Origin of the sequence: Flavobacterium aureirubrum (assembly GCF_038739835.1) — a bacterium.
GTDB classification, from domain to species: domain Bacteria; phylum Bacteroidota; class Bacteroidia; order Flavobacteriales; family Flavobacteriaceae; genus Flavobacterium; species Flavobacterium aureirubrum.
Genome location: NZ_JBCGDO010000003.1, coordinates 115,344 through 173,014, shown reverse-complemented (window position 1 = coordinate 173,014; position 57,671 = coordinate 115,344). Strand labels below are relative to the sequence as shown.

At 33.6% G+C, this 57,671-nt stretch carries 59 protein-coding genes and 1 tRNA gene (2 of these 60 cut by a window edge); 29 read left to right on the top strand and 31 right to left on the bottom strand.

Features of this window, described 5'->3' with window-relative positions; translation table 11 throughout:
• A protein-coding gene (locus tag WFZ85_RS04175; protein ID WP_342695026.1) for a 2-oxoglutarate dehydrogenase E1 component crosses the window boundary here: on the top strand, positions 1-2,628 show its 3' portion. 144 nt of this gene lie to the left of the window's left edge; only the last 2,628 of its 2,772 coding nucleotides appear in the window; its start codon lies beyond the left edge, outside the window; it ends in the stop codon at positions 2,626-2,628.
• 86 nt (positions 2,629-2,714) lie between these two features.
• The gene (gene odhB / locus WFZ85_RS04170; RefSeq protein WP_342695025.1) at positions 2,715-3,938 is read left to right on the top strand and encodes a 2-oxoglutarate dehydrogenase complex dihydrolipoyllysine-residue succinyltransferase; all 1,224 of its coding nucleotides are present in this window, start codon (positions 2,715-2,717) and stop codon (positions 3,936-3,938) included.
• A 280-nt stretch (positions 3,939-4,218) separates the two neighbouring features.
• On the opposite strand, the gene WFZ85_RS04165 is transcribed toward odhB, so the two are convergent.
• On the bottom strand, positions 4,219-4,656 hold the full coding sequence (locus tag WFZ85_RS04165; RefSeq protein WP_342695024.1) for a retropepsin-like aspartic protease: 438 nt from the start codon (positions 4,654-4,656) through the stop codon (positions 4,219-4,221).
• Between the two features lie 73 nt (positions 4,657-4,729).
• Here WFZ85_RS04165 and WFZ85_RS04160 point away from each other — a divergent pair, with 73 nt between their 5' ends.
• From WFZ85_RS04160 to WFZ85_RS04140, 5 genes are all read left to right on the top strand, one after another.
• Positions 4,730-5,497 (top strand): TatD family hydrolase, encoded by a 768-nt coding sequence (locus tag WFZ85_RS04160; RefSeq protein ID WP_342695023.1) that lies wholly within the window; start codon positions 4,730-4,732, stop codon positions 5,495-5,497.
• A gap of 63 nt (positions 5,498-5,560) precedes the next feature.
• The gene (locus WFZ85_RS04155) at positions 5,561-6,697 is read left to right on the top strand and encodes a 1-acyl-sn-glycerol-3-phosphate acyltransferase (RefSeq protein ID WP_342695022.1); all 1,137 of its coding nucleotides are present in this window, start codon (positions 5,561-5,563) and stop codon (positions 6,695-6,697) included.
• The gene (locus tag WFZ85_RS04150; RefSeq protein WP_342695076.1) at positions 6,687-7,715 is read left to right on the top strand and encodes an asparaginase; all 1,029 of its coding nucleotides are present in this window, start codon (positions 6,687-6,689) and stop codon (positions 7,713-7,715) included. The genes WFZ85_RS04155 and WFZ85_RS04150 overlap by 11 nt, the downstream gene beginning before the upstream one ends.
• A gap of 58 nt (positions 7,716-7,773) precedes the next feature.
• Positions 7,774-7,860 (top strand) — tRNA-Ser (locus WFZ85_RS04145).
• A gap of 25 nt (positions 7,861-7,885) precedes the next feature.
• Positions 7,886-8,578 (top strand): porin family protein, encoded by a 693-nt coding sequence (locus WFZ85_RS04140; RefSeq protein ID WP_342695021.1) that lies wholly within the window; start codon positions 7,886-7,888, stop codon positions 8,576-8,578.
• On the opposite strand, the gene WFZ85_RS04135 is transcribed toward WFZ85_RS04140, so the two are convergent.
• Both WFZ85_RS04135 and WFZ85_RS04130 read right to left on the bottom strand, forming a co-directional pair.
• Entirely contained in the window at positions 8,573-9,178 is a 606-nt protein-coding gene (locus tag WFZ85_RS04135) for a hypothetical protein (protein WP_342695020.1), read from the bottom strand. The two genes, WFZ85_RS04140 and WFZ85_RS04135, sit on opposite strands and share 6 nt — an antisense overlap.
• 78 nt (positions 9,179-9,256) lie before the next feature.
• Entirely contained in the window at positions 9,257-9,943 is a 687-nt protein-coding gene (locus tag WFZ85_RS04130; RefSeq protein ID WP_342695019.1) for a hypothetical protein, read from the bottom strand.
• Between the two features lie 491 nt (positions 9,944-10,434).
• On the opposite strand from WFZ85_RS04130, the gene WFZ85_RS04125 reads away from it, so the two are divergent.
• The 5 genes from WFZ85_RS04125 (at position 10,435) to WFZ85_RS04105 (ending at position 13,069) form a co-directional block, all read left to right on the top strand.
• Positions 10,435-10,896: a hypothetical protein gene (locus WFZ85_RS04125; RefSeq protein WP_342695018.1), complete on the top strand. Its 462-nt coding sequence runs from the start codon at positions 10,435-10,437 to the stop codon at positions 10,894-10,896.
• A 94-nt stretch (positions 10,897-10,990) separates the two neighbouring features.
• Positions 10,991-11,434, top strand: a complete 444-nt coding sequence (locus WFZ85_RS04120; protein WP_342695017.1) for a hypothetical protein — start codon at positions 10,991-10,993, stop codon at positions 11,432-11,434.
• Between the two features lie 94 nt (positions 11,435-11,528).
• Complete coding sequence (locus WFZ85_RS04115; protein ID WP_342695016.1) at positions 11,529-11,990, top strand: hypothetical protein; 462 nt, start codon at positions 11,529-11,531, stop codon at positions 11,988-11,990.
• A gap of 94 nt (positions 11,991-12,084) precedes the next feature.
• A complete protein-coding gene (locus WFZ85_RS04110) occupies positions 12,085-12,528 on the top strand; it encodes a hypothetical protein (RefSeq protein WP_342695015.1) in 444 nt (147 codons plus the stop codon).
• A 94-nt stretch (positions 12,529-12,622) separates the two neighbouring features.
• A complete protein-coding gene (locus WFZ85_RS04105) occupies positions 12,623-13,069 on the top strand; it encodes a hypothetical protein (RefSeq protein WP_342695014.1) in 447 nt (148 codons plus the stop codon).
• Between the two features lie 30 nt (positions 13,070-13,099).
• On the opposite strand, the gene rpoN is transcribed toward WFZ85_RS04105, so the two are convergent.
• From rpoN to WFZ85_RS04090, 3 genes are all read right to left on the bottom strand, one after another.
• Entirely contained in the window at positions 13,100-14,563 is a 1,464-nt protein-coding gene (gene rpoN / locus WFZ85_RS04100; protein ID WP_342695013.1) for an RNA polymerase factor sigma-54, read from the bottom strand.
• A gap of 90 nt (positions 14,564-14,653) precedes the next feature.
• Positions 14,654-16,099, bottom strand: a complete 1,446-nt coding sequence (gene asnS, locus WFZ85_RS04095; protein WP_342695012.1) for an asparagine--tRNA ligase — start codon at positions 16,097-16,099, stop codon at positions 14,654-14,656.
• Between the two features lie 60 nt (positions 16,100-16,159).
• Positions 16,160-18,580: an efflux RND transporter permease subunit gene (locus tag WFZ85_RS04090; RefSeq protein ID WP_342695011.1), complete on the bottom strand. Its 2,421-nt coding sequence runs from the start codon at positions 18,578-18,580 to the stop codon at positions 16,160-16,162.
• A 181-nt stretch (positions 18,581-18,761) separates the two neighbouring features.
• Between WFZ85_RS04090 and WFZ85_RS04085 the strand changes: the two genes are divergently transcribed.
• The 3 genes from WFZ85_RS04085 (at position 18,762) to WFZ85_RS04075 (ending at position 23,302) form a co-directional block, all read left to right on the top strand.
• Complete coding sequence (locus tag WFZ85_RS04085) at positions 18,762-21,035, top strand: cation:proton antiporter domain-containing protein (protein ID WP_342695010.1); 2,274 nt, start codon at positions 18,762-18,764, stop codon at positions 21,033-21,035.
• 99 nt (positions 21,036-21,134) lie between these two features.
• A complete protein-coding gene (locus WFZ85_RS04080; RefSeq protein WP_342695009.1) occupies positions 21,135-21,875 on the top strand; it encodes a glycosyltransferase family 2 protein in 741 nt (246 codons plus the stop codon).
• Positions 21,875-23,302 carry a hypothetical protein gene (locus WFZ85_RS04075; protein WP_342695008.1) on the top strand — a complete coding sequence of 476 codons (1,428 nt, stop codon included), beginning with the start codon at positions 21,875-21,877 and terminating at the stop codon, positions 23,300-23,302. The genes WFZ85_RS04080 and WFZ85_RS04075 overlap by 1 nt, the downstream gene beginning before the upstream one ends.
• 43 nt (positions 23,303-23,345) lie before the next feature.
• Here WFZ85_RS04075 and frr read toward each other — a convergent pair whose 3' ends face one another.
• Positions 23,346-23,906 carry a ribosome recycling factor gene (gene frr / locus WFZ85_RS04070; RefSeq protein WP_342695007.1) on the bottom strand — a complete coding sequence of 187 codons (561 nt, stop codon included), beginning with the start codon at positions 23,904-23,906 and terminating at the stop codon, positions 23,346-23,348.
• An 85-nt stretch (positions 23,907-23,991) separates the two neighbouring features.
• On the bottom strand, positions 23,992-24,699 hold the full coding sequence (pyrH, locus tag WFZ85_RS04065; protein ID WP_342695006.1) for a UMP kinase: 708 nt from the start codon (positions 24,697-24,699) through the stop codon (positions 23,992-23,994).
• Between the two features lie 227 nt (positions 24,700-24,926).
• Between pyrH and WFZ85_RS04060 the strand changes: the two genes are divergently transcribed.
• Positions 24,927-25,532, top strand: coding sequence for a thioredoxin family protein (locus WFZ85_RS04060; protein WP_342695005.1), 606 nt, complete (start codon positions 24,927-24,929; stop codon positions 25,530-25,532).
• On the opposite strand, the gene WFZ85_RS04055 is transcribed toward WFZ85_RS04060, so the two are convergent.
• The 6 genes from WFZ85_RS04055 to WFZ85_RS04030 all read right to left on the bottom strand — a co-directional run bounded on the left by WFZ85_RS04055 (position 25,529) and on the right by WFZ85_RS04030 (position 28,803).
• Positions 25,529-25,864 carry a type II toxin-antitoxin system RelE/ParE family toxin gene (locus WFZ85_RS04055; RefSeq protein WP_342695004.1) on the bottom strand — a complete coding sequence of 112 codons (336 nt, stop codon included), beginning with the start codon at positions 25,862-25,864 and terminating at the stop codon, positions 25,529-25,531. The two genes, WFZ85_RS04060 and WFZ85_RS04055, sit on opposite strands and share 4 nt — an antisense overlap.
• Entirely contained in the window at positions 25,840-26,004 is a 165-nt protein-coding gene (locus tag WFZ85_RS04050; protein WP_342695003.1) for a hypothetical protein, read from the bottom strand. Before WFZ85_RS04050 ends, WFZ85_RS04055 begins: the two co-directional genes overlap by 25 nt.
• Positions 26,005-26,061: 57 nt before the next feature.
• Complete coding sequence (truB, locus tag WFZ85_RS04045) at positions 26,062-26,751, bottom strand: tRNA pseudouridine(55) synthase TruB (RefSeq protein ID WP_342695002.1); 690 nt, start codon at positions 26,749-26,751, stop codon at positions 26,062-26,064.
• Positions 26,751-27,548 (bottom strand): undecaprenyl-diphosphate phosphatase, encoded by a 798-nt coding sequence (locus WFZ85_RS04040; protein WP_342695001.1) that lies wholly within the window; start codon positions 27,546-27,548, stop codon positions 26,751-26,753. Before WFZ85_RS04040 ends, truB begins: the two co-directional genes overlap by 1 nt.
• A gap of 94 nt (positions 27,549-27,642) precedes the next feature.
• A complete protein-coding gene (locus tag WFZ85_RS04035) occupies positions 27,643-27,879 on the bottom strand; it encodes a DUF3098 domain-containing protein (protein ID WP_342695000.1) in 237 nt (78 codons plus the stop codon).
• 48 nt (positions 27,880-27,927) lie between these two features.
• The gene (locus WFZ85_RS04030) at positions 27,928-28,803 is read right to left on the bottom strand and encodes a cell division protein FtsX (protein ID WP_342694999.1); all 876 of its coding nucleotides are present in this window, start codon (positions 28,801-28,803) and stop codon (positions 27,928-27,930) included.
• A 281-nt stretch (positions 28,804-29,084) separates the two neighbouring features.
• Between WFZ85_RS04030 and WFZ85_RS04025 the strand changes: the two genes are divergently transcribed.
• The 4 genes from WFZ85_RS04025 (at position 29,085) to WFZ85_RS04010 (ending at position 34,912) form a co-directional block, all read left to right on the top strand.
• On the top strand, positions 29,085-32,099 hold the full coding sequence (locus WFZ85_RS04025) for a class I tRNA ligase family protein (RefSeq protein ID WP_342694998.1): 3,015 nt from the start codon (positions 29,085-29,087) through the stop codon (positions 32,097-32,099).
• Positions 32,100-32,245: 146 nt separating this feature from the next.
• On the top strand, positions 32,246-33,358 hold the full coding sequence (gene ald, locus WFZ85_RS04020; RefSeq protein ID WP_342694997.1) for an alanine dehydrogenase: 1,113 nt from the start codon (positions 32,246-32,248) through the stop codon (positions 33,356-33,358).
• Between the two features lie 110 nt (positions 33,359-33,468).
• Positions 33,469-34,143 carry a hypothetical protein gene (locus WFZ85_RS04015; RefSeq protein ID WP_342694996.1) on the top strand — a complete coding sequence of 225 codons (675 nt, stop codon included), beginning with the start codon at positions 33,469-33,471 and terminating at the stop codon, positions 34,141-34,143.
• Positions 34,144-34,216: 73 nt separating this feature from the next.
• Positions 34,217-34,912, top strand: coding sequence for a zinc metallopeptidase (locus WFZ85_RS04010; protein WP_342694995.1), 696 nt, complete (start codon positions 34,217-34,219; stop codon positions 34,910-34,912).
• 60 nt (positions 34,913-34,972) lie between these two features.
• On the opposite strand, the gene WFZ85_RS04005 is transcribed toward WFZ85_RS04010, so the two are convergent.
• The 4 genes from WFZ85_RS04005 to WFZ85_RS03990 form a co-directional block, all read right to left on the bottom strand.
• The gene (locus WFZ85_RS04005) at positions 34,973-35,443 is read right to left on the bottom strand and encodes an Lrp/AsnC family transcriptional regulator (RefSeq protein WP_342694994.1); all 471 of its coding nucleotides are present in this window, start codon (positions 35,441-35,443) and stop codon (positions 34,973-34,975) included.
• Positions 35,444-35,692: 249 nt separating this feature from the next.
• A complete protein-coding gene (locus WFZ85_RS04000) occupies positions 35,693-37,066 on the bottom strand; it encodes a saccharopine dehydrogenase family protein (protein ID WP_342694993.1) in 1,374 nt (457 codons plus the stop codon).
• A 40-nt stretch (positions 37,067-37,106) separates the two neighbouring features.
• Entirely contained in the window at positions 37,107-37,430 is a 324-nt protein-coding gene (locus WFZ85_RS03995; protein WP_342694992.1) for a hypothetical protein, read from the bottom strand.
• Positions 37,431-37,440: 10 nt separating this feature from the next.
• A complete protein-coding gene (locus WFZ85_RS03990; protein ID WP_342694991.1) occupies positions 37,441-38,196 on the bottom strand; it encodes a DUF3108 domain-containing protein in 756 nt (251 codons plus the stop codon).
• 137 nt (positions 38,197-38,333) lie between these two features.
• Between WFZ85_RS03990 and WFZ85_RS03985 the strand changes: the two genes are divergently transcribed.
• Positions 38,334-38,720 (top strand): DUF423 domain-containing protein, encoded by a 387-nt coding sequence (locus WFZ85_RS03985; protein ID WP_342694990.1) that lies wholly within the window; start codon positions 38,334-38,336, stop codon positions 38,718-38,720.
• Between the two features lie 80 nt (positions 38,721-38,800).
• Positions 38,801-40,426, top strand: coding sequence for a phosphoenolpyruvate carboxykinase (ATP) (gene pckA, locus WFZ85_RS03980; protein WP_342694989.1), 1,626 nt, complete (start codon positions 38,801-38,803; stop codon positions 40,424-40,426).
• 55 nt (positions 40,427-40,481) lie between these two features.
• Here pckA and WFZ85_RS03975 read toward each other — a convergent pair whose 3' ends face one another.
• The 4 genes from WFZ85_RS03975 to WFZ85_RS03960 all read right to left on the bottom strand — a co-directional run bounded on the left by WFZ85_RS03975 (position 40,482) and on the right by WFZ85_RS03960 (position 44,717).
• On the bottom strand, positions 40,482-42,632 hold the full coding sequence (locus WFZ85_RS03975) for a peptidase domain-containing ABC transporter (RefSeq protein ID WP_342694988.1): 2,151 nt from the start codon (positions 42,630-42,632) through the stop codon (positions 40,482-40,484).
• 3 nt (positions 42,633-42,635) lie between these two features.
• Positions 42,636-43,769: an HlyD family secretion protein gene (locus WFZ85_RS03970; protein WP_342694987.1), complete on the bottom strand. Its 1,134-nt coding sequence runs from the start codon at positions 43,767-43,769 to the stop codon at positions 42,636-42,638.
• A gap of 580 nt (positions 43,770-44,349) precedes the next feature.
• Complete coding sequence (locus tag WFZ85_RS03965; protein ID WP_342694986.1) at positions 44,350-44,526, bottom strand: class IIb bacteriocin, lactobin A/cerein 7B family; 177 nt, start codon at positions 44,524-44,526, stop codon at positions 44,350-44,352.
• 8 nt (positions 44,527-44,534) lie between these two features.
• Positions 44,535-44,717 carry a class IIb bacteriocin, lactobin A/cerein 7B family gene (locus tag WFZ85_RS03960; protein WP_342694985.1) on the bottom strand — a complete coding sequence of 61 codons (183 nt, stop codon included), beginning with the start codon at positions 44,715-44,717 and terminating at the stop codon, positions 44,535-44,537.
• A gap of 238 nt (positions 44,718-44,955) precedes the next feature.
• On the opposite strand from WFZ85_RS03960, the gene WFZ85_RS03955 reads away from it, so the two are divergent.
• The 3 genes from WFZ85_RS03955 to WFZ85_RS03945 all read left to right on the top strand — a co-directional run bounded on the left by WFZ85_RS03955 (position 44,956) and on the right by WFZ85_RS03945 (position 45,956).
• Positions 44,956-45,315, top strand: a complete 360-nt coding sequence (locus WFZ85_RS03955; RefSeq protein WP_342694984.1) for a helix-turn-helix transcriptional regulator — start codon at positions 44,956-44,958, stop codon at positions 45,313-45,315.
• Between the two features lie 88 nt (positions 45,316-45,403).
• A complete protein-coding gene (locus WFZ85_RS03950) occupies positions 45,404-45,628 on the top strand; it encodes a hypothetical protein (RefSeq protein ID WP_342694983.1) in 225 nt (74 codons plus the stop codon).
• Positions 45,618-45,956 (top strand): hypothetical protein, encoded by a 339-nt coding sequence (locus WFZ85_RS03945; RefSeq protein WP_342694982.1) that lies wholly within the window; start codon positions 45,618-45,620, stop codon positions 45,954-45,956. The genes WFZ85_RS03950 and WFZ85_RS03945 overlap by 11 nt, the downstream gene beginning before the upstream one ends.
• Before the next feature lie 223 nt (positions 45,957-46,179).
• Here WFZ85_RS03945 and WFZ85_RS03940 read toward each other — a convergent pair whose 3' ends face one another.
• Both WFZ85_RS03940 and WFZ85_RS03935 read right to left on the bottom strand, forming a co-directional pair.
• Positions 46,180-46,929: a uroporphyrinogen-III synthase gene (locus WFZ85_RS03940; protein ID WP_342695075.1), complete on the bottom strand. Its 750-nt coding sequence runs from the start codon at positions 46,927-46,929 to the stop codon at positions 46,180-46,182.
• 10 nt (positions 46,930-46,939) lie between these two features.
• The gene (locus tag WFZ85_RS03935) at positions 46,940-47,614 is read right to left on the bottom strand and encodes a DUF4271 domain-containing protein (RefSeq protein ID WP_342694981.1); all 675 of its coding nucleotides are present in this window, start codon (positions 47,612-47,614) and stop codon (positions 46,940-46,942) included.
• 108 nt (positions 47,615-47,722) lie between these two features.
• On the opposite strand from WFZ85_RS03935, the gene WFZ85_RS03930 reads away from it, so the two are divergent.
• The 3 genes from WFZ85_RS03930 to WFZ85_RS03920 are packed head-to-tail and all read left to right on the top strand — an operon-like array spanning position 47,723 to position 50,217.
• The gene (locus WFZ85_RS03930; protein ID WP_342694980.1) at positions 47,723-48,448 is read left to right on the top strand and encodes a polyprenol monophosphomannose synthase; all 726 of its coding nucleotides are present in this window, start codon (positions 47,723-47,725) and stop codon (positions 48,446-48,448) included.
• A 10-nt stretch (positions 48,449-48,458) separates the two neighbouring features.
• Complete coding sequence (locus WFZ85_RS03925; RefSeq protein ID WP_342694979.1) at positions 48,459-49,799, top strand: dihydroorotase; 1,341 nt, start codon at positions 48,459-48,461, stop codon at positions 49,797-49,799.
• 10 nt (positions 49,800-49,809) lie between these two features.
• Entirely contained in the window at positions 49,810-50,217 is a 408-nt protein-coding gene (locus tag WFZ85_RS03920; RefSeq protein WP_342694978.1) for a DUF4296 domain-containing protein, read from the top strand.
• Here the strand turns inward: WFZ85_RS03920 and WFZ85_RS03915 are convergent, their stop codons facing one another.
• Complete coding sequence (locus WFZ85_RS03915) at positions 50,218-51,216, bottom strand: NAD-dependent epimerase/dehydratase family protein (protein WP_342694977.1); 999 nt, start codon at positions 51,214-51,216, stop codon at positions 50,218-50,220.
• A 274-nt stretch (positions 51,217-51,490) separates the two neighbouring features.
• Between WFZ85_RS03915 and tyrS the strand changes: the two genes are divergently transcribed.
• Positions 51,491-52,783: a tyrosine--tRNA ligase gene (tyrS, locus tag WFZ85_RS03910; protein WP_342694976.1), complete on the top strand. Its 1,293-nt coding sequence runs from the start codon at positions 51,491-51,493 to the stop codon at positions 52,781-52,783.
• A 29-nt stretch (positions 52,784-52,812) separates the two neighbouring features.
• Here the strand turns inward: tyrS and WFZ85_RS03905 are convergent, their stop codons facing one another.
• The 6 genes from WFZ85_RS03905 to WFZ85_RS03880 all read right to left on the bottom strand — a co-directional run.
• The gene (locus WFZ85_RS03905; RefSeq protein ID WP_342694975.1) at positions 52,813-53,484 is read right to left on the bottom strand and encodes a hypothetical protein; all 672 of its coding nucleotides are present in this window, start codon (positions 53,482-53,484) and stop codon (positions 52,813-52,815) included.
• A gap of 4 nt (positions 53,485-53,488) precedes the next feature.
• Positions 53,489-54,223: a hypothetical protein gene (locus WFZ85_RS03900; RefSeq protein WP_342694974.1), complete on the bottom strand. Its 735-nt coding sequence runs from the start codon at positions 54,221-54,223 to the stop codon at positions 53,489-53,491.
• 43 nt (positions 54,224-54,266) lie between these two features.
• Entirely contained in the window at positions 54,267-55,247 is a 981-nt protein-coding gene (locus WFZ85_RS03895) for a LuxE/PaaK family acyltransferase (protein WP_342694973.1), read from the bottom strand.
• 81 nt (positions 55,248-55,328) lie between these two features.
• Positions 55,329-57,134, bottom strand: coding sequence for a T9SS type A sorting domain-containing protein (locus tag WFZ85_RS03890; protein WP_342694972.1), 1,806 nt, complete (start codon positions 57,132-57,134; stop codon positions 55,329-55,331).
• A gap of 103 nt (positions 57,135-57,237) precedes the next feature.
• Positions 57,238-57,549: a T9SS type A sorting domain-containing protein gene (locus WFZ85_RS03885; RefSeq protein ID WP_342694971.1), complete on the bottom strand. Its 312-nt coding sequence runs from the start codon at positions 57,547-57,549 to the stop codon at positions 57,238-57,240.
• A gap of 103 nt (positions 57,550-57,652) precedes the next feature.
• Positions 57,653-57,671: the final stretch of a hypothetical protein gene (locus WFZ85_RS03880; protein ID WP_342694970.1), read on the bottom strand. 1,181 nt of this gene lie beyond the right edge of the window; only the last 19 of its 1,200 coding nucleotides appear in the window; its start codon lies off the right edge, out of view — the gene reads right to left on this strand; the stop codon is at positions 57,653-57,655.

Below are 57,671 nucleotides of genomic sequence, written 5' to 3'. Positions count from 1 at the left end.
GAAGAAAATGCTGTTGTGGAATTAGCCAATTACGCTGCCAATGTTCCTCAAAATGGTCAAGTTTCAGATAAATTACAAAAAGAGTTCAATGTATTGAAATTGATTGATGCCTACAGAACTCGCGGACATTTGTTTACAGAAACCAATCCTGTAAGAGATAGAAGAGCATATGAGCCAACATTAGAATTGATAAATTTTGGCCTTTCTGACGCTGATTTGAATACGGTTTTTGATGCGGCCAAAGTGCTTGGTCATCAGCCAAAAACGTTGAAAGAGATTATTTCTCATCTCAAAAACGTGTACTGCCAACATATTGGTATTGAGTACATGTACATGAGAAAACCAGAAGTTATTCAGTGGATTCAAAATAAATTAAACGTAAACGATAATCTTCCAAATTTTGACTCGGAGCAAAAGAAACATATTTTAGGAAAATTAAACGAAGCGGTTTCATTTGAGAACTTTTTACATACTAAATATGTAGGTCAAAAAAGATTTTCCCTAGAAGGTGGTGAAAGTATCATTCCAGCACTCGACGCATTGATTGAATCAGCTGCCGAAAAAGGAGTGGAACATTTCGTGATGGGAATGGCGCACCGCGGAAGATTGAATATATTAGCCAATATTTTTGGTAAATCTACACAAGATATTTTCTCCGAATTTGACGGAAAAGATTACGATAAAGAGTACTTTGATGGAGACGTTAAATACCACTTGGGTTTAACCGCAGAAAGAAAAACCAAATCAGGCAGAAAAATCAATATTAATTTAGCGCCAAATCCTTCACATCTAGAAACTGTTGGCGCAGTGATAGAAGGTATCACTCGTGCTAAACAAGACAAATATTTTCCAGACGATTTCTCCAAAGTATTACCTATCGCTGTTCACGGCGATGCCGCAATAGCAGGACAAGGAATTGTATATGAAATTGTGCAAATGGCTCAATTGGATGGTTATAAAACAGCTGGAACGATCCACATCGTGATAAATAATCAAGTAGGTTTTACCACTAACTATCTTGATGCGCGTTCCTCAACCTATTGTACTGATGTGGCCAAGGTAACCTTGTCGCCAGTGCTTCATGTCAATTCAGACGATGCAGAAGCAGTGGTTCACGCCATGCTTTTTGCATTAGATTTTAGAATGCAGTTTGGACGCGATGTGTTCATCGATTTATTGGGATACCGAAAATATGGTCATAACGAAGGCGATGAACCTCGTTTTACTCAGCCTGTCTTATATAAAATTATAGCTCGTCATAAAAACCCTAGAGATATTTATGCTGATAAATTAATTACAGCAGGAATCGTAGATGCGGCATATTTAACAAAAATCGAAAATGAATACAAAGAGAAGTTAGATGAAAATCTGCAAGAATCACGAAAAAAAGAGGTAACCATAATCAAACCATTTTTACAAGATGAATGGGACGGATATATTCAGGTTTCTGATGACGAAATGTTGAAAAAAGTCGATACTACTTTTGATAAAAAGAAATTAGAAGAAATCATAGTTTCTGTTTCTACTTTGCCATCTGATAAAAAATTCATCAATAAAATCACTAAAATTGTTAGCGATAGAAAAACAATGTTTGAAAATGATGTTATCGATTGGGGAACAGCCGAAACTCTCGCTTATGGTTCGCTTTTAACAGAAGGATATGATGTTAGAATTTCTGGACAAGACGTAGAAAGAGGAACTTTCTCCCATCGTCATGCTGTGGTAAAAGTAGAAGACAGTGAAGAAGAAGTTATACTTTTAAATTCACTTAAAGATAAAAAAGGAAAATTCAATGTATTTAATTCCTTCCTATCAGAATATGGAGTTTTAGGTTTTGATTATGGTTATGCGTTGGCCAATCCAAATGCATTGACAATTTGGGAAGCGCAGTTTGGTGATTTCTCTAACGGTGCACAAATCATGATTGACCAATATATTTCATGTGGCGAAGACAAATGGAACAACCAAAACGGAATTGTGATGTTGTTGCCTCATGGTTATGAAGGTCAAGGCGCCGAACATTCATCGGCTAGAATGGAACGTTACTTACAACTTTGTGCACGTCATAATATGTATATTGCTAATTGTACAACGCCAGCCAATTTCTTCCACTTGTTGCGTCGTCAAATGAAAACCAAATTCCGCAAACCTCTTGTGGTTTTCTCACCCAAGAGTTTGTTGCGTCATCCATTGTGTGTATCTACTCGTGAGGAATTATATAGCGGGCAATTTCAAGAAACAATTGACGACAATTCAGTAGATAAGAAAAAAGTAAAAACAGTCGTTTTTTGTTCTGGTAAATTCTATTTCGACATTCTTGCTGAAAGGGAAAATAACGGCAGAAATGATGTAGCTTTGGTTCGTATCGAGCAGCTATTTCCTTTGCCAGTAGAACAATTAAAGGCAATTATTGCGAGTTATCCAAATGCAGATGATTATGTTTGGGCACAAGAAGAACCAAAAAATATGGGAGCATATAGTTTTATGTTAATGAATTTCGATTTAGTAAAATGGAGATTAGCATCCTTAAAAGCATACGCAGCACCAGCAGCAGGAAGTCATACAAGAGATAGAAGACGCCATGCTGATGCAATAAGAATGGTATTTGATAAAAATTTATTTAGATAGATAAAAATTTGTTTCAAGTTTAAAGTTTCAGGTATGATGATTCAACGTGAAACTTTAAACAACCTAAACTTTAAACAAAAAATAAGATGATTTTAGAAATGAAAGTGCCTTCACCAGGCGAGTCGATAAAAGAAGTTGAAATTGCTACTTGGTTAGTAAAAGACGGCGATTATGTAGAAAAAGACCAAGCAATCGCTGAGGTTGATTCTGATAAAGCTACTTTAGAGCTACCTGCAGAAGCCAGTGGAATTATTACATTAAAAGCATCAGAAGGCGACGCAGTGGCTGTTGGCGCAGTGGTTTGTTTAATTGATACAAGCGCGGCTAAACCAAGTGGTGATGCGCCCGTAGTTGAAATTAAAGTTGAAGCACCAAAAGTAGAAGAGAAAAAGGTTGAAGCGCCAAAACCTGCCGCGCAACCTGTTGCAACATACGCTACACAAGCACCATCGCCAGCAGCAAGAAAAATATTAGACGAAAAGAATATCCAACCTACTGACATTGTAGGAACAGGAAAAGGCGGAAGAATAACTAAAGATGATGCAGTAAACGCTGTGCCTTCAATGGGAACTCCAACAGGTGGAACTCGTGGTTCTGAAAGAACAAAACTTTCTATGTTGCGTCGTAAAGTAGCAGAAAGATTAGTTTCGGCTAAAAATGAAACCGCTATGTTAACTACTTTTAATGAAGTTGACATGACCGCTATTTATGCCTTGAGAGCTGAATATAAAGACGCTTTTAAAGACAAACACGGTTTAGGTTTGGGCTTTATGTCGTTCTTTACTAAAGCAGTTACAAGAGCTTTGCAATTATTTCCTGATGTGAACTCAATGATTGACGGCCAAGAAAAAATATCTTATGATTTTTGCGATATTTCAGTAGCCGTTTCTGGACCAAAAGGATTAATGGTTCCTGTAATGAGAAATGCAGAAACACTTTCTTTTAGAGGTGTTGAAGCTGAAATCAAAAGATTAGCTATTCGCGCTCGCGACGGACAAATCACCGTAGACGAAATGACTGGAGGAACATTTACCATTTCTAATGGTGGTGTTTTCGGAAGTATGTTGTCAACGCCAATCATCAATCCGCCACAATCAGGGATTTTAGGAATGCACAACGTAGTAGATAGAGCTATTGTGAAAAACGGACAAATCGTGATTGCTCCAGTAATGTTTGTAGCACTTTCTTATGATCACAGAATTATCGACGGTCGTGAATCAGTTGGTTTCCTTGTGGCAGTAAAAGAAGCTTTGGAAAACCCAGTAGAAATATTAATGGGAGGAAATGCAAAGAGAGCTTTGGAATTATAACCTCATAACTTTGTCTTTCTGACGAAGGAAAAATCTCATCCCGCTTGGTTTTCTAAGCGGGATTTTTAGTTTATTTGTCTTTCACTTTTAAGCTATGATGCAAAACAAAAAATAAGCAGTGAAAGGATTTATTTTTATCACTATGCTAATTGATAATATTTATTAAGTAGTAATTATTACAGTACTGCCAAAATTTAGCACCAAATTAAGTATTATTATTTTGTTAATTTTCCTTGATGTTTTTCGATACAACATTTACTTTTTATTGATTGAAAAAAGTTTACCGCAAATACAAACAATGATTGTAATAATCAATAATCGCTTTACCTTTTAGTAAAATATCCGCGCCAATAATCCCATGAACCGGTTTAGCATTGTGTTGTTGTAACGCTTCATTAACATGGGTCATATCAAAAATAACTAAATGAAATTCGTTCGTTTTCCAGCGTCCCATTTTTAACGAGTTATTTTTTGCTAATTGTGTAAACATTCCAGTCGCACCAGCACCAGCAGCTTTGGTTTTTGATTTTTTTGCAATTAAGTTGAAATACTCAATTCCTTCAAAACCAACACAGCTATTAGAAGCACCAGTATCGAGAATAAAGTTTCCTTTTACACCATTTACTGTGGCTTTTATCAACAAATGTTGTGTCTTAGAAACTTTAAATTTGATTTTTTTATAATTTTCTTTTTTGAGTAAGTCCTGAAGATGTTTCATAAATGTAAAATGATGTCAAATGTAATTCAAAAATCGATAGCAAACTTTGTAACTTTGCCACTTTAGAAACAACATGATTTTAACCGATACACATACTCATCTTTATTCAGAGGAATTTGAAAATGACCAAATCGAGATGATTCAAAGAGCTATCGATACAGGCGTTTCTCGCTTTTTTGTGCCGTCAATAGACTCAACCTATACCCAAAAAATGTATGATTTGGAAACTCAATTCCCAGAGAATATTTTCTTAATGATGGGTTTGCATCCTTGCTATGTCAAAGAAAATTATTTGGAAGAATTGGCGCATGTGGAAACAGAATTAGCCAAGAGAAAGTTTTATGCTGTTGGTGAAATAGGAATTGATTTGTTTTGGGACAAATCTTTTTTAAAACAACAGCAACACGCTTTTCAACATCAAATTCAATTGGCAAAAAAATACAAATTAGCCATTAATATTCACTGTCGTGACGCATTTGACGAAGTTTTTGAAGTATTAGAAAGTGAAAAAGCGTCTGATTTATTTGGTATTTTTCATTGTTTTACAGGCAATTTCAGTCAAGCCCAAAGAGCCATTGATTTGAATATGAAGCTAGGAATTGGTGGTGTTGTTACCTTCAAGAATGGAAAAGTAGATCAGTTTCTTCGCGAAATAGATTTAAAACATGTTGTACTCGAAACCGATTCGCCTTATTTAGCGCCAGTTCCATATCGAGGCAAACGAAATGAGAGTAGTTATACCGTTTTAGTAGCTCAAAAATTGGCAGAAATTTATAATCTTCCAGTAGACGAAATTGCTCGAATTACCACCGAAAACTCAAAAGCTGTTTTTGGGATTTAAGGGTTCAATCCATTACAATTGAGTTTTTTTTTGTTCATTTGTTGTTGTAAAATTTAAATACTCATGCAAAAATTTGACGCCATTCGTCCGTTTTATGATACCGAAGTAAATGACGCTATTCGTGCCTCGTTAAATCATCCGATGATGAAAGCCATCATGAATTTTACATTTCCTGAACTCGAAGATGAAACATGGAAAGAACAATTGAAACGAACGCATTCTATCCGTGACTTTCAATGCAATTTTATTTACAAAGCCTTAAAAAAAGTCTTGGAAAAAAGCTCTGATGGTTTATCAACTTCTGGTTTTGAAAAGCTAGAAAAAAACACTTCTTATCTTTTTATCTCCAATCACAGAGATATCATTTTGGACACTTCTTTACTTAATGCTTGTTTGTTTGAACACGGATTTGTTATGACAGCGTCGGCTATTGGCGATAACCTAGTGAAGCGCGATTTTATGAACACATTAGCCAAGCTCAACAGAAATTTTTTAGTGCAGCGCGGTTTGTCGCCAAGAGAGTTATTGCAGAGTTCAAAATTAATGTCGGAATATATCGGGCAGTTGTTGTTGCGCGAAAATCGTTCGGTTTGGATTGCACAACGCGAAGGTAGAACCAAAGATGGCAGTGATGCCACGCATCCTGGCGTATTGAAAATGCTTGCCATGGGTTCAGATGAGCCTAATTTAATGGATTATTTCAAGAAAATAAAAATAGTCCCCGTTTCTATTTCATATGAGTATGACCCAACTGATGCCTTAAAAATGCCTCAACTAATAGCAGAAGCCAAAAATGAAATTTACATCAAAGAAAAGAACGAAGATTTTGTAACATTATTAAGTGGGATAATTGGGCAAAAAAAACGCATCCATATTCATGTTGGTGCTGTTTTAGATAAAGAACTGGACACCATTAAAGCCGAGTTTGACAATAGTAATAAACAAATACAAGCTTTAGCTCAAGCAATAGATGATTCCATTTTACAAAGCTACAGGTTGTGGCCAACTAATTATATTGCTTACGATTTATTATATAAGACAAATACCTTTGAAAGTCATTATACTGCCGATGAAAAATCGCTTTTCGAAAGAAGACTAGAGCTAAAAATCGACCAAAATAATCAACAGATGCTTGAGAGTTTCTTAGCCATGTATGCCAATCCAGTGGTCAACAAATCAAAGTATGAGAATGCAATCTAAACCCAACATACTTTTGATTTATACTGGTGGAACTATCGGTATGATGAAAGATTTTGAAACCGGTGCGTTGAAAGCGTTCAACTTTAAAAAATTACTTCAAAAAATACCCGAACTACAGCAACTCGATTGTACTATCGAGACCATTTCTTTTGAAAAGCCGATAGACTCTTCTGCCATTAGTATTGATAAATGGGTCACAATCGCCACCATTATTGAAGAGAACTATACTAGTTTTGATGGATTTGTGGTCCTTCATGGTTCTGACACCATGTCTTATTCAGCTTCAGCATTGAGTTTTATGCTAGAAAATTTAGGTAAGCCTGTAGTTTTTACAGGGTCACAATTGCCCATAGGCGATTTAAGAACAGATGCCAAAGAAAATTTAATCACAGCCATTCAAATCGCTTCTTTACAACAAAAAGGAAAACCAGTGATTCAAGAGGTTTGTTTATATTTTGAATATAAATTATATCGCGGTAATAGAACTACCAAGATAAATGCCGAACATTTTAATGCCTTTTCATCGCCCAATTTTCCTCCGTTAGCCGAGTCGGGTGTTCATTTAAAAATAGATGCGACAGCTGTTATACATAAAAAAGGGAATAAAAAACTACAAGTACACAAGCAGTTAAATGATGAGGTAGTTATTATTAAAATGTTTCCCGGAATCAACGAAGTGGTTCTATCATCAATTATAGCAATTCCAAATTTAAAAGGGATTGTTCTTGAAACCTATGGTTCGGGAAATGCGCCAACTGATGATTGGTTTATCAAAACCCTAAAAACAGCTATAAAAAGCGGTTTGCATATCATCAACGTGACCCAATGTTCAGGCGGAAGTGTCAACATGGGTCAATATGAAACCAGCACACAGTTGAAAGAAATTGGGGTTATTTCTGGGAAAGATATTACTACAGAAGCAGCTATAACTAAGTTAATGTATTTGTTAGGACAAAATGTTTCTCCTGCCGTTTTTAAAACTATTTTTGAAACCTCGTTGCGAGGGGAAATGCTATAATAAATAGTGTATCTAACTTTTTTTACTGAAAAAATTTGTTGTTCTTTGTAACACAATTAGAGAGGTGTCCGAGTGGTTGAAGGAGCAAGCCTGGAAAGTTTGTATATGGGTAACTGTATCGTGGGTTCGAATCCCATCCTCTCTGCTGATATTTTATCAAAAATAGTTGTATGCGAATATTGCTTTTCATCATACCATTTTTTGTGTCCCTGAGCGTCTTGGCTCAAAAAGATGAAATCGATTTTGATGCTGTTGACTCTTTATATCGAGAAGATCAATTTTATATCAATTTCACGTATAATAGCGTAAGAAAATCTCCAGACGGTTTTGACCAAAATAAATTTTCCCCCGGAATTTCGCTTGGGTTTCTGAGAGATATGCCTATAAATAAAGACCGAACTTTGGCTATTGCAGCTGGTTTGGGCTACTCTATTGCAAGTTATAATCACAATTTGATTATTAATACATCTGCAGCAAACAATCAGTATAGTATTATTGGTGAAGGTGTGGATTATACTACAGACAGGTTGACGCTGCACTTCATCGATTTACCTATAGAATTTAGATGGCGTACTTCAACGCCCGAAAATCATCAGTTTTGGAGAATTTATACCGGAATAAAATTGAGTTATCTGCTACATGATAGTTATAAATATGAATCGGCTACTTTAAACATAAAAAGCACTGGAAATACTGATTTGAATGCCTTTCACTATGGTGCTTATGCTGCTGTGGGTTGGAACACATGGAATCTTTATCTGTACTATGGTTTTAATCCGTTATTTAAATCTTCTGCTCAAATCCAAAATAGGTCTATTGAAATGAGTGCTTTAAACATTGGTTTGATGTTTTATATACTATAACCAAAGGTATAGTAATGCAAGCTGTGGCAGCGTTCCAGCTATAAAACCAATGAGTAATTCTTTTAAAGTATGTGCCTTCATGACCAGTCTTGAAGAAGCGACAAGACCGTTTAGCATCACAAAAAAGGCTACAAGATGTAGCGTGTTTACTTCGTTACTGATGCTTAATCCAATAATAAAAACCGTCAAGGCACTAATCCCAATCATGTGAATACTGGCTTTTATTTTCAAGAATAACAATAAAAAAGCCATCAATGCACTGATGATTCCACCCATAAAGAAGAGAAACAATAACGGAAATCGATCAATGGTGATTCCTTTTGTAACTAATGTTGCCAGTAGAAAGACATGAAGTAGCAAAGGTATTTTTCGATGTGAAATTTCCGAAAGCATCATAGTGTCAATTTTTCCTAGCGTTCGCAGCAAATAAAAAAAAGCAATAGGAAGCAGAAACGTGATAATAAAAATTTGTAAAAACAAAAGCCACAGTTGTGCCTTGGTAAGGTAAATACTATCGAGCAACACATAAAAAAATGTTCCTAAAAGCGGAATGAAAATAGGATGGAAGACATAGGAAAAAAAGGGAAGGTATTTTTTCAAAGTTATTTTTTTCAAATATATAAAATAACAAAAAAATGCTCTCCATTTTGAAGAGCATTTTAAAGAAGGTGTTTGTTTTTAAACTGTGGTTTCGTCCTCAGCTTCGCCGCTAACGGTATTATAGATAATATAATCATTATACTTAGCCACATCAGTACTAACCCAAATGTTTTGACCTGTTACAGCATATTTAACCAAGGTTTCATATATAGCATTGGCTTTTTCTACTCTTTCTTGTTGGTCAATATCTCGCTCGGCAATTTTCAATCTGACATCTACTATCAAATCCTCTAATTCTTCGCGCAAAACCGTAATTTTGGCTAGCATATCAGCTTTTAATCCTTTAGTTTCAAGGGCTGTAAAAAATTCATTAGCTACACGAACCACTCTTTTGCCCGTAATGAGCAAATCAGAATCTAATTGTTTAGAAAGAGTTTCAGTTCCAAATTTTCTAAAATTAGAACTTCCCTCTTCATAAACCAGCACTACGCGGGTCATTACTACTCTGATGGCTTGGCGCAATTCCTCGGCTTTGGCGTCTTTAATAGCAGTGGTGTCTGTTTGGGTACCCAACTTTTCAATGTCGGTTGCAGTGTCTAAAAATTTATCGATTTCTTCTTCTAGCGCGTCAAAATTGGCAGTAGTAATGCCATACTTCTCAAACTCTATTTTGTCTCTGCGCATATAGGCAATTTTCTCTTTACCAATAGCAACTAACTTTCCATCAGAAAAGTTAAACGAACGAAATAATTCCTTTTTTTTCATAATTTTTATGTTTTAGCAATTAATATAGTCAAATTTAATCATTTGATTAATAGGATATTATTAACAAAATGTGAAAAAAATAGTAAAGAAATTATAAATTTTAATTGGTAAAGTAATGACGTACTTGTTAGCAGATAAGTACTAGTAGTGAGCTAATAGTAAATAGTTATAAGAGCTGTCACAATAGGTAATAGCTGCTACTAAGTACCTATTTGAAGAGTAAAAGTAGTTGTCCGTAAAGTAAAAGTACTTGTCAGTAAACTAAGAATAGTTGTCCGAAGAGTAAGAGTAGTTGTCCGAAGAGTAAAAATAGTCGTCCGAAGGGTAAGAGTAGTTGTCCGTTGAGTAAAAATAGTTGTCCGTAGACTAAAAGTAGCCGTCCGAAGTAAGAAAATATCCCCCTTTTTGGTCTTCGGAAGGTTTTTTGGGGTTTTAGGCAACCAAACGTTACTTTTTGTATCTTGGTTGCAATACCTAAAACATCAAACGCTATGAAAACATTTTTTTTATCTTTTATGTGCATTATCATGCTAACTGGTTGTAATGATGATGATAGTTCACCAGCTCCTTTTGAACCCGTCACAATAACTCCTATTTTAATTAGTAAAAACTATCTCTCCGGTGGTGAAAACATTCCACAACAGAGCACGGTGATTTCAAATCAAACAGATTGGAATAATTTAATAACTCAAATGAACTCCATAAACAACGTTTCTAACAATTTTACTGAAATAAATATTGATTTTACTAATTATATTATTCTACTAGTTTTGGATCGAGTTAGACCTACTACTAGTTATACCATAAATATTGTATCTATTATTGAGTATGAAGAAAACATTATTGTTGATTTCACAGCTACAGGTGATCCATTGAATGGATTTACTGGAATTCGTCAACCCTATCATATCGTTAAAATCAGACGTTCATCAAAACCAGTAATTTTTCAATAATATAAAAGCTGTCAATACTGGCAACTTTTTTTATTTAAAGCAACCAAACGTTATTTTTTGTATCTTGGTTGCAATACCTAAAACATCAAACGCTATGAAAACACTTTTTTTATCTTTTTTGTGCATAATCATGCTAACAGGATGTAGTGATGATGATAGTGCACCAGCTCCTTTTGAGCCTATAACTATAGAGCCTGTACTAATAGGAAAGGGTTTCAGTACTGATGAGATTACATCAGGTAATTTTGTAATTAGTACACAAACTGACTGGGACGCTTTTTTGATTAATATGGATGACATAGTAGGAGCACCACTTAATACGAATGTTGATTTTTCGCTAAACGAAGTAATTGTGGTTATTGATGTTTTAAGACCCGATACAGGGCATTCTGTCAACATTGATACTGTTATCGAAAATGAAAATGACATTACTGTTAATTATTCTTTAATGGATATTGGAGATGGTTTTACAGATACGAATCAACCCTATCACATCGTTAAAATACCCATATCATCAAAACCAGTGATTTTTCAATAATTTAAAAGCTGTCAATACTGGCAACTTTTTTTATTTAAAGCAACCTAACGTTACTTTTTGTATCTTGGTTGCAATATCTAAAACATCAAACGCTATGAAAACATTTTTTTTAACTTTTATGTGCATTATAATGCTAACTGGTTGTAATGATGATGATAGTTCACCAGCTCCTTTTGAACCCGTCACAATAACTCCTATTTTAATTAGTAAAAACTATCTCTCCGGTGGTGAAAACATTCCACAACAGAACACGGTGATTTCAAATCAAACAGATTGGAATAATTTAATAACACAAATGAACTCGATAAACAATGTTTCTAACAATTTTGCTGAAATAAATATTGATTTTACTAATTATATTATTCTACTAGTTTTGGATCGAGTTAGACCAAATAGTAGTTATGACATAAACATTGACTCTATTATTGAGTATGAAGAAAACATTATTGTTGATTTCACGGCTACAGGTGATCCATTGAATGGATTTACTGGAATTCGTCAACCCTATCATATCGTTAAAATCCCACGTTCATCAAAACCAGTAATTTTTCAATAATATAAAAGCTGTCAATACTGGCAACTTTTTTTATTTAAAGCAACCAAACGTTATTTTTTGTATCTTGGTTGCAATACCTAAAACATCAAACGCTATGAAAACACTTTTTTTATCTTTTTTGTGCATAATCATGCTAACAGGATGTAGTGATGATGATAGTGCACCAGCTCCTTTTGAGCCTATAACTATAGAGCCTGTACTAATAGGAAAGGGTTTCAGTACTGATGAGATTACATCAGGTAATTTTGTAATTAGTACACAAACTGACTGGGACGCTTTTTTGATTAATATGGATGACATAGTAGGAGCACCACTTAATACGAATGTTGATTTTTCGCTAAACGAAGTAATTGTGGTTATTGATGTTTTAAGACCCGATACAGGGCATTCTGTCAACATTGATACTGTTATCGAAAATGAGAATGACATTACTGTTAATTATTCTTCAATGGATATTGGAGATGGTTTTACAGATACGAATCAACCCTATCACATTGTTAAAATCCCACGTTCATCAAAACCAGTAATTTTTCAATAGTATAAAAGCTGTCAGTACTGGCAGCTTTTTTTATTTAAAGCAACCTAACGTTACTTTTTGTATCTTGGTTGCAATACCTAAAACATCAAACGCTATGAAAACATTTTTTTTAATTTTTATATGCATTATCATGCTAACTGGTTGTAATGATGATGATAGTTCACCAGCTCCTTTTGAACCCGTAACAATTACACCTATATTAATTGGAAAGGGGAATGATATTACTGGTTTAACACAAATCTCAACAAGAATTACAAATCAAACTAATTGGAATTTATTACTTAGTTCTATGAATTCTGTCTCAAATACTTTTACAGAAACGACACTAGATTTTGTTAATTACGATGTCATTGCAATTATTGATTCTGAAAGACCTTGTACAAATTTTTTTGTAAACATAGATGCTATAATTGAAAATGAAGATAACATAACTGTTCAATTTTCAAGGACAGGAGACATAAATAGTTGCTTCAACTCAATGGTACAACCCTATCACATCGTCAAAATACCAAAATCATCAAAACCAGTAGTTTTTCAATAATAAAAAAGCTGTCAGTACTGGCAGCTTTTTTTAAATCTTCTTCCTCATTCTCGCTACAGGAATATCGAGTAAGTCTCTATATTTTGCAATGGTTCTTCGGGCAATAGGGTATCCTTTTTCTCCAAGAATTTCGGCCAATTGATCATCGGGCAAAGGTTTGCTTTTGTCTTCTTCCTCGATGATAGTTTTCAATATTTTTTTGATTTCTAAAGTAGATACATCTTCGCCTTGATCGTTTTTCATTGATTCTGAAAAGAATTCTTTTATCAATTTAGTGCCATAAGGTGTGTCCACATATTTACTGTTGGCTACTCTTGAAACCGTAGAAATATCTAACCCAACCATATCGGCAATGTCTTTTAAAATCATGGGTTTCAACTTGGTTTCTTCACCATCAAGAAAATACTCCTGTTGAAAATGCATAATGGCATTCATGGTAACAAAAAGCGTTTCTTGTCGCTGTCGAATAGCATCAATAAACCATTTGGCCGAGTCTAATTTTTGTTTGATAAACTGCACCGCATCTTTTTGTGAATGTGATTTGTCTCGAGAATCTTTATAAGTCTGCAACATCTCTTGATAATCTTTAGACACGTGTAATGTGGGCGCGTTTCTGCCGTTTAAAGTCAATTCTAGTTCGCCGTCTATAATTCTAATAGCAAAATCGGGGACAATTTGTTCTACCGCACGACTGCTACTATCAAATGCGCCACCAGGTTTTGGGTTTAATTTCTCTATTTCTTCAATGGCTTTTTTCAACCTGTCCTGCGAAATCTCATATTTTTGAAGCAGTTTGTCGTAGTGCTTTTTGGTGAACGCATCAAATTGATTTTCGATAATATCAAGCGCCAATTCAATGTATTCCGTCGGGGTTTTGTGTTTTAATTGCAATAACAAACATTCTTGCAAATCTCTGGCACCCACACCAGAAGGTTCCAGTTCGTGAACGATATGTAGAATTTTTTCAACGGTTTTTTCATCGGTGTAAACCCCTTGCGTAAACGCCATATCGTCCACGATATCGGTAATTGTTCTTCGTAAATAACCATCATCATCTATACTTCCTACTAGAAATTCGGCAATATTGCGTTGCTCTTCGGTGAGGATAAAAGTATTCAATTGATTGATTAAATCTTGATGAAAACCAACGGACTCTGCCAGTGGAGATTCTCGGTCATCATCGTCATCACTATAATTATTGGCTTGTAGTTTATAGTCAGGCGTTTCGTCGTTGCTTAAATATTCGTCAATATTGATTTCAGTTTCAATGTTTTCGCTGCCTTCGTAATCATCATATTCATCATTATTGTCAAACTCGTCTTTTTCATATAATTCTTCCTCTTCTTTTCCACTTTCCAATGCCGGATTTTCAATCATTTCCTCTTTAAGTCGTTGTTCAAATGCTTGCGTAGGTAACTGAATTAGCTTCATCAGCTGAATTTGCTGAGGAGATAATTTTTGTGATAATTTAAGATTTAGAAATTGTTTTAACATAGTTTTTTTGTTTAAAGGTTTAAGCGTTTAAGTGTTCAAAGCAGTTTTGTTTTAAACAACTTTAAACAATTTTAAACAACATTAAACTTTCTAGAATTCCGCATTCATTGGTGTTCTTGGAAAAGGAATTACATCTCTGATATTGGTCATTCCAGTTACGAAAAGCACTAATCTTTCAAATCCTAATCCAAATCCTGAGTGCACTGCCGAACCAAATCTTCTCGTGTCTAAATACCACCACAATTCTTCTTCATCAATACCAATAGCTTTCATTTTTTCTACCAAAACATCATAACGTTCTTCTCGTTGTGAACCACCAACGATTTCACCAATAGCTGGAAATAAAATATCCATGGCGCGAACGGTTTCTCTTCCAGGTTCAGTATTGTCATTCAAACGCATGTAAAATGCTTTGATTTTTGCCGGATAATCATATAAAATCACGGGACATTTAAAGTGTTTTTCTACCAAGAAACGTTCATGTTCACTTTGTAAATCGGCACCCCATTCTTCGATTAGATATTGGAATTTTTTCTTTTTATTAGGAGTAGACTCTTTTAAAATATCTATGGCTTCAGTATAGGAAACGCGTTTGAAATTGTTTTCTAAAACGAAGTTTAATTTTTCTAATAAAGCCATTTCACTGCGTTCCGCCTGTGGTTTTTGCTTTTCTTCATCCAATAATCTTCCTTCTAAGAATTTCAAATCATCGGCACATTTATCAACCGTATATTTAATCACATATTTGATAAAATCCTCGGCTAAATCCATGTTGTCGTTCAAATCATTGAAAGCCACTTCGGGTTCAATCATCCAAAATTCTGCCAAGTGACGCGATGTGTTTGAATTCTCGGCTCTAAATGTTGGTCCAAAAGTATAAATCTGACCTAATGCCATTGCGAAAGTTTCCCCTTCTAGTTGTCCTGAAACAGTAAGATTAGTGTGTTTTCCAAAAAAATCTTTTTTATAATCAACGTTTCCTTCCTCATTTCGTGGTGGATTATCTAGTGACAACGAGGTCACTTGAAACATTTCGCCTGCACCTTCGGCATCAGCACCGGTAATTATTGGTGTGTTAACATAGAAAAAACCTTTTTCTTGAAAATAAGAATGAACTGCAAATGACAATACTGAACGCACTCTCATGATGGCACCAAAAGCATTGGTACGAACTCTTAAATGCGCATTTTCACGGAGGAATTCTAAGGAATGTTTCTTGGGTTGCATTGGGAATTTCTCCGCATCACAATCACCTAAAATTTCTAATTTAGAAACTTGTATTTCATATTTTTGACCTGCACCTTTGCTTTCCACCAGATTTCCCGTTAGCCCTACAGCAGTTCCTGTATTGATTCTTTTCAAGGTTACTTCGGGAGTGTTTTCAAAATCAACAACACACTGCAAATTATGAATGGTTGAACCATCGTTCAACGCAATAAACTGATTGTTTCTAAAAGTTCTTACCCAGCCTTTTACGGTTACTTCATAGTTTGATTTTGTGCTGTTTAGTATGTCTTTAACTTTTATATGTTTCATTTAAATTGTAGATTTTTAATTTTTATGACTTCGATTTTGGAAACTTATCGCAAATATAAATTATTTATTTTTCATTTCTAATTCATCTATATCTTCATCACTATGTTCCAAAAAATCGATGGTTGGTTCGGGCAGTTCTTGCTGGTTTGCCAAAGTTTTGTTTAACGTCAATACTAAGGAAGGTAATAATACTAAATTGGATAACATTCCAAAAAATAGTGTCAATGCCACTAAACCACCCAAAGCTATTGTTCCTCCAAAACTTGACAGCATAAACACTGAAAACCCAAAGAACAAAATGATAGAGGTGTAAAACATACTGATACCAGCATCGTCAAAAGTAGCAAAAACTGATTTTTTTATTCGCCAGTCATTTCGCGACAATTCTAATCGATATTGTGCCAAAAACCGTAGCGTATCGTCTACTGACATTCCAAAAGCAATTCCGAATACCAATAAAGTCGATGGTTTTAATGGAATGCCTAAAAAACCCATTAATCCTGCGGTCATTAAAAGCGGCAATAAATTTGGGATAATCGCCACTAAAACCATTTTGAACGAACGGAACATGATGACCACCAATCCACCAGTAAGAAAAAAGGCAAAAAACAATGACGAAAGCAAGTTGTCTAAAAGATACTTGGTTCCTTTTTGGAAAACAGATGCTTTTCCGGTGATGATAACTTCATATCTCGGCGAAGGGAATAATTTATTGACTTTGTTTCGAATATGTGCTTCAATAGCTTCCATTTTTTCGCCATTTTCATCTTTGATAAAAGTGGTCATTCTAGCCACACTTCCATCCGAAGTGATATAACTTTTCAACTGATTGTCTTTAGCGTTTTTCAGTGAATTTTTTATATAAGGCAATAAAAATAGTTCCTCTTGTGGTGAAGGTAAAGCATAAAAGTCAGGGTTACCATTGTAATAGGCTTGATTGAAACTTTTGGCCACATTGACGATAGATAAAGGTTTTGAAAGCTCAGGAATATCAGTAATTGTTTGAGAAAGTTCTTCCATTTTTCTCAAATTACTGAGCTTCAAAGCACCATTTTTCTTTTTAGTATCAATCATGATTTCCAAAGGCATCACACCGTCAAATTCCTTTTCAAAGAAACGAATGTCTTTATAAAAAGTTGTGTTTTTAGGCATATCCTCAATAATGCTGCCCGAAACTTTGATTTTACCAATTCCAATAACCCCGAAAACCAACAAGCAAACGGCTGTAAAGTATACGCCAACGCGTTTGTGTTTTACAGTATTCACTATCCATTTCAAAAATTTTGTAATTGATTCTCTTTTCAAATGACCTAAATGTCGCGGAATTGGTGATGGAATATAACTAAAAAAAATAGGAATCAACAACAAACTCAATAAGTATATCGCAAGAATATTGATAGTTGTTACAATACCAAATTCTCTCAACAAAACATTATTAGTAGCGATAAAAGTAGCAAAACCAACAGCAGTAGTAATATTTGTTAACAAAGTTGCTGTTCCTGTTTTAGTTATTACACGCTGTAGTGCTTTTGCTTTATTGGCGTGTTTATGGTATTCCTGATGGTATTTGTTAATAAAGAAAATGCAATTGGGGATTCCAATGACGATAACTAATGTTGGGACTAATGCCGTGAGTACGGTGATTTCAAAGCCCAATGTAGCCAAGATGCCAAATGACCACATGACTCCAATGATTACCACAACAAGCGAAATTAAAGTTGCTCTAAAAGAGCGGAAGAAGTAGAAAAAAATAAGTGACGTTATGAGTAGCGCTGCGCCAATGAATAAAGCAATTTCGTCAACTATAGTTTTAGCATTAAGCGTTCTGATATAGGGCATTCCCGAAGTGTGAAGGACAATTCCGCTATCTTTTTCAAACTTCGTAATTGCAGGAATTAACTGGTTTAGAATATATTCTTTTCGTTTTTTAGTATTGACAATTTTTTTGTCTAAATAAACTGCAGAGCGAATGGCACCCGATTTTTTATTGAACAATAATCCTTCATAAAAAGGAAGTTTTGTGAATAACTCCGATTGAATTTGCTTTAAATAGTGTTCATCTTGAACCTTGCTTTGGTCAACTAATGGCTTAAATTCAAAAGTTGATAAGGAGTCGTTTCTCGTAAGTTTTTGTAAATTATTTACAGATAATACCAAGCTGACTTCTTTGCTCGATTTAATAGTATTCATTAAATCACTCCAAGCTTGATAAACCTTAGGAGTAAATATTTTTTTATCTTTCGTGGCAATAATGATGAGGTTTCCTTCTTCTCCAAAACGACCAAGAAATTTTTGGTAATCTACATTAACCTTGTCGTCAGCAGGAATTAGATTGGCTTCAGTATGTGTAAATTTAAGGTCTTTCCATTGCGTTGCTAAAAGCGCTGTAATTAAAAAAATACCAATCAATAGAGCCGTTCTATTTCTTAATATTATTCGGGCAATTAATTCCCAAAAACCTATACCTAACAACTTTTTCATAAAATCAAAAATGGGTTGCAAAGGTAATCAAAACCTCAAAAAATGCCCTGTTATTTGCAAACTTTTACTTAATTTATAAGTGGTTGACTACTGAATTTTAAATTATTGTTAATGCAATAAAAAAAATCAACAAAATACGTTGCTTTTGTGCATCTTTGCGAAGTAAAGGATACAGGTTTTGATGAGAAAACTAAAAAACACATTATTCTATTTTCTGATTACTGGCGGTTTTGGCTACTTGATGTATTGGATAGTAGTTCAAGGAAAATTTCTCGAAGTAGGTAGAAAAATTGTTTCACCCACTTCGTCTGATAGTCAGTGGACGCAGTTTTTAAGTTCTTTATATCATAATCTTCAACATCCGTTGGCGTTATTATTACTGCAAATAATTACCATAATTCTAGTTGCACGAATTTTTGGCTGGATTTTTAGGAAAATAGGTCAACCAACAGTAATTGGCGAAATTATTGCCGGTATTGTTCTTGGACCATCACTTTTTGGATTGTATTTTCCCGATATGAAAGAAGCGTTATTTCCAGTAGCTTCTTTGGGGAATCTTCAAGTTTTGAGCCAAGTAGGTTTGATATTATTCATGTTTGTAATAGGCATGGAATTAGACCTAAAAGTTTTAAAAAATAAAGCAAACGAAGCGGTAGTTATCAGTCACGCCAGTATTGTAATTCCTTTTGCTTTAGGAATTGGGTTGTCCTACTTTATTTATTATCAATTTGCGCCACAAGGAATAGAGTTTTTGTCCTTTAGTTTGTTTATGGGAATTGCGATGAGTATTACCGCTTTTCCTGTTTTGGCAAGAATTGTACAAGAACGTGGACTTCACAAAACCAAATTGGGCACAATTGTTATAACCTGTGCAGCAGCCGACGATATAACTGCATGGTGTTTGTTGGCAGCGGTTATCGCAATTGTTAAAGCGGGAAGTTTTGTGAGTTCAATTTACATTATCGGATTAGCCTTTTCTTATGTTTTATTGATGCTTTTGGTTGTGAAGCCTTTCTTAAAAAGGGTTGGAGATTTATATGCCAAAAAAGACAGTGTTAAAAAATCAGTAGTAGCTATTTTCTTTTTAACACTAATTATTTCGTCTTATTTAACAGAAATTATCGGAATTCATGCCTTGTTTGGCGCTTTTGTAGCCGGAGCAATTATGCCCGATATCGCCAAATTTAGAAGTATTTTTATCGAAAAAGTAGAAGATATTTCTATTATCTTACTGTTGCCATTATTTTTTGTTTTTACGGGTTTACGAACCGAAATCGGATTGATAAACGAACCCTATTTGTGGAAAGTTACCGGCGTTATTATTCTGGTGGCAGTTGTGGGTAAGTTCTTTGGAAGTGCTTTGGCGGCGAGATTTGTAGGTCAAAGTTGGCGCGATAGTTTAACCATTGGCGCTTTGATGAATACGAGAGGTTTAATGGAATTAGTGGTGCTAAACATTGGTTACGAACTTGGTGTGCTTTCGCCAAAAATATTTACCATGATGGTTATTATGGCATTAGTGACTACGTTTATGACTGGTCCAGCGTTGGATTTAATTAATTTTATTTTTAAAACCAAAGATGTTATTGTTCCTTCAGAGATTAAGAGTAATGCCAAATTCAAAATTTTAATTTCTTTTGGAAATAACGAAAAAGGAAAGTCACTCTTGCGTTTGGCAAACAGTTTAGTTAAAAACGATAAAGAGAAATCCAATGTAACCGCAATGCACTTAACTTTGAGTGACGATATGCATGCTTACAATTTGAAAGAATATGAAGAGTCTACATTTGAACCTGTTGTAAAAGAGTCGGTTAAGCTGAATCAAGAAATTACCACTATATTTAAAGCAACAGGCGATATTGAAACAGATATTGCTGATATTGCCAATGAAGGTCAATATGATTTGGTTTTAGTGGGTGTAGGAAAATCAATTTATGAAGGAACTTTATTGGGGAAAGTGCTTGGTTTTACCTCACGAATTATAAATCCAGACCGATTATTGGATAAATTTACTGGGAAAGAAGGACTTTTTGAAAACTCTCCATTTGATGACAGAACTCGATTACTGATTTCCAAAACAAAAAAACCATTAGGGATTTTAATCGATAAAGATTTACAAAAAATAGATAATGTTTTCATTGGAATGTACAGTATTGGTGACGTTTTTTTAATTGATTATGCGCAAAAATTAATGTACAACAACAACAACGCTCATGTGACTATTTTGGATGATAACGAGCACACCAAAAACAATTTTATTATTCAAAATTCATTAATAGCACTCGAAGAAAAGCACACCGATAATTTTGACGTTTTTCAACCTAATCAAATTAACAAACCATTTTTATTGCAGCAAGATTTAGCTGTTTTCAGTTTAGAAACTTGGAAAAAACTTATAGAAGATGAAGTGTCTTGGTTGGCTGATATTCCTTCGGTTTTGATCGTGAAACCGTAATGTTTTATAAGTATAGAATAAAAAACTGTTTTATTGGTTAGAATAAAGTTTTGAGAAATTCTCAAATGATTTTTTAACAGTTTTAAATTTTAAAAACAAATGATTAACTCAAAAAAAATTATCGTTGTACTGCCAGCTTATAATGCAAGTAAAACATTAATAGATACTTATAACGAAATCCCCTATGATATAGTAGATGATGTAATTCTAGTTGATGATAACAGTACGGACGAAACTATTACAATTGCAAATCAGATAGGAATTAAACATATCATAAAACATGAAAGTAATTTAGGTTATGGTGGAAACCAAAAAAGTTGTTATAATAAAGCGTTTGAATTGGGAGCAGATATTGTTATAATGCTACATCCCGATTATCAATATACTCCTAAATTAATCCATTCGATGAGCTATTTAATAGCAAATGATGTTTATCCGGTGGTAATAGGTTCCAGAATTTTGGGAAAAGGAGCTTTAAAAGGAGGGATGCCTTTATATAAATATTTTGCCAATAGATACTTAACTTTTTTTCAAAATATTTTAATGAACCAAAAACTTTCGGAATACCATACAGGGTACAGAGCTTATTCAAGAAAAGTGTTAACATCAATTGATTATAATAAGAATTCAAATGATTTTATTTTTGATAACCAGTTTTTAGCGCAGATATTCTATAAGGGTTTTGAAATTGCCGAAATAACATGCCCAACTAAATATTTTGACAATGCTTCTTCAATAAACTTTCCACGAAGTTTGAAATATGGAGTAGGAGTAATTAAAATATCTTTTCAATATTTCTTTAGTAAAAATAAAATTTATCAATCAGAACTTTTCAAGTAATGAATGTAAAATCTTCGAATACGGTTTACTTTATTATAGCTAATTTATTGGTTTTTTTAATAATAGTTGTTAATAAAAACAATGGCTTTTTTTGGGACACAATACAACTTGCTTCTGGGCATGGAAATTTTTACTATAATGATAATTTTTCGAAATTAATTTTACCCACAGAGCTTGACAGCGGTCATATTCCAGCTTTTGGAATGTACTTAGCTTTAATGTGGAAGATTTTTGGTAAATCAATACAAGTGAGTCATCTTTCTATGTTGCCTTTTGCTTTTGGAATTGTGTGGCAACTCAATATTTTATGTAGGCGATTTATTTCTGAAAAATACATAGGAATAGCTTTAATATTGATTCTTATTGATGCAAGTTTAATGAGCCAAACAACATTAGTTTCACCAGATGTACCATTAATTTTTTTCTTTTTATTGGCATTAAATTCAGTTTTTAATAACAGAAAAGCATTATTAGTGATAAGTATTTTTTGTCTATTTTTAACAAGCATGCGGGGCATGATGTTGTCAATTTGTATTTTGTTGCTTGATATTTATGTCAATTATAGTTTTAAAAAAAGTATAACAAAATGTTACATTCAATCATTATTAAAGAGATCGATACTTTATTTACCAGCATTATTGCTATTTATTGCTTTCAGCACTTATCATTATCAACAAACTGGTTGGATAGGCTATCATAAAAATTCTCCTTGGGCCGATTGTTTTGAGAGAGTTGATTGGAAGGGTTTTGTTAGAAATATTTTTTTTCTAGGTTGGCGTTTAATCGATTTTGGTAGAATTGGAGTTTGGATAGTTTTTGTTTTACTATTTTTTAAATATAAAAGTTTAATTTTTAAGGACAATAAGAAACATGTTTTGTATTTTTTATTTGCCGTTCTATTATTACTTTTACCGTTAAATATGCTTTGGGCAACAAATTTAATGGGTCATAGATATTTAATACCAATTTACCTCTCTTTTTCATTTTTGTCAGCCTCAATACTATTTTCAGATTATGTAAATAGACCATTTAGATGTATGTTGATTATAATATGGTTTGTTGTCTCTTTATCAGGTAATTTATGGATATACCCAGATAAAATTTCAAAGGGATGGGATTCAACTTTGGCACATTTGCCATATTATAATTTGAGACAAGCAGCAATAAATTATTTAGATACTAATAATGTTGATTTTAAAGATGTTGACACTTTTTTTCCAAATTATTATTCATTAGATGATATTGATTTTAATAATGACAAAAGATATTTCGACAATTATATAATAGAAAATAATAGTGAGTACATTATATATTCAAATATTTTTAATGTAGATGATAATGTTTATGATTACATGTTTAATAATTATGAGTCTATAAAAAGATTTGAAAAAAACGGGGTCTTTATATTAATTATGAAATTAAAATAGATTAGCACAATAAAATTCGTAAAAAAAAAGTAAATGGTTAAACTTATACTTTCATAATCTCTGCTTCTTTAGTTGTTAAATGTTCTTCTACTTTTTTAATAAAAGCATCGGTCAATTTTTGAACATCGTCTTCGGCTTTTTTACAAACATCTTCTGAAGCGCCTTCTTTTTCTAATTTTTTGATTTCGGTATTGGCATCTTTACGCGCATTTCTGATGCCTATTTTAGCATCTTCGGCCTCGGCTTTGGCTTGCTTTACTAAATCTCGTCTTCTTTCTTCGGTTAAAGCGGGCACATTGATAATGATATTTTCACCATTATTCATTGGGTTAAAGCCTAGATTAGCAATCATAATCGCTTTTTCAATCGTATGCAACATGCTTTTTTCATAGGGTTGAATAGTGATTGTTCTTGCATCGGGAACATTTACATTCGAAACTTGGGAAAGCGGTGTTTGAGAACCATAATAGTCAACAAAAACGCTGCCCAACATTTGTGGTGATGCTTTTCCGGCACGAATGTTTAAAAATTCTTTTTCTAAATGAGCAATCGAACCATTCATTGATTCTTCTGTACTGTCTAAAATAAAATCGATTTCTTCCATTTTTTATAAGATATTCAGATGTTGGATTATTAGATTGTTAGAAAGTATTTATTGTCTGAAAATCTGAAAATCCATTAATCTATAATTATATTTTAACTACTGTTCCAATATTTTCTCCGTTACAAATTTTTAATAAATTCCCTTTTTTATTCATATCAAAAACTACGATTGGTAATGCGTTTTCTTGACTTAAAGTAAAAGCCGTTGAGTCCATTACATTCAATCCTTTTTTGATAACATCATCAAAAGTAATACTTTCAAATTTCACTGCATTGGCATTTTTCTCAGGGTCAGAATCATAAATTCCATCCACACGTGTTCCTTTTAAAATAACATCAGCGTGAACTTCAACACCACGTAAAACAGCAGCGGTATCGGTGGTGAAATAAGGATTACCAGTTCCAGCACCAAAAATTACTATTCTTCCTTTTTCAAGATGGCGAACCGCTCTTCTCTTGATATAAGGTTCAGCAATGGCTTCAATTTTTAAAGCCGTTTGCAATCGGGTTAACATTCCTTTGTCTTCTAGCGCACCTTGTAATGCCATTCCGTTGATAACCGTGGCTAACATTCCCATGTAATCGCCTTGCACTCTGTCCATACCATTACTCGCGCCAGCAATTCCTCTAAAAATATTTCCACCACCTATAACGATAGCAATTTCAACACCTTTGTTGTGAATGGCTTTGATTTCATCGGCATATTCTGCTAATCGTTTTGGGTCAATTCCATATTGTCTTTCGCCCATCAAAGCTTCGCCACTTAGTTTTAGAAGAATTCTTTTGTATTTCATCTATTCTGAATTTATTTCGGAATCTCTTTTGTAAGATTCTATATTTTTATTAATTTATAGTTCAATAATGCTATCGCTTTCGCTCAAGTTAATTGCGCTATTTTTAGTGATGCAAATATAAACATATTATGTTTTTTTGGTTAACCTATAAAAAAGAATATTTGGTAACATTTATCACCATTTATAGTATTTTGGTTTTGTAGTTTTGTACCACTAAATTATATTTTATGCAATCGATTATTACAGAAAGTTTAGCTAAAAGCCACTCTTATGCACAGTATCGAATGATTATTTCCTCTTTATTGAAAGAGGGAAAGTCAACGGGAAATGAACAATCCGACGCGTTGACACATTATTCGGAGTTGAATGAAGTGAGAATGAGTCGCTTAGATAAAACCATGTCAGTAAGTGATGAAAATCGGAAAAAATTGCAAAACCTGAAAAAAGAATACGTTTGGTTAGTGATTTCCGAAGGTTGGTGTGGCGATGCGGCGCAAATTGTTCCAATCATTAATAAAATGGCTGACTCCCGAAACATCGGGACGGTGAAAATTGAATTAAGAATTGTTTTTCGTGATGAAAATGAGCCATTAATGAATATATTTTTAACCAATGGAACTAAATCTATTCCTAAATTGATTGTTTTAGATAAAAATACTTTGGAAGTTTTGGGGGATTTTGGACCGAGACCAACAGAGGCAAAGCAATTGATTTTAGATTATAAAGCAACTCATGGTGTTATTGATGAAAATGCCAAAACCGAATTACAAAAATGGTATTTGCACGATAAAGGATTGAGTACGCAACGTGAGATTTTGGAATTGATAAGTTAGACTTTTACTTTTCTAACTTGCTTGATTATTTTTGGAGAACGACTGCTGTGAAAAGCTCTTAACACCTCAATTCGCTGTGCTTTTATCCTATAAATAATTAAATAAGAGCCAAGAATGATATTTCTATAGATTTTAGTTTTTGTTTCTAAATGACGACATTCGGGATGGAGAAGGTATTGAGTTTCTAAAGAGACGACGCTATTTATTATTTCAAAGTAAAAAAAATCGGCAAGTTTTTCGCCAAATGTGATTTCGCCATATTCATAAATTGATGGAACATCAACCTCTTCAAATAATTTTGAACCAATTACTTTTTTCTTTTCAACCTCCATTCTTCCAAGCGTTTAATTGTATCTTCAATTGGGCTGAATTCTCCTTCTTCTGCCTGTTTTATTAAAGAAACAAACTCATCTTGCGACATTGGTTTGCCAGGAGTTGCCAAATTTTTAGTTTTTTTATTAGACGTTTTCATGAATAACGAATTTGAAAGAATAGTAAAAGTAAGAAATAAATAAATTCAAAAAGTAAATTATAACAAAGATTTCTCAAACGCTTCTGGAGTAATTCCGTTTTCAACGGAATAATTGCCAATTTTTGTTCGGCGCAAAGCAGATAAATAACCACCAGAATGTAACGCTTTTCCAAAGTCAAAAGCCAGTGAACGGATGTAAGTTCCTTTGCTACACTGCACTCTAAAATCTACTTCGGGCAAAGCAATTCGGGTAATTTCAAATTCGTAAATAGTGGTTTTTCGGGATGCAATTTCTACTTCTTCGCCAGCGCGCGCATGTTCGTACAAACGTTTCCCATCTTTTTTTATAGCAGAAAAAACAGGCGGTTTTTGGTCGATTTCGCCTAGAAATTGTTGTACAGTTTCGTGAATTAGTTCTGTTGTAATATGTTCAATTGGAAAAGTAGCATCAACTTCAGTTTCCATATCATAGCTTGGTGTAGTTGCGCCGAGTACAATGGTTCCAGTATATTCTTTGGCTTGCGCCTGAATTTCAGTAATTTTTTTAGTAAATTTTCCAGTGCAAATAATGAGTAAACCGGTTGCCAATGGATCTAAAGTGCCAGCATGACCAATTTTGAATTTCTTTGGTAAGTCAAACTTTCGTTTCAACACATACTTCAATTTGTTCACCGCTTGAAACGATGACCATTTTAAAGGCTTGTCTATCAAAAGGATTTGACCTTCAAGAAAATCTTCGGCAGTCATTAAATTACAGTTAATTTCATTACAAAGAAATGGATGATCAAAATGGCAACACCAGCAATTATTCTGTAATATCCAAACATTTTAAATCCATGTTTTGATAGGTAACCAATAAAAGATTTAATAGCTAACATGGCCACTATAAAGCCAACAACATTGCCAATAATTAATAAATTAACTTGCTCGTCAGACAAAACAAAACCAGCTTTGTAGTAGTCATAACATTTCTTAACTGTTGCACCAAGCATGGTAGGAACCGCCAAGAAGAAGGAAAATTCGGCAGCAGTTGTTCGCGATAATTTTTGCGACATACCACCAATTATACTCGCACCACTTCGCGAAACACCAGGAATCATCGCTAAACACTGGAACATTCCAATTTTGAAAGCCGTTGCATAACTGATTTCATTCACTACTTGGGTTTCTTCTTTCGGGGTAAACCAACCATCTACTTTTAGTAAAACAACACCACCAATAATTAATGTAATCGCCACGGTAATTGGATTTTCCAATAATCCGTCAATAAAATCACTTAGCAATAATCCTAAAACTACCGCTGGAATAAATCCAATTAAAAGTTTAAAGTAAAAATCAATCGTTTGAAAAAAGCGCTTGAAGTATAAAACCACAACCGATAAAATGGTGCCCAACTGAATTACAATCGTAAATAATTTAGTGAAATCATCTTGAGCAATGCCAAAAAAAGAACTTGCAATAATCATATGTCCTGTAGAAGAAACAGGCAAAAATTCCGTAATTCCTTCAATAATAGCCAGAATAATAGCTTGAATGTAATCCATATTTTAGATTGTTAGATTTTCGGATAGTCAGATTTAAGATAGATTTAGATAGTCATTCTGAGGTCTGAAAATCTGAAAATCCAATAATCTGAACCTATTTGCTCTTCTTAAAAATAGAATAAATTGTAATTCCAAAACCTATTAAAACAACAGTAGGTGCCAATCGTATTCTTCGGAAGTTAAAGACATCTTCGTTAAACACTTTTGGATCATCACTGCCACCGCCACTCATCAGGATAAATCCAAGTGCGATAACCGCAATCCCAATAAGTAGAATTTTATAGTTTATCTTTTCAAAAAGAAATTCAGGTTTTTGCTCGTTGTTTTTCATTTATGCTGAATTTAGTTCAGCATCTCTGCTGAATTTTATTATTAAAAATTAATACAAATCATCTGTCCGCAAGTTCAAAAATCGTTGTGTAGCAAAATAAGTGCTTAACCACGTGATTACAACACTCAAAACTAAAACACCCAAAAGCACTGCGCCAATCGCTAATTTATTTTCTAAAATGCCCAAGTTTGGAAAATTAGTTTCGATATAAATCAGTACGCCAATCAAAGCCAAAATAGCCAAACCAGCTCCAATCAAACCCAAAATAACACTTCGTTGAATAAAAGGTTTTCTAATAAACGATTTTGTAGCACCAACCATTTGCATTGTTTTAATAATAAATCGATTAGCAAAAATAGCCAATCGCAAAGAACTGTTAATCAGTAAAACCGAAACTAATGCAAACAAACCACTAATAATCAATATCCACATACTGATATTTCTAATGTTGTCGTTGACAAGCGTAACCAGCTGTTTGTCATATACAATATCTGCAATCATAGGATTTTTACTCAATCTATTCTTAATTTTCACAATTTCAGGGTTAGTAACAAAATCGGCTTTCAACTGAACATCAAACGAATTCTGCAACGGATTTACACCCAAAAACTGCATAAAATCTTCGCCAATAACCTTTTTATGTTCGTTTGCTGCCTTTTCTTTCGAAACATAGGCAAAAGATTTAGCAAATTTTGCCGTTTTCAACTCGCTAGCAAAAGCCTTTATCACGCTATCGTTGGCTTCATTTTTCAAGAAAACCGTCATTACAATTTCTTCCTTAAAATTATCCGATAATCGTTTAGAATTGATGACAAAAAGACCCAATATTCCTAATAAGAACAACACCAAAAAAATACTCAATACTACAGAAAAGTAGGAAGTAATTACTCTGCGTTTTTGAAACTTTTCATACGATGATGACATAGACACTAATTTAAGGTGTAAAAATAATAAAGAAAATCGTTTTTCCCCTTTATAACGCTCAAAGTTTTATCTTTATTATATAAAACGTAAATTTGCCCTTAAATTTTTTTAGAAGCAAATGGCTTGGGCAATGTAATGTACCATTTTCCCGCTGTTCGTTACAATCTTTTTTATTGTTTTACTACACTTAGCGTAAAAAGCCAGCTTCCGTCAAAACAATAAAAAAGGATTTCCACTACCATCGCGGCTAAAGAATAACGAATTGAATATAAATACGGATAATGAAATACCATCACGAAAAAATCGAAGCCAAATGGCAAAAATACTGGGCCGATAATCAAACGTTTGCCGCATCAAATAAAAGCGAAAAGCCAAAATATTATGTTTTAGACATGTTTCCTTATCCATCAGGTGCAGGATTACACGTTGGTCATCCGCTAGGTTATATCGCTTCCGATATTGTAGCGCGATACAAACGTCACAAAGGGTTCAATGTGTTGCATCCTCAAGGTTACGATTCGTTTGGTTTACCTGCTGAACAATATGCCATTCAAACTGGGCAACATCCTGAAAAAACGACACGTGAAAACATTGCGCGCTACCGTGAACAATTAGATAAAATCGGATTTTCATTTGATTGGAGTAGAGAAGTACGCACTTCCAATCCCGATTATTACAAACATACACAGTGGATTTTTATACAATTATTCAATTCTTGGTACAATAAAAAGACTGACAAAGCAGAAGATATTTCAACTTTAATTGATTTATTTTCAAAAGAAGGAAATAGTCCCGAAACTTCGGGATTAAATGCGGTTTGCGATGACAACATCGAATTGTTTTCTGCATCAGAATGGAATGCTTTTTCATCAGAAAAACAACAACAAATCCTATTACAATATCGTTTAACCTATTTAGCCGAAACCGAAGTAAATTGGTGTCCAGCTTTAGGAACCGTTTTAGCCAACGACGAAATCGTAAACGGCGTATCAGAACGTGGCGGACATCCTGTGATTCGTAAAAAAATGACACAATGGTCAATGCGAATTTCTGCTTATGCCGAAAGATTGTTACAAGGATTAAACGACATCGATTGGAGCGAAAGCATCAAGGAAAGTCAACGAAACTGGATTGGGAAAAGTATTGGTGCCGAGGTTCAATTCACAATTCACAATTCACAATTCACAATTTCCGTATTCACAACTCGACCTGATACTATTTTCGGAGTTACGTTCATGACTTTGGCGCCAGAGCACGAATTGGTTTCACAAATCACAACGCCTGAACAAAAAGCTGCGGTTGAAGCTTATGTTGAAGCAACAGCAAAACGTTCAGAAAGAGAAAGAATGGCCGATGTAAAAACCATTTCGGGAGTTTTCACTGGAGCATTTGCCGAACATCCATTTACCAAAGAACCCATTCCAGTTTGGATTGGCGATTACGTTTTGGCTGGTTACGGAACAGGCGCAGTGATGGCAGTTCCATGTGGCGACGAACGTGATTATGCTTTCGCGAATTTCTTCAAAGGTCATAACGGAATGCCCGAAATTAAAAATATTTTCAATCAAGATATTTCTGAAGCAGCTTATGGTGAAAAAGGCGGTTTCGAATTAGTAAATTCTGATTTCTTAAACGGATTGGATTACAAAAACGGAACGAAAAAAATCATCGAAGAATTAGAGAAAATTGGGCAAGGAAAAGGCAAAACCAATTACCGTTTGCGTGATGCTGTTTTTTCTCGTCAAAGATATTGGGGTGAACCATTTCCAGTATATTATGTGAACGGATTGCCACAAATGATTGATGCCAAACATTTACCAATCGTTTTGCCAGAAGTAGAAAAATACCTTCCAACCGAAGACGGACAACCGCCATTAGGAAACGCAACAACTTGGGCTTGGGATAGTGTTCAGTGTTCAGTGGTTAGTAATCAGTTAATAGATAACGTGAATATTTTTCCATTGGAATTGAATACAATGCCAGGTTGGGCAGGAAGTTCTTGGTATTGGATGCGTTATATGGATGCACACAACGAAAATGAATTTGCTTCAGCCGATGCCATCAACTATTGGGAAAACGTAGATTTATATATTGGCGGAAGCGAACACGCAACCGGACATTTATTATATTCTCGTTTTTGGAACAAATTTCTAAAAGATAGAGGTTACGCACCAACAGAAGAACCATTCAAGAAGTTGATTAATCAAGGAATGATTTTAGGAATGAGTGCTTTTGTTTATAGAGTTTTATGGAAGATAGAAGATAAAGACGGAAATAATGTAGAGAACTTGAAAGGTTTGCCAAACAGTTTTCCTCCGATATTTATCGGAAAAGGTATGTATGACAAAGTTTCAAAAGACAATTCAGGATTTATGTTTTTTATGCTTGATAAAGTTTTAAATAAATACCCTAATTCAAATGATATTATTGAATTAAGTAATGGTGGAAAATTAATTTCTTATTTTCAACAACTTCACGTTGATTTATCTGTAATAAACGATATCACAAACGAATTAGATATTGATGCATTCAAAAAGCATCCATTATATTCAGATTATAAAGATGCCGAATTCATTACTGAAAACGGAAAGTACATCGTTGGTCGCGAAGTAGAAAAAATGTCAAAATCGAAATACAATGTTGTCAATCCAGATGATATTTGTAATGATTATGGTGCCGATACATTGCGTTTGTATGAAATGTTTTTAGGTCCATTGGAGCAAGCAAAACCATGGAATACTGCCGGAATTACAGGAGTTTCTGGTTTCTTGAAAAAATTATGGCGTTTGTATTTTGATGATAACAGTTTGATTGTAACCAACGACGAACCAACAGCAGAAATGTACAAATCGTTACACAAAACCATTAAAAAAGTTACGGAAGATATCGAGAATTTCTCGTTCAATACTTCGGTTTCACAGTTTATGATTTGTGTGAATGAATTATCGCAACTAAAATGCAATCACAGAAAAATTTTAGAACCTTTGGCAATTGTAGTTTCGCCTTATGCACCGCATATAGCAGAGGAATTGTGGTCACAATTAGGGCATTCGGGTTCGATTTCAACTGTTGACTTTCCAATTTGCAACGAAAAGTATTTAGTAGAAAGCGAAAAAGAATACCCCGTTTCCTTCAACGGTAAAATGCGTTTTACTATCAAATTGCCTTTGGATTTAACCGTACCACAAATCCAGGAAATTGTTCTTGCAGACGAACGTACCATCAAACAATTGGATGGTAGAACGCCAAACAAGATTATTATCGTACCTGGAAAAGTAATTAATCTAGTAGGTTAATTCAAAAAAATATACTTTTTATACAACAACCCTATTTTTTTATAGGGTTGTTTTGTTTTTATATCAATTATTTTAACTTTTAACCCTAAAAATTTCATAGTTTGAAATAAAATGACAACTTTTGAGGAAATTTAAATCCTTGAAATATGAAAATAGGTGTCCCAAAAGAAATTAAGAACAATGAAAGTAGAGTAGGAATGACTCCTGCAGGTGTTTTTGAATTAACAAAAAACAACCACATAGTGTTTGTGCAATCCACCGCTGGTGACGGAAGCGGTTTTTTTGACGAAGACTATCGCAACGTTGGCGCCATCATCGTTAAGTCGATTGAAGAAGTGTATAGCTTGAGCGAAATGATTATCAAAGTAAAAGAACCCATAGCCGAAGAATATCCTCAAATTAAACCACACCATATATTATTTACTTATTTCCATTTTGCTTCAAGCGAAGAATTGACGGTAGCGATGCTAAAGAGCAAAGCCGTTTGCATCGCTTATGAAACGGTAGAAGATACCGATGGAAGTTTACCATTATTAACGCCAATGTCCGAGGTGGCTGGTCGAATGGCTATTCAGCAAGGTGCTAAATATTTAGAAAAACCTATCAAAGGTCGTGGCGTTTTGCTTGGTGGCGTTCCAGGCGTTCCTCCAGGTAGAGTTTTAGTACTTGGAGCAGGTGTTGTTGGCGTTCAAGCCGCAAAAATGGCAGCTGGTTTAGGTGCTCACGTAACAATTTTAGACACCAATATGAAACGTCTTCGCTATGTGAACGATGTGATGCCGTCGCATGTAGTAACCGAGTTTTCGAGTGAATACAATATAAGACAACACATTAAGGATCATGATTTGATTATTGGTGGCGTTTTGATAAAAGGTTCAAAAGCTCCAAAATTGATTACGAGAGAAATGCTAAAAGAAATGCGTCCAGGAACAGTAATCGTTGATGTAGCCGTTGACCAAGGCGGTTGTTTTGAAACTACTGTGCCAACTACCCATGAAAATCCTACCTATATAATTGATGATGTTATCCACTATTGTGTGGCAAATATGCCTGGCGCCGTACCTTATACTTCTACGATGGCATTGACTAATGTAACCTTGCCTTATGTACTTTTATTAGCTAATCTAGGCTGGGAAAATGCTTGTGAAAATGACAAATCATTGGCTAAAGGGCTTAACATTGTTCATGGTAAATGTGTTTACAAGGAAATCATTGATGCTTTTGATTGGAGTGAAAACCATTTAGTGGCCGAAATCTAAATAGTATGTCTTTGCCACTTCAGTTAAAACAACACTTTACAAAAAAAAGTTAAAGTGTACAAAATACTATAATCTTCTTTATATTTTTGAATAAATCTAAAAGCAAAACGATGAAAAAAGCATTTTTACTAGTAACAGTTTTACTTACCCTAGTTGCCTACTCGCAAGAGAAAGTAACTGACTCTATTAAGAAAAAAGAGTATAAATTTTCAAGCTACTTTGGAGTTAACGTTTCTATAAACGATGACACAAATTTGAATAAAAAGCTGAGTAACTCAAACTTGCCAGAGATGAATACTACCATTCCAGAATTTGTATTTGGATTTAATTATTTTGGAAAAAAATATTCAGGCGATGTAGAATTTGGATTTTTATATTCAAAATCAGATCGAGGTGTAAATAAAACAAAACAAATGGGCTTCAATACCCGAATTCGTGTGCACTACAACCTAATAAATAAGGAAAAATTTGCTTTCACGTCGGGGTTATCGGCAGCATATGTCGGAACTGAATATGATGTTTATAATAGAAATAACACTATTGATTTAAACGATTTAGAACCAAATAATAACAATGGACATGTTAATTTTGCCAATAACATGCTTTATGTTGGACCATCCGCTTCGTTGTATTTTTTCAGAAAATCACACTGGAAAATGAAATTAAACTTAGGCTATGAGTTTGCGTTAACTCGAGGACGATATAATTCAGAGTTTGGTAGCATTTTAAATAATATAGGTGAAGCAGGTAACAATCGTTTTGTTGTAGGTTTAGTATTTATGTAAATGACAAGTTGACATAAAAATCATTTGGTTTACTATTTGATTATCAATTTAAATAATTAAAAAATTTAAAAACATGTTAGGATACTATATTTTACTTGGAGGAATTGCTTTGGTGAGTTGGTTAGTTAGCTCAAAATTGAAAAGCAAGTTTGAAGAATATTCTCGAATAAGCCTTCGAAACGGCATGAGTGGTGCAGAAATTGCCTCACAAATGCTTCAAGACCACGGTATTTATGACGTTAAAGTTATTTCAACACCCGGACAATTAACTGATCATTACAATCCGATGGACAAAACAGTAAATCTTTCTGAAGCGGTTTATAATCAAAGAAATGCGGCTGCAGCCGCAGTTGCTGCTCATGAAGTTGGTCATGCTGTGCAACACGCTACAGCTTATGATATGTTGATGTTGCGCTCACGATTAGTTCCCATTGTTAATGTTTCTTCCATGCTATCGCAGTGGTTGATTTTTGGCGGATTAATTCTTGGTGCAGCAGCAGGACTGGGTTTTGGGTTTTACGTTGCTGTTATTGGTTTAATTTTAATGGCAATAGCCACCGCTTTTAGCTTCATTACGCTTCCGGTAGAATATGATGCAAGTAACCGTGCATTGGCATGGTTAAAAAATAAAAACATGGTATCGCAACAAGAATTCGCTGGCGCTGAAGATGCATTAAAATGGGCTGCACGAACGTATGTAGTAGCCGCAATTGGTGCTCTGGCTTCGTTGCTGTATTGGGCGATGCAAGTCTTTGGAAGTAGAGATTAAACTTGATAAAATCACTATAATAAACCCTGTCAGAGTTTTGAACTCTGACAGGGTTTATTTTTAAAGTTGTATTTGCCGTTCAATTTGTTGTTCCAGCGAAATATAGGTTTCCGTTCTAGAAACACCATCAATGGGTTGAATTTTTTTGTTGAGCAACTGCATCAAATGTTCGTTATCGCGACAGATAATTTTGATTAGAATACTCCAGTTTCCTGTAGTGTAATGGCATTCCAACACTTCTGGAATTTTCTTTAACTCACGAACCGCATCCGAATTACTAGAAGCTTTATCCAAATAAATCCCAATAAACGCCATGGTTTTATAGCCCAAAACCTTGTTGTCAACCATTAATTTTGAACTAGCAATTACGCCAGCATCTTCTAGTTTCCGCAATCGTTGATGAATTGCCGCACCCGATATTCCTATTTTATTGGCAATTTGTAATATAGGTTTTCGAGCATCTTCCATTAAATCGCGAAGAATTTCTTTATCGATACCGTCAATTTCTATTTGTAACTGATTTATTTTCATTGTCAATTAATTTGAAAGTAAAAATAAGAGTTTAGTTTTAAATAAGAATTAAAAAACAAGTATTGGTTATTATTTATTTTTAAACCATTAAGAAATTAAGTTTCATTAAGAAAGTTAATAAATATAAAAATGGAAAATCTTTTAGCCCTGATTGTAGTGGAAATCCTTGCCTTTTTAGGCAAGATTGAAACGGAAAGCAGGAATTACCATCAAAGATAATTCTCGAACAATTCGCTTCTGAGTATAAATTTAATTCCCCAATAATCTATCTGGATTATAACCCACATAAGGCATTTCGGTTTCTTTGAAAATTACGCCAAATTCTTCAAGCTCTTGGATGATAGGCAAATACACTTCTTTGTTAATAGGCAATTGAACACCTGGCGTTTTTATTTTTCCATTCAAGATTTGAATAGCCGCTATGGCTACAGGTAAACCTACTGTTTTTGCCATGGCAGTATAGGTTTGGTCATCGCCAAGGCAAACCATTTTAGAATCGATTTGTTTTTTCTCACCATTGATTTCATATCCAAACTTGTGATACATTACAATCATGTCTTTGTCATCGGGTTGCAAAGCCCAGCTGTCGTTCAGGATATGTTCTAATATTTGGGCTGGCGAAGCATTTTTTAGTCCAATAATTTTAGTTGGGTTGAATAAATCGAGTTCTAATAGTTTATCCCACATGATATCGTCTTGTTCAATACCAAGTTGCAAACGGGTTTTCATTTCTACACTATCAGTGGGCGAATAGGGTAAAAATGAGTTGATGAAGTCGCGGTAAGTCATGGTTTCTGAGTTTTCCATTACATAAGTGTCATCGGTCATTCCGAGTTGAACAAACATATTCCAAGCTTTTGAATAACCCACACGACGTATCGTTCCTCGATATAAAGTCAAAATATCATCAAGTCCATAAACACTGCGGTATTTTAGTGAATCACGATTAGCATAGGCTTCAAATTTTCCAAAACCTTCCACTTCAAGAAATTCCGTTCTTCGGAACAATTTATGATACGGAATGTATTTGTATTTTCCTTCTTGAATGAATTTTGCTGCACCACCTTGACCTGCTAAAACTACGTTTCTTGGTGCCCATGTGAATTTATAATTCCAAAGGTTAGTATCGCTTTCTGGAGCAACTAATCCGCCACAAAATGATTCAAACAAAATCATTTTTCCGCCTTTTTCTTCAATTTCATGAATGACTTTCATGGCGCTCATGTGGTCAATTCCTGGGTCAAGACCAATTTCGTTCATAAAAATCAAACCATTCGCTTTTACTTCTTCATCTAAACTTTGCATCGCATCAGAAATATAGGATGCTGTTACCATGTTTTTCTTGAAAGTAACACAATCTTTTGCTACATCAATGTGCATGTGTGCCGGAAGCATCGAAATAACAATATCAGCCTTTTGAATTTCGCTTTGGCGTTGTTCAACATTATTAATGTCTAATGCAATTGGTGTTGCATTAGTGTGATTATTGGTTTTGCGTTGTGCCAATTCTAATGATAAATCACCAATAGTAAGATGAAGATTTTCTTGAGTAGATTTTTCAAGAAGGTATTTTATAAGTGATGATGCTGAACGACCTGCGCCAATAATAAGTATATTTCTCATTCGTTTGTTGTAATAGAAAATAATTGTATTTGGTTTTGAATTACTCTAAGCCTTCTATTTCCTCGAGTTCTTTTTTAGCTTCTTGTTTGGTTTCTATTTTTTGGAGTTCAAATTTTTGATCAACGGTTACTTCGTCTTTTATAAAAACTGTTTTTGCCAGCACAAATACTGAGCATACTGTACTGATAAAAAGTAAGGTTTTTGGGAACTTTTTTTCGTGTTCCTTTGATTTTTGTAGCAATATTAAACTACAAATTAAAGCAATCCCAATGGGTAAAAATGCCAAAGTATCCATGGGTAAAACTGCGAAAGCAATTGCTAAAACAGTAAAAATAATGGCTATAAATAGAAGTGCTTTTCTCATCTTTTTCCAGTTAAATTCCAGTTGCTGAAGTTAATGTTAATTGTCCTGTTCCCACAGGTATACTGAATTTAAGCAAAGCAGGAATTTTTTTTGCATCAGCGGTGAACCAAATTAAATTTTTATCTTTTCCTCTCAAAGCATTTGTTTTTGCACCAATAGAAATTTTAAAACATTCTTTTTTACCTAAATTTCCAGCATTTACAGTTTCTTTTCCCATATATTTTAAAGTGACGGGAACTTGCTTTTCATCAAAAATTATTAGTAGCGAAACAGTTTGACCTACTTTATATTTAGAAAAATCCATAGTTCGCACTTTATAAAAAAGGGAAATTACATCTTGAGTGGAACTGCCGATAGTAACTATTTTTTGTGTTTCGGGTTTATTCCTTCTTTTGGTTGTACTATTTACTGTGTTTCCTTTGAATATATATTTTTCCTTTTTGGTATATCCGCCTTCGTCAATACTACGTTTGTATAAACTAGGCTTGAGATTAGTAGGATTTACATACGACTCATAAATATCTCTTATTTTGAAAAACGAATCCCATTTGCTGTAGGTAGACAATTCACAATTTAAATGTAAGTAAGAGTTTTTTGCAGTTGAAACAGTTTCGGTAGTCATCGTTACTTGAGCCAATTGTGTCATCAAACCACTCATATTATAGGAACCCGCAAAGACTAGTTTTTCTCCAGATTTTATAGTTTGACCCGTTGTCGTTGTAACGCAAATGGTAAGCAAACAAAATGTAATTAAAATACTTTTCATAAAGGAAAAATTTAGGTGCAAATATAAAATTTTAAAAACGGTTCGTTCCGAAATTCAATGACAAAAAGAATGACTAATTTTTTTTACCATGAATAAAATAACGAATAAATTTGGGCTTTAGTATTGAATAAATCAAAATGGAAAGAAAAGTAATTAGTATCGCTTCATTGATGGGGATGATTGCCATCATTTTAGGTGCATTTGGTGCACACGCTTTAAAGAAAGAGTTGTCAACGGAAGAACTTGCAACATTTGAAATAGGTGTTAAATATCAAATGTATCACTCGCTATTTTTGTTATTTATTGGGATAACATCATTAATAGACGAAAAAATAAAAAAAACAATTTTTAGGTTAGTGATTATTGGAGTAATTTTCTTTTCGGGTTCTATTTATTTATTGGCAACAAAAAGTATTACGGGTATTGATTTTAAACCTTTTGGAATCATCACACCCATTGGTGGTGCACTGCTGATTGTGGCATGGGGAATTTTGTTTTGGCGTGTTTTAAAAATGAAAAAATAAAATTTCTTATAAAAAATACTTTCTATAATTTAATTTTTACCTTTGTGGTCTGATTTTTAAAACAACACAAACTAATTTCTATGGAGAACTACGCTCAAATTACGAAATCGATTTCGTTAGAAAAGTACGGAATTAAAAATGTTCACGAAATTATACACAACCCTTCATTCGAGAAGCTATATAATGATGAATTAGACCCAAGTTTAAAAGGTTTTGAAAGAGGACAGCTTACAGAGCTTGGTGCGGTCAATGTAATGACAGGAGATTTTACTGGAAGGTCACCTAAGGACAAATACATCGTTAAAGACAGTATTACTGAAAATACTATTTGGTGGAATTCTGAAAAAGCAATAAATGATAATAAACCTATTAATCAAAACACTTGGAATGCTTTAAAGCAAACCACACTGGATCAACTTTCAGGAAAAAAAGTTTATGTGGTTGATGCTTTTTGTGGTGCCAATGAAAACACGAGATTGAAAGTGCGTTTCGTCATGGAAGTAGCATGGCAAGCTCATTTTGTAACTAATATGTTTATTCGCCCAACCGCAGAAGAGTTGGATAGTTTTGGTGAACCCGATTTTATCGTGATGAACGCTTCAAAAACCTCTTTCAAAGACTATGCAGCACACGGATTAAACTCTGAAGTCTACATAGCTTTCAATTTAACTGAGAAAATTCAAATCATTGGTGGAACATGGTATGGTGGTGAGATGAAAAAAGGAATGTTTGCTATGATGAATTACTATTTGCCTTTGCAAGGAATTGCTTCTATGCATTGTTCAGCAAATAAAGGAGCTGATGGTGATGTTGCTGTTTTCTTTGGATTATCAGGAACAGGAAAAACTACTTTGTCAACTGATCCAAAGCGTGAATTAATTGGTGATGACGAACATGGTTGGGATGATCAAGGGGTTTTTAATTTTGAAGGTGGTTGTTATGCAAAAACAATTGATTTAAGTGCAGAAAATGAACCCGATATCTTTGGTGCTATTAAAAAAAATGCATTGCTAGAAAACGTAACTGTTGACTCCAATGGTAAAATTGATTTCAAAGACGGCACTGTAACTCAAAACACTCGTGTTTCTTATCCAATTAATCATATTCATAATATTGTTAAGCCCATTTCTAAAGCAGGTCATGCTACTAAAGTTATTTTTTTAACAGCAGATGCTTTTGGAGTAATGCCACCAGTCTCAAAATTAACTCCTGAGCAAACTAAATATTATTTTCTTTCAGGATTTACAGCGAAATTAGCAGGAACAGAACGCGGAGTAACTGAACCAACACCCACTTTTTCTGCTTGTTTTGGAAAAGCATTTTTATCATTACACCCAACGAAATATGGAGAAGAATTAGTAAAAAAAATGGAACAACATAGCGCCACAGCTTATATGGTAAACACGGGATGGAATGGCACAGGAAAACGCATTTCTATTAAAGATACACGAGCTATTATCGATGCAATTCTTGATGGTTCCATAGATAAAGCAGCGACTAAAGTAATTCCATTGTTTAATTTTGCTGTGCCAACATCACTTCACGATGTAAATTCGGGGATTTTAGATCCTAGAGACACTTATGAAAGTGAAACCATTTGGACTGAAAAAGCTAGTAATCTTGCCGGATTGTTCATTGATAATTTTGCACAATACACAGATAATGAAAAGGGAAAAAGCTTAGTAAAAGCTGGGCCACAATTATAAAACATAAACCTAACCAACCGAAAAAAGCCATTCAATTTGAATGGCTTTTTTCGGTTCAAATTAGACTCTGCTTGTTCCAAAGTTCAAAATATTTGCCTTTTGAAGATAGTAATTCTTTATGGTTTCCTTCTTCAACGATAGTTCCATTTTCCATTACTAAAATAGCATCAGAATTAGCTATTGTACTTAAACGATGAGCAATAACGATTACGGTTTTTCCCTGTGCTTTAAAATTATCAATAACCTCTTTCACCACTCTTTCGGAATTGGTATCAAGTGATGAAGTAGCTTCGTCCATTAATAAAACTTCGGGATCTTTATACAAAGCTCTTGCAATAGCTATTCTTTGTTTTTGTCCGCCTGAAAGCATTGCACCATTTTCGCCTATTTGAGTTTCAAAACCATTGGGGAGTTTTTCAACAAATTCTGTAATTCCTAATTGTTTTGATAATTCTAAAACTCTTTGAATATCTGGAAATATTTCACCTAAAGCGATATTTTCTATAATATTACCAGAAAACAAATTTAGTTGTTGCGGAATAACGCCTATAGAATTTCGCAAACTTAGATAATGTATGTATTGCAAATCATAATCGCCGATATATATTTTGCCTTCTTTGATTGGATATAAATTTTGAAGTAACGAAATTAAAGTCGTTTTACCGCTACCACTTTCACCAACAATTGCGGTGGTTTGATTTTTTTTGAATAGGGCATTAAAATTTTTGAATACCTCAATTCGAGAACCATATCTAAACGATACATTTTCAAATTTTATATCGCCAATTAAGTCTTTGTTAAGTTCCACTTTGTTTTGGGTTTCTTCTCGCTCCAAATCCATTATTTCAAATAATCTATCGGCTGCAATCAGTGCGTTTTGTGCCGTTTTATTCATAACAATTAGCGATGCAACGGGTGATGTAAAATAACCTATTAGCGCATAAAAAGAAAATAATTCTCCAGGAGTTATTTCTTTATCAATAACATAAGCCGAACCAATCCACAATAAAATGACAGTAAAAATTGAAGCTAAAAACTGGGTTGATGTTCCTGCAAAAATGCTGTTTAATCCTGATTTATAAACAGTAAAAAGGAGTTTTACAAACTTATTCTCGGTTTTTATATTTGAAAATTCTTCAATGCCAAATTCTTTAACAGTTCTAATATGTGATATACTTTCAACTAATTGGGTTTCTAATTCGGCTGCATTTTCCATAATTTTTCGTTCTACTTTTTTGTTAAATCTGTTTAATAAAAAATAGATTATCGCATAAAAAGGAATGACCAATAAAATAACCAGAGCCAATTTCCAATAATAAGTAAACATCAATGCAAATGAAAAAATGACAATGAAAACATTAACAATCATTTCAATAGCTACCTCATTAATAAAAGAGCGAATTTTTACAGCATCGCTTATTCTTGAGGTAATTTCACCTATTTGCATAGTGTCGAAAAAGCGCTGAGGCAAATGGAGTAAATGTTTGTAATATCCTAAAATTAATTTGGCATCAATTAATTGCCCCGTTTTCATTACAAAAATACTTTTCTTAGAGCCAATGTATGCTTGTAATAAAACAATAACAATCATAGAAACACTCAATAAATTGAGCAAATTCCTGTTGCCCTCGACCAAAACATAATCGGTTATTTTTTGCACATAAATAGACATTGCAAGTCCGAGAACAGTAAACAAAATTGCTCCAAAAAGGGCTTGTATTAATATGGTTTTGTGTGGCTGAACCAGTTGCCAAAATCGTTTTATGGGCGATGTTTTATCGTTATAACTTTTGAAATCATCATTTTTGGCAAACAGGATTAAAACTCCTGTCCACACTTTTTGAAATGCTTCATAGGTGTAGGTTTCCATTTTCCCAACGCCTGGATCCATTACTGTAATTTTATCTTTAGTAACCGAATAGATTACAACATAATGATGCAACTGTTCTTGTACAATAATATGAGCAACGGCAGGCAGTGGAATTTGCGACAAAGCATCAATGCCGCCTTTTACCCCTTTGGCGGTGAAGCCCATTTTTTCGGCAGCTTCAATCATGCCAAGAACATTGGTGCCCCGTTTATCAGTATTGGCAAACTGACGTATTCTCGCTATGGGAAGATTAACGCTGAAATGATTGCCAATAGATGCAAGACAAGCAGCGCCACAATCTTTAATATCATGTTGTTTAATTTTGATTGATGCCATTTGCTAAATTATTTTTTTAGGGTTCAACCAATCATCCACCTTGTCAAACAACAGCTCATACAAACTTCTTCGTGTAATAATATACCTTGTTGTGAGTGTCATACCTTTTGAAACTTCGGTTGTATAACCACTTTTGAGTTGCATAATTTTTCTATTCAAACTACACCGTACTTTAAAAAATGCTTGATTTTCTTGAATAGTGATGTTTTTATCAATATCAATGACTTTGCCTTCTAGCAATCCCCATTGGTTGTAATTAAACGCATCAAGTTGGAATTTTACTTTTTGATTTTTCTTTATAAGTCCAATATCATCGGGAGAAACCGAACTTTCTACAATCAAATTATCTTCGGGGGAAATGGTGGCTATGGGTTGGGACGCATTGATAAACGAACCCACTTGCAAACCATTAAAACCTTCAATCGTACCTGTTGTGGGTGCCAATATAAAATAGTTGTTTTCTTCTACTGTTATTTTTGCTACATTGCCTTTTAGATTTTTAACACGTTCTTCTAAATCGCGTTTTTGTGTTTCCCACGCTGCTTTTTGTTGGTTGACAAAACTGTTTAGTGCGTGATTGGCAAAACGAAGTTCATACAAGTATTTTTCATATTCTGCTTTGGCAATAACACCTTTGTCAAAAAGTGTCTTGTACCTGTTATAATTGATTTGCGCTTGACTTACTTTGCTTTGTAACTCGGATTTTTGAGATTGATATTTGTAAAAATCTTCTCTGGCAGTAGATGTTTTTAGGGAATTGGTTTTGTTTTTTAAAATATTGGAAACATCCATCAAATATTCTGAAACCGAATTTGATAAAGTATCGGTGGTTTTTTTATCTGTTTCTAAGCCGTCTTTGGCTATTTTTATAAGCGTGTCACCTTTGGTGATTTGGGCATTATTTTTTAGTTTTATCCAGGTTATTTTGCCACTAACAATACTTGTAACTGGCACATTATCGGTTTTACTCCGAATAATGCCTCGACTCTGACTGCTAATGTCGATCTTGATAACAGGCAACAAACTCAAGAAGGTTATCAATGCTAAAACCACTATCAAGTAGATAGAAATACTCTTGGTTTTGTTCTTGGCGATAAGATTTTCGGTGGTATTTATTGGGTCTGAACTGAAGTTCATTGTTGGTTTTATAAATGAGATTATTTTAGAACTTCTGCTTTTTTTAGTTTGAGGTAGGCGGCTATCATTAGTACAACTAATCAAAACCGATAAACTATTTAGCCCCAGATAGAAACCTCCCAAAAAAACAATTCGTGTGTAGTTCTTTTATCAAATAGTGGAAAAAAAAATCTATGCTCAACAAAACGGTTAAAATTAGAAAGGCATTTTTAGAGAATTTCATGGTATTAAAAATGGATTTTCCATAGTTTATATTTTGCCTGAACTTATATTTGTTAAAATTATTAAGAATTTAAGGACACTTAATATAAAAAGTTGAAGAGTAAATTTCATTAAGTGTGAAAATAGATTATGAGATAATACTGCGTAAAAAGGAAAACTCTTCAAAAATAATAAATGAAGAGTTTTTTTAAAAAATTAATACCTTTTTACAGCTCTATAAATTTCATTTACAAAGAACACAATAACGCCTAGTATATATAAAATATAAAAAATAGATTTATATAATTTAGGAACTTTATCAGTGTAATTCAGTACCACTAAAATTAAAGTAGAAAGAATAAAAAGATAAAGCATTATTTTATTTTTTTGTATCATGGTATCCATTATAGGCACCGAGTCCAACTACTCCTGCAACTGTCGCAACAGCAAGAAGTACAGTTGCTGGTGCTACAATTAATGCTAATAAAGGTAAAAATCCACCTTCAATTTCTTTCAATTCCTTGTTGTTTAATTCAACTAAATTTAAATTTTCCATATTTATAATTATTTATTGTTATTTTGATAATGAGCATATGCGCTACCAACTGCATATCCTGCTCCGTAAAGAACAGTAGCTATTCCTGCAACTGCAGCTGCAGCACCTAGAATTGCAAAAATTAAACCGCCCTCAGTTTCTTGTTTCTCTTGAGCATTAAGCTCTACCAAATTCAAATTTTCTAAATTCATATTTTCTAATGTTTTTTGTGCTTGTATTATTACAAGCAAGTTAATAAAAAAATTTATTTAACAAAGTTGTTTTCTCGAGAACTTTTTTGTTCTAGTAAAATTCTATTTTATTTCTTTACCATCAAACCCAATAAATGGGTATTTTGTGATTTTTTAATACATTGATTTTCTTTGGTTTAAATGATTATGTTCGCTTTTTGATTAAAAATGTATATTTTTGTAAAAATATTTATGAAATATGAATCGAGAAGTTGTTGAAAAAATTAAACGTTTAAGAATAGCCAAAGGTCTTAACCACGCCGATATGGCAGATAAATTACATATTACTCGCTCGGCTTATCAAAGATTAGAAGTTGGAGAAACCTATTCGTGGGCAAAATATTTAGATGAATTAATGACTATTTTAGAAACTACGCCCAATGACTTTTTTTCTGACATTGGCAAAAAGACTATAAATCAAACTAATAATTCGGGTTCTATTGGTTATGTTGAAATATTACATCAAGAAAACAAAGAAGTAACCCAAAAACTCATTGAAACGCAACAAAGCGAAATTAAGTTTTTAAGGGAATTGTTGGCAAATACTAAAGACAAATAACCATAAACACTATTTTTTTATTTTTTTTTGCAATACTGTTTTCGGTAGTGTTTTTTTGTAGTTTTGTATAATTCTAAATTTAATAGTTATGGTAACTGTAAAAATAAAAGACAATTCAAAACAAGCCAAGCTTTTGCTGGAGTATATCAAAGGATTTTCGTTTGTGGAGTTTGTTACAGATCGAAGTACCAAATCATCCTCAAAACAAGAAAAATTTCTAACTGATATAGAAAACGGCTTGCGAGAAGTAAAACAAATAAGAGAAGGAAAAGTAAAGCCATTGACCGTTAGCGACCTTTGGGATGAAGAATAGAATCGTTCCGCTTCGTAGTTTTGTAACTGCATTTAAAAGATTTAACAAAAAGTTTCCAAGTTTAAAAAATGATTTTTTAGAACTAGAACAAAAACTATTACAAAACCCAAAAATTGGCGAAAACTTGGGTGCCGATTTGTATAAAATTAGATTAGCAAACAAAGATAAAGTTAAGGGGAAAAGTGCTGGTTACAGGATTATTTCTTATCTAGTCGAGGAAAAAGATTTGGGGTTTACTATTTATTTGGTAAAAATATATGATAAATCCGAAGAAAGTACAATTACTAAAGCGGTACTTTTAAAGTTGATAAAATCAATCTTTGGATAACATCAATATTTACAAAGACGATAAATAATCAACAAACTGAATGAAAACCAACATAGTGAAATTAAGTTTTTGCGGGAGTTGTTGGGGAAGAGTGGTGGTAAATAACAGCAATTCTTTGGGTTTGAAAATGGGGTTTTTGGTGGATGTAATTCTCAGCCAATTAGAAATAAAACAAAAAAGCTTATATAATTTCAGATTTTTTCGTATTTTTTAAAAAAGTTTTTTATTTCCCTTTGTTGGCTTCGGCTACATACTTTTCCAAAGCCATCGTCATTGAAGGTGTTTCTGGAGTTGGTGCCAGAATGTCAATTCTCAAACCGTGTTCTAAAGCTTCTTTTTGAGTTGTACTTCCAAAAACTGCAATTCGAGTATTATTTTGTTTAAAATCAGGAAAATTTTTAAATAATGATTTTATTCCCGTTGGACTAAAAAAGGCTAAAACATCGTAATAAACATCTGCTAAATCTGATAAATCGCTCATCACCGTTTTGTAGAATGTGGCTTGTGTCCAATCTACTTTTAAATTATTTAGAGTTTGAGGCACATCAAAGTTCAATTGGTCTGAAGCAGGTAACAAAAATTTCTCATCTTTATATTTTTTTATTAAAGGTGATAAATCTACGAAGTCTTTTTGTCCCACATAAATCTTACGCTTTCTATACACCACATATTTCTGTAAATAAAAAGCAACCGCTTCCGATTGACAAAAGTATTTTAATGTCTCAGGAACTTTATAACGCATTTCCTCCGCCACTCTAAAAAAATGGTCAACCGAGTTTTTACTTGTTAATATTATAGCTGTAAAATTGTTTAAGTCAATTTTTTGAGCTCTTATGTCTTTTGCATTCACTCCTTCTACATGAATGAACGAACGAAAATCGACTTTTACCTTATGCTTTTGCTGCAATTCAAAATAAGGTGAATTTTCTACTTTTGGCTCTGGTTGTGACACCAAAATTGTTTTCACTTTCAAATTTGACATTTTAATGTACTAAATTTTTTGTAATCAGATAATATATGAAATAATACGGTGCTATTTCCAGCGCGCAAAGATACAAAATAAAATAAAACACTTTGCCTATTAATGCGTTTTGATAAATCTTCAATGAAATGAGATATGAGAATAAATTTATTGTCAAAATCACACCTATTATGATGTAAAACAGAAGATTCGGTGATTTGTCACTATAAAACAAGAAAATATTAAAAGGTAAAAGAAGTAAACCGATAAAAGTTCGATAACTAACTTTTTGTAAATTTAATTGTTCTGCAAATTCTTCTATGTTAAATAAAGTGGCAACAATTTTTTCGATTAAAAATTTTGAAAGAATAAAAACGCCAAAGAAAGTAAAAACTCGTATGAAAAGTATCCAATCGGTTTTAGAAACATAACCCATTTGGTGTAGGAATAATTGTGTAAAAAAAGAAAAAGATAACAATTGTACAACAAATAGTAGAATAGTAAAACCACTCATTAAATGAGACGGATCTTTATAAACTTTGATATATTTATCTGAAACTAAAATTCTTAAAAAGTCTCTGTATCGGGTTTCAAATGCAGTTTTAGTAACAGCAATTAGTGCAAACGAAAATATAAAAAGATAAGTCGCCCAATCTTTTGGTTCTAAAATTCTCGGTTCTAAAACAGTTTCTATCATAATGTTGCCAAAATTACTAATTTTACTGCTTAAATTATTATAAAATTATTAAGATAGTACTTTAATAAAAAGAGTATTTTTGAACCCGTATTTTATAGTAATTCATCTATGACAAACGGTATAGTCATTATCCCAACCTATAATGAAATTGAAAATATAGAAAGCGTTATTCGTGCTGTATTTTCATTAGATAAACCGTTTCATATTCTTGTAGTTGATGACAATTCTCCCGATAAAACTGCTGATAAGGTTGTAGCATTGCAAAAGGAGTTTGAAGGAAAATTATTTCTGGTTAATAGAGCAAAAAAGGCAGGATTAGGTTCGGCTTATGTTCATGGTTTTAAATGGGCTTTGCAACATCACTACGATTATGTTTTTGAAATGGATGCCGATTTTTCGCATAATCCAAATGATTTAGAACGTCTTCATCAAGCTTGTCTAGAAAAAGAAGCCGATTTGGCCATTGGCTCGCGATACGTTACTGGTGTAAATGTTGTGAATTGGCCGCTTAGCAGAGTTTTATTATCCTATTTTGCCTCAGTTTACGTGAGAATGATAACCGGTATGAAAATCATGGATACCACCGCAGGATTTGTTTGTTACAAAAGAAATGTATTGGAAACAATAGATTTGGATAAAATAAAATTTATTGGGTATGCCTTTCAAATTGAGATGAAATATCGCGCTTTTGCTAAAAAATTTATCATCCAAGAAGTTCCAGTTATTTTTACTGACAGAACAAAAGGACAATCAAAAATGAGTGGTTCCATTATTAAAGAAGCCATATTTGGAGTAATATCTCTTAGAATAAGAAAATTTTTAAACAGATTATAGCCATAAAATAATGAATACTGTTTTAATAAAAAATGCCAAAATTGTAAATGAAGGCAAAATTTTTGAAGGTGATGTATTAATTGAGAACGAATTTATCGTCGAAATAGCAGCCCAAATTAGTCCCAAATTAGCCAGTTGCAAAATTATTGATGCCGAAGGAAGCTATTTGATTCCTGGTGCCATTGATGATCAAGTGCATTTTCGCGAACCGGGATTAACCCATAAAGGAACGATTGCAACAGAAAGTAAAGCTGCCGTTGCTGGTGGAATTACTTCGTTTATTGAACAGCCCAATACGGTTCCGAATGCGGTAACACAAGAAATTTTAGAAGAAAAATATAAAATTGCTGCTACTACATCTTTTGCCAATTATTCTTTTATGATGGGTGGAACTAATGATAATTTAGAAGAAATTCTGAAGACAAATCCCAAAAATGTAGCAGGATTAAAATTGTTTTTAGGCTCTTCTACAGGCGACATGCTTGTAGACAGTTCTGCTGCGTTGGAAAAAATATTTTCAAGCACCAAACTTCTAATTGCGGTTCACAGCGAAGACGAGACCACGGTTAAAGAAAATTTAGAAAAGTATAAATCACAGTTTGGTGAGGATATTCCGGTGCAATATCATCCTGAAATTAGAAGTGTCGAGGCCTGCTATAAATCAACGGTGAAAGTTATCGAATTGGCTAAACGAACTGGAGCAAGACTGCATGTTTTTCACATTTCAACTGCCAAAGAATTGGATTTATTTACCAATAAAATTCCATTAGAAGAAAAGCAAATCACCGCTGAGGTTTGTATTCATCATCTTTGGTTTTCAGACGAAGATTATGCCACAAAAGGAAATCTTATCAAATGGAATCCTGCTATAAAATCAGCTGATGATAGAAAAGCACTTTGGGAAGCATTGCTAGATGATAGAATAGATGTTGTTGCCACGGACCATGCGCCACATACTTTGGAGGAAAAAAAGCAAGTGTATACAAAAGCGCCTTCTGGTGGACCATTAGTGCAACATGCCGTAGTTGCCATGTTTGAAGCACATCATCAAGGTAAAATTTCTGTTGAAAAAATAGTAGAAAAGATGTGTCACAATCCGGCAAAAATATTTAAAATTGAGAAGCGCGGGTTTATCAAAGAAGGTTTCTATGCTGATTTAGTTATTGTAAATCCTGGTTTGCCTTGGAATGTTAAGAAAGAAAATATTTTGGCAAAATGTGGTTGGTCGCCATTTGAAGGGTTTAATTTCAAATCAAGAGTGACCCATACCTTTGTCAATGGAAAATTAGTATATCACAATTTCAAAGTCAATGAAACACCTGTTGGAATGCGATTGCTTTTTGATAGATAATATGTAAAATATGAAAAAAACGATAGCATTACTTTGTTTGTTGTTTTCCATTTATAGCTGTACCAATGCTATTGTTGAAAAACCAAAAAATCTTATCGAAAAAGATAAAATGATTGATATTTTATATGACTTATCATTGCTCGATGCTATAAAAAGTCAGAATATAAATGGTGGTATCAGCAGCAAAACGGTAGAAAATTATATTTTTAAAAAATACAAAATAGATAGTATTCAACTTGCAAAAAGCAACACTTATTATGCCTCAGATATAGACGAATATAAAAAGATGATTGAAGAAGTTAAAACAAGGCTAAGCAACGAAACCCTAAAGATTGATAAAACCTTAAAAAACAATAATCAATCGGTTTCACCAAGTTTAACTCGTCAGCCACTTTCGGATACACCGCAGGTACAATAGCTATTTTTTTTCTAATCGGATTATTTCTTCAACAGCAGCTTCAATAGGCTGAAATTCAAAATTCAAAGTTTTTTTTATCTTTTCATTACTGTACCAATCGACAGTGTGAATGGATTGTGCAGCAAATTTTGAGAGACTTCTTTTTTTTCTAAAAAATGTAGCCATGAACCAATCAATTTTCCATGCAATTGACGTTAGCCATGGTTTGACATAGGTTTTTGGTGGATTTTTGCCTGTTTTTTCAGCAATTAGTGTGATGATTTTTTCATAAGTAAAATGTTCCGCAACGAGTGTAAATCGTTCGCCAGAAATGGAACTTTGCATTAATTGCGTCATAGCTTTAACGACATCGGTAACGCTCACATGACCGGTTTGTCCTTTAGTGTAAAATGAAAGTCCTTTTTTAACTTTTTTAAAAATTACGCCACTTCCAGTATCCCAAATAGTTGAACCTAAAATGATACCAGGATTTACAATAACAACGGATAAGCCTTCTTGAAAGCCTCGCCAAACTTCCATTTCTGCGCCATATTTTGAAATGGCATAATCGCTATGATAAATTTCAGGATTCCATTCTGTATTTTCAGTAATTATCTTTTCATTTTGAGCTAAGTCTCCAAGCGCCGCAATCGAGCTCACATGACATAGCTTTTTTACTTTTTTATCAATGCAAAAATTGACGATATTGGCCGTTCCTTCAATATTAACTTTTCGTAGCTGGTTTTCTTCTTTGGGGTCAAAAGAAATGTGTGCGGCACAATGATAAACATAAGATATGTTTTCAAAGGCAATTTCGAGCGAAGGAATGTCTAAAATATCAGCTTTTAGCCAATGTATTTTTTGAAATAAAACTTCTTTGTGGTGAAGTTTAAAAAGAGATTTTGTTTTCTCTATCGTAGCTGTATTTCTATAAATGGCGCGAACGGTTTCCCCTTTTTCAATTAAATGTAAAAGCAACTGTGCACCCAATAATCCTGTTCCGCCTGTAACTAAAATCATTTTGTAAAGATAATTAGAAAAAGAGATACTTAGATTGTTAGATTTTCAAAAAGTATGCGAATAGTTATTCATTTAGCCCTGATTACAGTGAAAATCCTGTCATTGCCAGGCCAATAGATTGATTTATGGACTATAATTTTAGCAATGACAGATTGTAACGAAAAGCAGGAATAGGGTTTGTAGAAATGCCCAAGCCATTTGCTCCAAGTTATAATTGAGTTTTGAAATTGTGATTGATTTTTGAATTGTTATCTTTGCTCAAATTTGTATAAAAATGAACAATTTAGTAGCAGAATTGCAATGGCGTGGCTTGGTTCACGATTGTATGCCGGGAACGGAAGAGCAACTTTTAAAGGAAATGACAACCACTTACATTGGGTTTGACCCTACAAGTGACTCTTTGCATATTGGGAGTTTGGTACCTATAATTTTGTTGGTGCATTTAGAAAAATTTGGACACAAGCCTATTGCATTAGTTGGTGGCGCAACAGGAATGATTGGTGATCCATCGGGTAAATCTGATGAGCGAAATTTGCTTGATGAAGCTACTTTAGAGAAAAATGTGGCTGGAATTAAGGCAGTTTTGTCGCGGTTTTTGGATTTTAATTCTACTGCTGCAAATGCTCCGATTTTGGTAAACAATTATGATTGGATGAAAGATTTTTCGTTTATCAATTTTGCACGTGATGTTGGAAAGAGGATTACTGTAAACTACATGATGGCAAAGGATTCTGTAAAGAAAAGATTGAGTGCTGAAGGCGAAGGAATGAGTTTTACCGAGTTTACATACCAGTTAATTCAAGGGTACGATTTTCATTATTTATACAAATCCTACAATTGTTTGTTACAAATGGGTGGAAGTGACCAATGGGGAAATATCACTACTGGAACTGAACTGGTTAGACGAATGAATGGCGAAGGTGCGAAAGCTTTTGCGCTAACTTGTCCGTTAATCACTAAAGCGGATGGTTCCAAATTTGGAAAATCAGAAGGTGGAAATATTTGGTTAACTGCTGATAAAACTTCGGTGTATAAATTCTATCAATTTTGGTTAAATACTACTGATGTTGATGCGGAGAAATACATTAAGATTTTTACGTTTTTGGATAAAAACACGATTGATAATATAATTGCTGAACATAATCAAGACAAAGGACAACGTCTGTTGCAAAAACGTCTGGCGGAGGAAGTAACTCTTTTTGTTCATAATAGAGAAGAACTAGACAAAGCCATATTTGCATCTAAAGCTAAGTTCAGTCCAACGATGGATGAAATGTTGGAGCTTGATGAGCAGACATTTGTTGAGGTTTTTGATGAGAAAGAAACAGCAGAAATTTCGAAAGAAGATTTTAAAAACGGTTTGGATATGATTGCGGCAATGGCTGCGAAAACAGGGTTTTTAAAATCGAATAGTGAAGCACGTCGTGAGCTACAGCAAAATGCTATTTCGTTAAATAAAGTTAAAGTAAAGGAAGATTATATCATTACCGAGAAAGATTTGGTAAAAGGTAAATTTTTGGTGTTGCAAAAAGGGAAGAAAAATTATTATTTGATAAAAGTGGTTTAATACAAAGAGGAGCAAATTTTGCTCCTTTTTTATTCTCTAAAATTAATTTCAACTTTATTGGAAGTAAACCAACCTTTGATAAAGTTTTTGTCTTTTAGGATTTCGTTTTTTTCTTCTTCGGAGAACTTTGAAAGTAATTCTTCTTTCATCAAGTTGATGTGCAATTCATAAAAATGAGATTTATTTTCGTCAATATAATATTCCATAACATCGTTTTTGAAATAGCGGTTTTTATTCCAATTAAAAGTTATCGAATATTCTCGGGTTTCGTTGGGTTTAAATTCTTGGATGTTTTTGACAGTGTTGGCTTTGCTATCTTGGATTAATTTTTCAACAGTTTTGTTTTTAAAAGTCTCTACAATAGAATCGTTGTACTTTTTTACTTCTGCTTCGTCTTTAAAATTTCGAGTAGTTCTATTTCCTGTAAATATTCCGCTCACATCGATTGAGATTTCGTTTTCATAAACGTTGTAATATATGCTTGGGTTTAAAGAACCAGCACTAATCGGAATTAGATTATTTGGATTTAAAATAAAATGTATGGTTTTGTCTGTTTTGTTTGTAATTGAATATTTTATAGTAAACGTTCTTTCATCTTGAGTTTCGTCAACAGAAGTTAAGCTTTCTATTTCTAGTTCAACAGGTTTTTGTCCAAATAAAAAACTGGAATACAACAAAATATAAAGTAATTTTTTTTTCATGGAATTAATCTTTAAATTCAATTTTCATTTTGTTGGAAGTGAATTGTCCGCTAATAAAACTTGGGTTTTTGTTGATATTTTGCAAATCTTCTTTTGTGAGTTGGTCTTGAAATAAATTGGTTTTTAAATCAAGTATTAGTTCAATTTCGATAGTGTTATTTTGGTCGAGATAAAACTCTAAATCATCGTTTTTAATATATCGATTTTTGTTCCAAAGTGTTTTTATGGTGAATGTTTTGGTTTCGTTTGGCTTCATAGTAACAACGCTATTTAGTAATCGTTGTCTGTAATAAATCCACTGAAAATCTTCACTTTCACCGCCATTGTCTTTGTATTTTTTATAATTATCCATTGCAATTGTGCCTTGAGATATTTGGATTTTTTTCAAGAGATTTTTGGCTTCTTCGGATTCTTTATTTTCTATTTTTGAATATTCTAAATCGTCTTTTGTTTCGTATTCAAAAAATGGCCCATCCATATCTTCAAAAACGCCATTTTGATACATTTTATAAACTGGAAATAACGTTAAAGAGCTGGCCGAATTAGCAATTAAAGCATTTGGAATAAGAAAAAACGAAAGTTCGTTCGTAGTTTCATTTTCTATTTGGTAATTGATGTGATATTCAGTTGCGGAATTATGAACCGGAAAAGTTGTAATAGAATTGATTTTTACTTTTAGCTTTGGGTTTTGGGCAAAAGCAGAAAAAGAACAAAAAAAGACAAAGAAAAAAATCCGCATAAACTTGTATTAAATAACTACCAACGTAAAATTATGGATTTTATTACAAAACCATCAAATTACAACCGCGAATATCGGAATTATCAAATCGTCCCAAAATTTCAAAGCTATTGTTGCTGTATTTTTTTCCTAAGTCTTGTGTAGCGATAAACGAGCACGAATTGATATTGGCTAAATCTATGACATTCACACCGCCAGTTTTTCCGTAATCGACGTAAGTTAAGGCGTCTTCGGTGTCGCGAACTAGTATTTGCATCCATGATGGACATTCAAAAATTCCATTTCTCAATGAATAGGCTTGTGATAATAATTCGGTCATACCATATTCAGAATGAATGTTGGAAACGCCAAAACCTTCACTTAAAATGGAATGTAATTCTTCTCGGATGATTTCTTTTCGTTTGCCTTTCATTCCGCCAGTTTCCATGATGATGGTATTTTTTAATTGAAAGTTTTGCTTTTCTATTAAATCCAATAAAGCGTAGGTTACGCCAATTAAAATTACATTTTGACCAGACGAATCTAGTTCGATTAGTTTAGTAATCAATTCATCATAATTGTGAAGATAAAAACCGCTGTTTTCATTGTTTGATAATTCGATTAAATCTTTTACCATATAAATTAATGAAGAACCACTTCGCTCTAAATAGGACGGAAGCAAAGCTAAAACGGCATAGTCTTCAATGTTTCCATAGAATTGGGAGAAAGCTAATCGATAACTTTGTTCATAAAGTGAAATATCAGTAACTAGATGTTTGCTAGCAATCATTCCAGTCGTTGCACTACTTGTGAAAATTTCTTGAATAGCTTCGGAAGTAGAAATTACATCATGACTTTTAAAAAACTGCACAGGTAAAAACGGAATTTTCTCTAATGATTTTACTGTGTGTTTTTCCACTTTTAGAAACTCACAAAACTCTCTGTAGACTGTATTATTTTCATATTGAGAACGAAAAACTTTAAGCGCTATTTTTTCAAATTGCTTTTGAGAGGAGATAGTAAATATGTCTTGTGGGTTTATCAAGAAGTAATTTTTTTGGCAAAAGTAGTAAAAATAAAAAGCCCTAACTTTCGTTAGAGCTTTTTGGTATGGATAAATAACAAATTATTTAATAACCAATTTTCTAGAAGCTGTTTTTCCCTCTTCTGTTATTTTAATAATATAAACACCAGAATTTAATGAATTTACATTTATTGTACTATCTGTTGTAGTTGTATTTAAAACTTGTTTTCCTAAAACATCAAAAATAGTTACTGATTTTTCAGCATTAGCTGTAGTTTCAATAAATAAAGTACCGTTTGTAACAGGGTTTGGATAAACTCTTAAACCAGCAATGTTATTGTTGTTTGTTCCTAAAGTACCACCAGTAACTTGTGTCCAAGTAGTTCCAATTCTAAGTTCGTCAATTTGAACAGATGGTGTTTCTGTTGCACTATCTTGTCTTAACAGAAAGTTTGAAATTGTTGATAAGTCTGTGCCAGCAGCAGTTTGAGCATCAGAAATTGTTGCAGCAGGTTGCGCAGCGCCAATTACTGGGTTTACCCATAAATCAACACTGTCATCAGATGCAGCAGGATTGAATGTATAACCAACAACTACAAAATAGGTTTGACCTGTTTGGTAGGTTGCAGTAGCAAAAGATGTACTTGCACCTGTGGCAGTTCTTACTTCTATCCCAAGATTAAAGCTTGTATCATCAATTCTTTTAGACCACAACGTTGCTCCAAGATTAGTTGGATTAGATCCAAACGCAGCGAAATAACCACCATTAGCATCGCTAACTCCAGTCATAGAAGCAACATTTAATAAAAATGAATAATAGACAGTTCCTGTGTTAACCGATGTGAATGGAGAAACACAATCAATTCCCACTCCATCAAATATCACAAATCCAGTAGTACTTGGATTTAATCCTGGGTAAGCAGGTGCTATTGAACCGCCAGCTACAATTATGTTGTCACCTGTATTGACATTAGACCACTGTTGACTTGCGCCTAATGAACTCGCTTCCGCATAGGCAAAAGGCTCATAATAAGGTAAAGCACTTACTGGTTTACAGTCTAAAGGTGCAAGCGCCGTAGTACTGTATGAACAAGAGCCTTTTGTAATTGTCATTGTAAATCCGGTTCCTTCTGTTACACCTGATACAGTAATTGTTCCAGCGGCTAAAGTAGCTGGGTTATCACCACCAACTGTTCCTGAGGAAGGTGTAAAAGTATAAGCTCCTGGTGTTCCTCCAGTATAAGGAATACTTACAGTATAGGTGTCTATACCTAAGCTTATGTTATCACATTGAGCGGTTGGATTACTTAAAACTAAAGTACAGGTTGGGTCAAAGTTGAAAACTCTAACGTCATCAATTCTAAATTGACCAGTATTTGGCACTGCAACAGTTGATGGTTGTGTAAAACGCAATGATAAAGTTGTTGAAGAAGGAATTTGTCCTCCAGTTACAGTTACTAAACTCCATCCCGTAGCAGATGGAGTAAAGGTAAGTGGAGTCCATGTTGTTCCATTAGTGCTTTGCTCAACGATTAATTGTGCTGCCGATGTGCTAGTTGTGTTATAACCAAATGACAATTGGAGATTGGTTGCAGAAAATGCAGAAGTGTTTATACCATCAATTTGAATGAAATGACCTAGATTTGTGGTTTGAGATAAAAATACATTTCCGTTTCCTGAAGCACCTGAATAACCTGAAGATGCTGTAGAAGTTCTTAAGCTTGTTGCGCCTGAAGTTCCCGTGTAAACTATTGGGGTTGTGTTTTGAAAAGTAGCAGGAGCTGTACTTGTAATGTAAGCAGCAACAGTAGTGTTTCCTGTTGGAGTTCCAAAATTTTCTGAGTAAATAGTTTGTCCAAAAGAGGCATAACTAATTAACACTAATAATAAAGAGTAAATTTTTTTCATTTTTTTAAATTTAATTTGCCTCAAAGATAAGTACAAATTTCCTTATCCTGAAATATCAATGTAAAAAAATGATTAAGAATTAAATTATCAAATAGTTATTTAACTATCTGATAATTAATTTTCTAGTAGCGGTAGTTTCTCCTTCGGTAATTTTGATAATATAAACGCCAGAAGGGATTGAGTTTATGCTTAGTTCTCGAGAAGTTGTAGTAGTTTGTAATACTTTCTTGCCCAAAACATCAAAAATTAAAATTTCTTTTTCAAGTGACGTTTTAGAGGTTATATAGATTTTTCCATTGCTAACAGGATTAGGGTAAAAACCAAGCGTTTCGCCTTGTTGTTTTACATCCTGAGCAATACAGTTTGAGTAAAATAGCAACGAAAAAAGTAGTAAAAAAAAGTATTTTTTATTCATGACTTCAATTTGGTTAGTACAAATATATAATTTTCAATAACTATACCAAAAAAAAGCACCTCAAATTATTTTGAAGTGCTTTCTATTACTAAGTAAGTGCTTTTTATAAGCCTATAGTCCAA

Excerpts from the sequence above, each read along its gene's own strand:
- odhB (WP_342695025.1), top strand. The coding sequence starts at position 2,715 with ATGATTTTAGAAATGAAAGTGCCTTCACCAGGCGAGTCGATAAAAGAA.
- WFZ85_RS04165 (WP_342695024.1), bottom strand. The coding sequence starts at position 4,656 with ATGAAACATCTTCAGGACTTACTCAAAAAAGAAAATTATAAAAAAATC.
- WFZ85_RS04160 (WP_342695023.1), top strand. The coding sequence starts at position 4,730 with ATGATTTTAACCGATACACATACTCATCTTTATTCAGAGGAATTTGAA.
- WFZ85_RS04155 (WP_342695022.1), top strand. The coding sequence starts at position 5,561 with ATGCAAAAATTTGACGCCATTCGTCCGTTTTATGATACCGAAGTAAAT.
- WFZ85_RS04150 (WP_342695076.1), top strand. The coding sequence starts at position 6,687 with ATGCAATCTAAACCCAACATACTTTTGATTTATACTGGTGGAACTATC.
- WFZ85_RS04140 (WP_342695021.1), top strand. The coding sequence starts at position 7,886 with ATGCGAATATTGCTTTTCATCATACCATTTTTTGTGTCCCTGAGCGTC.
- WFZ85_RS04130 (WP_342695019.1), bottom strand. The coding sequence starts at position 9,943 with ATGAAAAAAAAGGAATTATTTCGTTCGTTTAACTTTTCTGATGGAAAG.
- WFZ85_RS04125 (WP_342695018.1), top strand. The coding sequence starts at position 10,435 with ATGAAAACATTTTTTTTATCTTTTATGTGCATTATCATGCTAACTGGT.
- WFZ85_RS04120 (WP_342695017.1), top strand. The coding sequence starts at position 10,991 with ATGAAAACACTTTTTTTATCTTTTTTGTGCATAATCATGCTAACAGGA.
- WFZ85_RS04115 (WP_342695016.1), top strand. The coding sequence starts at position 11,529 with ATGAAAACATTTTTTTTAACTTTTATGTGCATTATAATGCTAACTGGT.
- WFZ85_RS04110 (WP_342695015.1), top strand. The coding sequence starts at position 12,085 with ATGAAAACACTTTTTTTATCTTTTTTGTGCATAATCATGCTAACAGGA.
- WFZ85_RS04105 (WP_342695014.1), top strand. The coding sequence starts at position 12,623 with ATGAAAACATTTTTTTTAATTTTTATATGCATTATCATGCTAACTGGT.
- rpoN (WP_342695013.1), bottom strand. The coding sequence starts at position 14,563 with ATGTTAAAACAATTTCTAAATCTTAAATTATCACAAAAATTATCTCCT.
- asnS (WP_342695012.1), bottom strand. The coding sequence starts at position 16,099 with ATGAAACATATAAAAGTTAAAGACATACTAAACAGCACAAAATCAAAC.
- WFZ85_RS04090 (WP_342695011.1), bottom strand. The coding sequence starts at position 18,580 with ATGAAAAAGTTGTTAGGTATAGGTTTTTGGGAATTAATTGCCCGAATA.
- WFZ85_RS04085 (WP_342695010.1), top strand. The coding sequence starts at position 18,762 with ATGAGAAAACTAAAAAACACATTATTCTATTTTCTGATTACTGGCGGT.
- WFZ85_RS04080 (WP_342695009.1), top strand. The coding sequence starts at position 21,135 with ATGATTAACTCAAAAAAAATTATCGTTGTACTGCCAGCTTATAATGCA.
- WFZ85_RS04075 (WP_342695008.1), top strand. The coding sequence starts at position 21,875 with ATGAATGTAAAATCTTCGAATACGGTTTACTTTATTATAGCTAATTTA.
- frr (WP_342695007.1), bottom strand. The coding sequence starts at position 23,906 with ATGGAAGAAATCGATTTTATTTTAGACAGTACAGAAGAATCAATGAAT.
- pyrH (WP_342695006.1), bottom strand. The coding sequence starts at position 24,699 with ATGAAATACAAAAGAATTCTTCTAAAACTAAGTGGCGAAGCTTTGATG.
- WFZ85_RS04060 (WP_342695005.1), top strand. The coding sequence starts at position 24,927 with ATGCAATCGATTATTACAGAAAGTTTAGCTAAAAGCCACTCTTATGCA.
- WFZ85_RS04055 (WP_342695004.1), bottom strand. The coding sequence starts at position 25,864 with ATGGAGGTTGAAAAGAAAAAAGTAATTGGTTCAAAATTATTTGAAGAG.
- WFZ85_RS04050 (WP_342695003.1), bottom strand. The coding sequence starts at position 26,004 with ATGAAAACGTCTAATAAAAAAACTAAAAATTTGGCAACTCCTGGCAAA.
- truB (WP_342695002.1), bottom strand. The coding sequence starts at position 26,751 with ATGACTGCCGAAGATTTTCTTGAAGGTCAAATCCTTTTGATAGACAAG.
- WFZ85_RS04040 (WP_342695001.1), bottom strand. The coding sequence starts at position 27,548 with ATGGATTACATTCAAGCTATTATTCTGGCTATTATTGAAGGAATTACG.
- WFZ85_RS04035 (WP_342695000.1), bottom strand. The coding sequence starts at position 27,879 with ATGAAAAACAACGAGCAAAAACCTGAATTTCTTTTTGAAAAGATAAAC.
- WFZ85_RS04030 (WP_342694999.1), bottom strand. The coding sequence starts at position 28,803 with ATGTCATCATCGTATGAAAAGTTTCAAAAACGCAGAGTAATTACTTCC.
- WFZ85_RS04025 (WP_342694998.1), top strand. The coding sequence starts at position 29,085 with ATGAAATACCATCACGAAAAAATCGAAGCCAAATGGCAAAAATACTGG.
- ald (WP_342694997.1), top strand. The coding sequence starts at position 32,246 with ATGAAAATAGGTGTCCCAAAAGAAATTAAGAACAATGAAAGTAGAGTA.
- WFZ85_RS04015 (WP_342694996.1), top strand. The coding sequence starts at position 33,469 with ATGAAAAAAGCATTTTTACTAGTAACAGTTTTACTTACCCTAGTTGCC.
- WFZ85_RS04010 (WP_342694995.1), top strand. The coding sequence starts at position 34,217 with ATGTTAGGATACTATATTTTACTTGGAGGAATTGCTTTGGTGAGTTGG.
- WFZ85_RS04005 (WP_342694994.1), bottom strand. The coding sequence starts at position 35,443 with ATGAAAATAAATCAGTTACAAATAGAAATTGACGGTATCGATAAAGAA.
- WFZ85_RS04000 (WP_342694993.1), bottom strand. The coding sequence starts at position 37,066 with ATGAGAAATATACTTATTATTGGCGCAGGTCGTTCAGCATCATCACTT.
- WFZ85_RS03995 (WP_342694992.1), bottom strand. The coding sequence starts at position 37,430 with ATGAGAAAAGCACTTCTATTTATAGCCATTATTTTTACTGTTTTAGCA.
- WFZ85_RS03990 (WP_342694991.1), bottom strand. The coding sequence starts at position 38,196 with ATGAAAAGTATTTTAATTACATTTTGTTTGCTTACCATTTGCGTTACA.
- WFZ85_RS03985 (WP_342694990.1), top strand. The coding sequence starts at position 38,334 with ATGGAAAGAAAAGTAATTAGTATCGCTTCATTGATGGGGATGATTGCC.
- pckA (WP_342694989.1), top strand. The coding sequence starts at position 38,801 with ATGGAGAACTACGCTCAAATTACGAAATCGATTTCGTTAGAAAAGTAC.
- WFZ85_RS03975 (WP_342694988.1), bottom strand. The coding sequence starts at position 42,632 with ATGGCATCAATCAAAATTAAACAACATGATATTAAAGATTGTGGCGCT.
- WFZ85_RS03970 (WP_342694987.1), bottom strand. The coding sequence starts at position 43,769 with ATGAACTTCAGTTCAGACCCAATAAATACCACCGAAAATCTTATCGCC.
- WFZ85_RS03965 (WP_342694986.1), bottom strand. The coding sequence starts at position 44,526 with ATGGAAAATTTAAATTTAGTTGAATTAAACAACAAGGAATTGAAAGAA.
- WFZ85_RS03960 (WP_342694985.1), bottom strand. The coding sequence starts at position 44,717 with ATGAATTTAGAAAATTTGAATTTGGTAGAGCTTAATGCTCAAGAGAAA.
- WFZ85_RS03955 (WP_342694984.1), top strand. The coding sequence starts at position 44,956 with ATGAATCGAGAAGTTGTTGAAAAAATTAAACGTTTAAGAATAGCCAAA.
- WFZ85_RS03950 (WP_342694983.1), top strand. The coding sequence starts at position 45,404 with ATGGTAACTGTAAAAATAAAAGACAATTCAAAACAAGCCAAGCTTTTG.
- WFZ85_RS03945 (WP_342694982.1), top strand. The coding sequence starts at position 45,618 with ATGAAGAATAGAATCGTTCCGCTTCGTAGTTTTGTAACTGCATTTAAA.
- WFZ85_RS03935 (WP_342694981.1), bottom strand. The coding sequence starts at position 47,614 with ATGATAGAAACTGTTTTAGAACCGAGAATTTTAGAACCAAAAGATTGG.
- WFZ85_RS03930 (WP_342694980.1), top strand. The coding sequence starts at position 47,723 with ATGACAAACGGTATAGTCATTATCCCAACCTATAATGAAATTGAAAAT.
- WFZ85_RS03925 (WP_342694979.1), top strand. The coding sequence starts at position 48,459 with ATGAATACTGTTTTAATAAAAAATGCCAAAATTGTAAATGAAGGCAAA.
- WFZ85_RS03920 (WP_342694978.1), top strand. The coding sequence starts at position 49,810 with ATGAAAAAAACGATAGCATTACTTTGTTTGTTGTTTTCCATTTATAGC.
- WFZ85_RS03915 (WP_342694977.1), bottom strand. The coding sequence starts at position 51,216 with ATGATTTTAGTTACAGGCGGAACAGGATTATTGGGTGCACAGTTGCTT.
- tyrS (WP_342694976.1), top strand. The coding sequence starts at position 51,491 with ATGAACAATTTAGTAGCAGAATTGCAATGGCGTGGCTTGGTTCACGAT.
- WFZ85_RS03905 (WP_342694975.1), bottom strand. The coding sequence starts at position 53,484 with ATGAAAAAAAAATTACTTTATATTTTGTTGTATTCCAGTTTTTTATTT.
- WFZ85_RS03900 (WP_342694974.1), bottom strand. The coding sequence starts at position 54,223 with ATGCGGATTTTTTTCTTTGTCTTTTTTTGTTCTTTTTCTGCTTTTGCC.
- WFZ85_RS03890 (WP_342694972.1), bottom strand. The coding sequence starts at position 57,134 with ATGAAAAAAATTTACTCTTTATTATTAGTGTTAATTAGTTATGCCTCT.
- WFZ85_RS03885 (WP_342694971.1), bottom strand. The coding sequence starts at position 57,549 with ATGAATAAAAAATACTTTTTTTTACTACTTTTTTCGTTGCTATTTTAC.